Origin of the sequence: Paraburkholderia sp. MM6662-R1, from assembly GCF_050436245.1 — a bacterium.
Classification (GTDB): domain Bacteria; phylum Pseudomonadota; class Gammaproteobacteria; order Burkholderiales; family Burkholderiaceae; genus Paraburkholderia; species Paraburkholderia tuberum.
Map to the genome: position 1 here is coordinate 400,389 of NZ_JBNDLV010000001.1, position 56,403 is coordinate 456,791.

Annotated in this window: 53 protein-coding genes and 5 pseudogenes (2 of these 58 running past the window's edge); 32 read left to right on the forward strand and 26 right to left on the reverse strand. The window is 62.6% G+C overall.

Features of this window, described 5'->3' with window-relative positions:
• On the reverse strand, positions 1-175 hold the beginning of the coding sequence (locus tag OKW39_RS01850) for a hypothetical protein (protein ID WP_429561923.1). Its footprint begins 338 nt before the window's first position; 175 of the gene's 513 nt are visible here — the first part of the coding sequence; it begins with the start codon at positions 173-175; its stop codon lies off the left edge, out of view.
• A 495-nt stretch (positions 176-670) separates the two neighbouring features.
• On the opposite strand from OKW39_RS01850, the pseudogene OKW39_RS01855 reads away from it, so the two are divergent.
• The 3 genes and pseudogenes from OKW39_RS01855 to OKW39_RS01865 form a co-directional block, all read left to right on the forward strand.
• Positions 671-828, forward strand: a pseudogene (locus OKW39_RS01855) (DUF1269 domain-containing protein); the annotation flags it as partial.
• Between the two features lie 100 nt (positions 829-928).
• Entirely contained in the window at positions 929-2,161 is a 1,233-nt protein-coding gene (locus OKW39_RS01860; RefSeq protein WP_429361194.1) for a molybdopterin-dependent oxidoreductase, read from the forward strand.
• 10 nt (positions 2,162-2,171) lie between these two features.
• Positions 2,172-2,513, forward strand: coding sequence for a c-type cytochrome (locus OKW39_RS01865; protein WP_429336489.1), 342 nt, complete (start codon positions 2,172-2,174; stop codon positions 2,511-2,513).
• Here OKW39_RS01865 and OKW39_RS01870 read toward each other — a convergent pair.
• Both OKW39_RS01870 and OKW39_RS01875 read right to left on the reverse strand, forming a co-directional pair.
• Positions 2,497-2,745: a hypothetical protein gene (locus OKW39_RS01870; RefSeq protein WP_429561924.1), complete on the reverse strand. Its 249-nt coding sequence runs from the start codon at positions 2,743-2,745 to the stop codon at positions 2,497-2,499. The genes OKW39_RS01865 and OKW39_RS01870 overlap by 17 nt on opposite strands.
• 359 nt (positions 2,746-3,104) lie before the next feature.
• On the reverse strand, positions 3,105-3,716 hold the full coding sequence (locus tag OKW39_RS01875) for a LemA family protein (protein ID WP_429561925.1): 612 nt from the start codon (positions 3,714-3,716) through the stop codon (positions 3,105-3,107).
• A 275-nt stretch (positions 3,717-3,991) separates the two neighbouring features.
• Here OKW39_RS01875 and OKW39_RS01880 point away from each other — a divergent pair, with 275 nt between their 5' ends.
• From OKW39_RS01880 to OKW39_RS01910, 7 genes and pseudogenes are all read left to right on the forward strand, one after another.
• Positions 3,992-4,252, forward strand: coding sequence for a hypothetical protein (locus OKW39_RS01880; protein ID WP_429336653.1), 261 nt, complete (start codon positions 3,992-3,994; stop codon positions 4,250-4,252).
• The gene (locus OKW39_RS01885) at positions 4,249-4,701 is read left to right on the forward strand and encodes a hypothetical protein (RefSeq protein ID WP_090804898.1); all 453 of its coding nucleotides are present in this window, start codon (positions 4,249-4,251) and stop codon (positions 4,699-4,701) included. Before OKW39_RS01880 ends, OKW39_RS01885 begins: the two co-directional genes overlap by 4 nt.
• A gap of 217 nt (positions 4,702-4,918) precedes the next feature.
• A complete protein-coding gene (locus OKW39_RS01890; protein ID WP_429561926.1) occupies positions 4,919-5,128 on the forward strand; it encodes a hypothetical protein in 210 nt (69 codons plus the stop codon).
• Between the two features lie 209 nt (positions 5,129-5,337).
• Positions 5,338-5,652 (forward strand): hypothetical protein, encoded by a 315-nt coding sequence (locus OKW39_RS01895; RefSeq protein ID WP_090804894.1) that lies wholly within the window; start codon positions 5,338-5,340, stop codon positions 5,650-5,652.
• 262 nt (positions 5,653-5,914) lie between these two features.
• A complete protein-coding gene (locus OKW39_RS01900) occupies positions 5,915-6,985 on the forward strand; it encodes a DNA-binding protein (RefSeq protein WP_429336484.1) in 1,071 nt (356 codons plus the stop codon).
• Positions 6,986-7,126: 141 nt separating this feature from the next.
• Positions 7,127-7,480, forward strand: a pseudogene (locus OKW39_RS01905) (FMN-dependent NADH-azoreductase); the annotation flags it as partial.
• 432 nt (positions 7,481-7,912) lie between these two features.
• On the forward strand, positions 7,913-8,563 hold the full coding sequence (locus OKW39_RS01910; protein ID WP_429563440.1) for a BON domain-containing protein: 651 nt from the start codon (positions 7,913-7,915) through the stop codon (positions 8,561-8,563).
• 576 nt (positions 8,564-9,139) lie between these two features.
• Here the strand turns inward: OKW39_RS01910 and OKW39_RS01915 are convergent.
• A complete protein-coding gene (locus OKW39_RS01915) occupies positions 9,140-9,355 on the reverse strand; it encodes a hypothetical protein (RefSeq protein WP_429561927.1) in 216 nt (71 codons plus the stop codon).
• Between the two features lie 136 nt (positions 9,356-9,491).
• Between OKW39_RS01915 and OKW39_RS01920 the strand changes: the two genes are divergently transcribed.
• Positions 9,492-11,024 carry a phytoene desaturase family protein gene (locus tag OKW39_RS01920; RefSeq protein ID WP_429561928.1) on the forward strand — a complete coding sequence of 511 codons (1,533 nt, stop codon included), beginning with the start codon at positions 9,492-9,494 and terminating at the stop codon, positions 11,022-11,024.
• A gap of 192 nt (positions 11,025-11,216) precedes the next feature.
• On the opposite strand, the gene OKW39_RS01925 is transcribed toward OKW39_RS01920, so the two are convergent.
• Complete coding sequence (locus OKW39_RS01925; protein WP_429561929.1) at positions 11,217-11,381, reverse strand: hypothetical protein; 165 nt, start codon at positions 11,379-11,381, stop codon at positions 11,217-11,219.
• A gap of 116 nt (positions 11,382-11,497) precedes the next feature.
• Positions 11,498-12,046: a hypothetical protein gene (locus OKW39_RS01930; protein WP_429561930.1), complete on the reverse strand. Its 549-nt coding sequence runs from the start codon at positions 12,044-12,046 to the stop codon at positions 11,498-11,500.
• A 136-nt stretch (positions 12,047-12,182) separates the two neighbouring features.
• On the opposite strand from OKW39_RS01930, the gene OKW39_RS01935 reads away from it, so the two are divergent.
• From OKW39_RS01935 to OKW39_RS01950, 4 genes are all read left to right on the forward strand, one after another.
• Positions 12,183-13,499 carry an IS701 family transposase gene (locus OKW39_RS01935; protein ID WP_429561931.1) on the forward strand — a complete coding sequence of 439 codons (1,317 nt, stop codon included), beginning with the start codon at positions 12,183-12,185 and terminating at the stop codon, positions 13,497-13,499.
• 973 nt (positions 13,500-14,472) lie between these two features.
• Positions 14,473-15,678: a helix-turn-helix transcriptional regulator gene (locus OKW39_RS01940; protein ID WP_429561932.1), complete on the forward strand. Its 1,206-nt coding sequence runs from the start codon at positions 14,473-14,475 to the stop codon at positions 15,676-15,678.
• A 235-nt stretch (positions 15,679-15,913) separates the two neighbouring features.
• Complete coding sequence (locus tag OKW39_RS01945) at positions 15,914-16,579, forward strand: hypothetical protein (protein WP_429561933.1); 666 nt, start codon at positions 15,914-15,916, stop codon at positions 16,577-16,579.
• A 147-nt stretch (positions 16,580-16,726) separates the two neighbouring features.
• On the forward strand, positions 16,727-17,119 hold the full coding sequence (locus tag OKW39_RS01950) for a cupin domain-containing protein (protein ID WP_429561934.1): 393 nt from the start codon (positions 16,727-16,729) through the stop codon (positions 17,117-17,119).
• A gap of 44 nt (positions 17,120-17,163) precedes the next feature.
• On the opposite strand, the gene OKW39_RS01955 is transcribed toward OKW39_RS01950, so the two are convergent.
• The gene (locus OKW39_RS01955) at positions 17,164-17,571 is read right to left on the reverse strand and encodes a hypothetical protein (protein ID WP_429561935.1); all 408 of its coding nucleotides are present in this window, start codon (positions 17,569-17,571) and stop codon (positions 17,164-17,166) included.
• A 296-nt stretch (positions 17,572-17,867) separates the two neighbouring features.
• Between OKW39_RS01955 and OKW39_RS01960 the strand changes: the two genes are divergently transcribed.
• On the forward strand, positions 17,868-19,220 hold the full coding sequence (locus OKW39_RS01960; RefSeq protein ID WP_429561936.1) for an MFS transporter: 1,353 nt from the start codon (positions 17,868-17,870) through the stop codon (positions 19,218-19,220).
• Between the two features lie 54 nt (positions 19,221-19,274).
• Here the strand turns inward: OKW39_RS01960 and OKW39_RS01965 are convergent, their stop codons facing one another.
• Complete coding sequence (locus tag OKW39_RS01965; protein ID WP_429561937.1) at positions 19,275-21,797, reverse strand: penicillin-binding protein 1A; 2,523 nt, start codon at positions 21,795-21,797, stop codon at positions 19,275-19,277.
• A 134-nt stretch (positions 21,798-21,931) separates the two neighbouring features.
• On the opposite strand from OKW39_RS01965, the gene fabV reads away from it, so the two are divergent.
• Complete coding sequence (fabV, locus tag OKW39_RS01970; protein WP_090804884.1) at positions 21,932-23,128, forward strand: enoyl-ACP reductase FabV; 1,197 nt, start codon at positions 21,932-21,934, stop codon at positions 23,126-23,128.
• A gap of 81 nt (positions 23,129-23,209) precedes the next feature.
• On the opposite strand, the gene OKW39_RS01975 is transcribed toward fabV, so the two are convergent.
• The 3 genes from OKW39_RS01975 to OKW39_RS01985 form a co-directional block, all read right to left on the reverse strand.
• The gene (locus OKW39_RS01975; protein ID WP_090804882.1) at positions 23,210-23,554 is read right to left on the reverse strand and encodes a hypothetical protein; all 345 of its coding nucleotides are present in this window, start codon (positions 23,552-23,554) and stop codon (positions 23,210-23,212) included.
• A 156-nt stretch (positions 23,555-23,710) separates the two neighbouring features.
• On the reverse strand, positions 23,711-24,334 hold the full coding sequence (locus tag OKW39_RS01980) for a glutathione S-transferase family protein (protein WP_429561938.1): 624 nt from the start codon (positions 24,332-24,334) through the stop codon (positions 23,711-23,713).
• 84 nt (positions 24,335-24,418) lie between these two features.
• The gene (locus OKW39_RS01985; protein WP_429561939.1) at positions 24,419-25,318 is read right to left on the reverse strand and encodes a LysR substrate-binding domain-containing protein; all 900 of its coding nucleotides are present in this window, start codon (positions 25,316-25,318) and stop codon (positions 24,419-24,421) included.
• A 94-nt stretch (positions 25,319-25,412) separates the two neighbouring features.
• On the opposite strand from OKW39_RS01985, the gene tam reads away from it, so the two are divergent.
• Both tam and OKW39_RS01995 read left to right on the forward strand, forming a co-directional pair.
• Positions 25,413-26,210 carry a trans-aconitate 2-methyltransferase gene (gene tam, locus OKW39_RS01990; protein ID WP_429561940.1) on the forward strand — a complete coding sequence of 266 codons (798 nt, stop codon included), beginning with the start codon at positions 25,413-25,415 and terminating at the stop codon, positions 26,208-26,210.
• A gap of 261 nt (positions 26,211-26,471) precedes the next feature.
• The gene (locus tag OKW39_RS01995) at positions 26,472-26,837 is read left to right on the forward strand and encodes a hypothetical protein (RefSeq protein ID WP_026225375.1); all 366 of its coding nucleotides are present in this window, start codon (positions 26,472-26,474) and stop codon (positions 26,835-26,837) included.
• A gap of 203 nt (positions 26,838-27,040) precedes the next feature.
• Here OKW39_RS01995 and OKW39_RS02000 read toward each other — a convergent pair whose 3' ends face one another.
• From OKW39_RS02000 to nirB, 6 genes and pseudogenes are all read right to left on the reverse strand, one after another.
• A complete protein-coding gene (locus OKW39_RS02000) occupies positions 27,041-27,406 on the reverse strand; it encodes an ArsR/SmtB family transcription factor (RefSeq protein ID WP_429336472.1) in 366 nt (121 codons plus the stop codon).
• Entirely contained in the window at positions 27,390-27,821 is a 432-nt protein-coding gene (locus OKW39_RS02005) for an SRPBCC family protein (RefSeq protein WP_429561941.1), read from the reverse strand. Before OKW39_RS02005 ends, OKW39_RS02000 begins: the two co-directional genes overlap by 17 nt.
• The gene (locus OKW39_RS02010) at positions 27,808-29,175 is read right to left on the reverse strand and encodes an MFS transporter (protein ID WP_187610065.1); all 1,368 of its coding nucleotides are present in this window, start codon (positions 29,173-29,175) and stop codon (positions 27,808-27,810) included. The genes OKW39_RS02005 and OKW39_RS02010 overlap by 14 nt, the downstream gene beginning before the upstream one ends.
• A 170-nt stretch (positions 29,176-29,345) precedes the next feature.
• Positions 29,346-33,530 (reverse strand): molybdopterin-dependent oxidoreductase, encoded by a 4,185-nt coding sequence (locus OKW39_RS02015; protein WP_429561942.1) that lies wholly within the window; start codon positions 33,528-33,530, stop codon positions 29,346-29,348.
• A 50-nt stretch (positions 33,531-33,580) separates the two neighbouring features.
• Positions 33,581-33,946 carry a nitrite reductase small subunit NirD gene (gene nirD, locus OKW39_RS02020; protein WP_429336469.1) on the reverse strand — a complete coding sequence of 122 codons (366 nt, stop codon included), beginning with the start codon at positions 33,944-33,946 and terminating at the stop codon, positions 33,581-33,583.
• A 39-nt stretch (positions 33,947-33,985) separates the two neighbouring features.
• Positions 33,986-36,527: pseudogene (gene nirB, locus OKW39_RS02025) on the reverse strand (nitrite reductase large subunit NirB).
• A gap of 594 nt (positions 36,528-37,121) precedes the next feature.
• Here nirB and OKW39_RS02030 point away from each other — a divergent pair.
• A pseudogene (locus OKW39_RS02030) lies at positions 37,122-37,298 on the forward strand (SAM-dependent methyltransferase); the annotation flags it as partial.
• A 74-nt stretch (positions 37,299-37,372) separates the two neighbouring features.
• On the opposite strand, the gene OKW39_RS02035 reads toward OKW39_RS02030, so the two are convergent.
• Positions 37,373-38,254: an MOSC domain-containing protein gene (locus OKW39_RS02035; RefSeq protein WP_429336467.1), complete on the reverse strand. Its 882-nt coding sequence runs from the start codon at positions 38,252-38,254 to the stop codon at positions 37,373-37,375.
• A 235-nt stretch (positions 38,255-38,489) separates the two neighbouring features.
• Here OKW39_RS02035 and OKW39_RS02040 point away from each other — a divergent pair, with 235 nt between their 5' ends.
• The 3 genes from OKW39_RS02040 (at position 38,490) to petA (ending at position 41,218) form a co-directional block, all read left to right on the forward strand.
• Positions 38,490-39,947: a trypsin-like peptidase domain-containing protein gene (locus tag OKW39_RS02040; RefSeq protein WP_429561943.1), complete on the forward strand. Its 1,458-nt coding sequence runs from the start codon at positions 38,490-38,492 to the stop codon at positions 39,945-39,947.
• A gap of 81 nt (positions 39,948-40,028) precedes the next feature.
• Positions 40,029-40,460 carry a carboxypeptidase regulatory-like domain-containing protein gene (locus OKW39_RS02045; RefSeq protein WP_090804862.1) on the forward strand — a complete coding sequence of 144 codons (432 nt, stop codon included), beginning with the start codon at positions 40,029-40,031 and terminating at the stop codon, positions 40,458-40,460.
• A gap of 134 nt (positions 40,461-40,594) precedes the next feature.
• The gene (gene petA / locus OKW39_RS02050; protein WP_090805769.1) at positions 40,595-41,218 is read left to right on the forward strand and encodes a ubiquinol-cytochrome c reductase iron-sulfur subunit; all 624 of its coding nucleotides are present in this window, start codon (positions 40,595-40,597) and stop codon (positions 41,216-41,218) included.
• A 123-nt stretch (positions 41,219-41,341) separates the two neighbouring features.
• Here petA and OKW39_RS02055 read toward each other — a convergent pair whose 3' ends face one another.
• Complete coding sequence (locus OKW39_RS02055; protein ID WP_429561944.1) at positions 41,342-41,743, reverse strand: hypothetical protein; 402 nt, start codon at positions 41,741-41,743, stop codon at positions 41,342-41,344.
• Here OKW39_RS02055 and OKW39_RS02060 point away from each other — a divergent pair.
• The 4 genes from OKW39_RS02060 (at position 41,742) to OKW39_RS02075 (ending at position 45,757) form a co-directional block, all read left to right on the forward strand.
• A complete protein-coding gene (locus OKW39_RS02060; protein ID WP_429561945.1) occupies positions 41,742-42,119 on the forward strand; it encodes a MarR family winged helix-turn-helix transcriptional regulator in 378 nt (125 codons plus the stop codon). The two genes, OKW39_RS02055 and OKW39_RS02060, sit on opposite strands and share 2 nt — an antisense overlap.
• Before the next feature lie 183 nt (positions 42,120-42,302).
• Positions 42,303-42,560: a hypothetical protein gene (locus OKW39_RS02065; RefSeq protein WP_143037170.1), complete on the forward strand. Its 258-nt coding sequence runs from the start codon at positions 42,303-42,305 to the stop codon at positions 42,558-42,560.
• A gap of 537 nt (positions 42,561-43,097) precedes the next feature.
• Positions 43,098-43,502: a heme-binding protein gene (locus tag OKW39_RS02070; protein WP_184003617.1), complete on the forward strand. Its 405-nt coding sequence runs from the start codon at positions 43,098-43,100 to the stop codon at positions 43,500-43,502.
• An 80-nt stretch (positions 43,503-43,582) separates the two neighbouring features.
• Positions 43,583-45,757 (forward strand): malate synthase G, encoded by a 2,175-nt coding sequence (locus tag OKW39_RS02075; protein ID WP_429561946.1) that lies wholly within the window; start codon positions 43,583-43,585, stop codon positions 45,755-45,757.
• Positions 45,758-45,828: 71 nt separating this feature from the next.
• On the opposite strand, the gene galU is transcribed toward OKW39_RS02075, so the two are convergent.
• Both galU and OKW39_RS02085 read right to left on the reverse strand, forming a co-directional pair.
• Positions 45,829-46,746 carry a UTP--glucose-1-phosphate uridylyltransferase GalU gene (gene galU / locus OKW39_RS02080; RefSeq protein ID WP_184066584.1) on the reverse strand — a complete coding sequence of 306 codons (918 nt, stop codon included), beginning with the start codon at positions 46,744-46,746 and terminating at the stop codon, positions 45,829-45,831.
• Positions 46,747-47,030: 284 nt separating this feature from the next.
• Positions 47,031-47,174: a hypothetical protein gene (locus tag OKW39_RS02085; protein ID WP_008921966.1), complete on the reverse strand. Its 144-nt coding sequence runs from the start codon at positions 47,172-47,174 to the stop codon at positions 47,031-47,033.
• Positions 47,175-47,433: 259 nt separating this feature from the next.
• Between OKW39_RS02085 and OKW39_RS02090 the strand changes: the two genes are divergently transcribed.
• Together OKW39_RS02090 and OKW39_RS02095 are read left to right on the forward strand one after the other, a co-directional pair.
• Positions 47,434-48,681 (forward strand): acyltransferase family protein, encoded by a 1,248-nt coding sequence (locus OKW39_RS02090; protein WP_429561947.1) that lies wholly within the window; start codon positions 47,434-47,436, stop codon positions 48,679-48,681.
• Between the two features lie 429 nt (positions 48,682-49,110).
• Complete coding sequence (locus tag OKW39_RS02095) at positions 49,111-50,208, forward strand: IS5 family transposase (protein WP_429561948.1); 1,098 nt, start codon at positions 49,111-49,113, stop codon at positions 50,206-50,208.
• A 143-nt stretch (positions 50,209-50,351) separates the two neighbouring features.
• On the opposite strand, the gene OKW39_RS02100 is transcribed toward OKW39_RS02095, so the two are convergent.
• The 3 genes from OKW39_RS02100 to OKW39_RS02110 form a co-directional block, all read right to left on the reverse strand.
• The gene (locus OKW39_RS02100) at positions 50,352-50,804 is read right to left on the reverse strand and encodes a hypothetical protein (protein WP_429561949.1); all 453 of its coding nucleotides are present in this window, start codon (positions 50,802-50,804) and stop codon (positions 50,352-50,354) included.
• Between the two features lie 766 nt (positions 50,805-51,570).
• Complete coding sequence (locus OKW39_RS02105; RefSeq protein ID WP_429563441.1) at positions 51,571-51,942, reverse strand: glycoside hydrolase family protein; 372 nt, start codon at positions 51,940-51,942, stop codon at positions 51,571-51,573.
• Positions 51,943-52,294: 352 nt separating this feature from the next.
• Entirely contained in the window at positions 52,295-52,582 is a 288-nt protein-coding gene (locus OKW39_RS02110) for a hypothetical protein (RefSeq protein ID WP_429361239.1), read from the reverse strand.
• Positions 52,583-52,652: 70 nt separating this feature from the next.
• Here OKW39_RS02110 and OKW39_RS02115 point away from each other — a divergent pair.
• A pseudogene (locus OKW39_RS02115) lies at positions 52,653-53,189 on the forward strand (RNase A-like domain-containing protein); the annotation flags it as partial.
• Between the two features lie 20 nt (positions 53,190-53,209).
• On the opposite strand, the gene OKW39_RS02120 reads toward OKW39_RS02115, so the two are convergent.
• Positions 53,210-54,553, reverse strand: a complete 1,344-nt coding sequence (locus OKW39_RS02120) for an IS4 family transposase (protein WP_429491420.1) — start codon at positions 54,551-54,553, stop codon at positions 53,210-53,212.
• Positions 54,554-54,663: 110 nt separating this feature from the next.
• Between OKW39_RS02120 and OKW39_RS02125 the strand changes: the two genes are divergently transcribed.
• Both OKW39_RS02125 and OKW39_RS02130 read left to right on the forward strand, forming a co-directional pair.
• Positions 54,664-54,990, forward strand: coding sequence for an RNase A-like domain-containing protein (locus OKW39_RS02125; protein WP_429561950.1), 327 nt, complete (start codon positions 54,664-54,666; stop codon positions 54,988-54,990).
• Positions 54,991-54,999: 9 nt separating this feature from the next.
• Positions 55,000-55,290 carry a contact-dependent growth inhibition system immunity protein gene (locus OKW39_RS02130; RefSeq protein ID WP_429361243.1) on the forward strand — a complete coding sequence of 97 codons (291 nt, stop codon included), beginning with the start codon at positions 55,000-55,002 and terminating at the stop codon, positions 55,288-55,290.
• Positions 55,291-55,411: 121 nt separating this feature from the next.
• Here OKW39_RS02130 and OKW39_RS02135 read toward each other — a convergent pair whose 3' ends face one another.
• Positions 55,412-56,403: the final stretch of a glycosyltransferase family 4 protein gene (locus OKW39_RS02135; protein WP_429561951.1), read on the reverse strand. It continues 1,462 nt past the right edge of the window; 992 of the gene's 2,454 nt are visible here — the last part of the coding sequence; its start codon lies beyond the right edge, outside the window — the gene reads right to left on this strand; it ends in the stop codon at positions 55,412-55,414.

Sequence of the window (56,403 nt, forward strand, 5' to 3'; positions counted from 1 at the left end):
GGAGGGCGACGGTAAAGCCGGGCTTGTTGCCTAACGCCTTGTACACGATACCTTTGAGTGTGAAGCGGGGCTCATGGCAGGGCGCCTGCAGCGCAACCGACAATGCCCGCGCGGCGGCGTCAAGCGAGGCCGCGCGGTCTAGCAGGTAGGCGACTTCGTCGGCATTGTGGGACATGGCGAACTCCATCTGAAATATGCGAACACCCTAACGAGCCGCCCGGACGATGTTGTCCAGGATCAGTATGGCCGCCAATCTGACGGGCATCACCACCAAGCTTAGTGACGTGTCCGCCGCCGCATTTGATGCAAATCAATCTGGCCGAAATGTTCGCTGCCCGTGTGCTGCGCTGGCTGGTCCATTACCGCTTCAGATTTATCGGCGCGGCTTGTAGACGAGCGACATGGCGGCAGAGCGTGCGATGTTGAATGCTCCCGTGGCTTCCCGATGTGAACCGCGTCGACGCTCTGTAGTGCGCGCTGGTCATCCGCGATGACACTCTCCGAGGATGCCAGCCGGATCGGGTCAGTCTGATCGGTGCGACGAAGGAAGTCAGTCGGAATTGAGACTATATTGAATGACAGATTTTCCTTGCACATCGCGCGGGTTGGGGTGGCGCACAGTCATGGGTGACCGGCCGGGGTTCCGGGTATTCCCTACAGGAGGCACGAGATGAGGCGCATCTATTTCCTGTTGCCCAACGTCGAGAGCGCAAAAGGGATCATCGACGAACTCCTTCTCAAGCGCGTCGAATGGCGGATATCCACGTGCTGGCCCGCCCCGATGTACCGCTCGAAGACTTGCCCGCAGCGACGCTTGCGCAGCGCAGCGGAGGTCGAGGGCACGGATCCGACCATACCTGCGTTTCCTTAATTTCCGCAGACCCGATAGGGACGTAAAGAAGCCGATAGGCGTGCACAGGAGACCACAATGAGAGACGAATACGGGACGAAACGCCGACAGTTCGTTCATGCCTTGGCGGCAGGCGGCCTGATAGGCATGGGTGGCGGTTGGGTACGCCGCTCGTGGGCTGCCAATGCAGTGACGCTGCCGTTCGCGAACGGTCTGCGAGAGTTGACGAGTGGGTTTCCGCATAAGGGTGAGATGCTCCTCTTGCGAAGCCGCCCGCCTTTGCTCGAAACACCGTTTTCCGTATTCGACGCAGGCGTGTTCACCCCAAATGACCGGTTTTTCGTGCGTTGGCATCTGGCCGGCATTCCGACCCGGGTCGACGGCGGCGCCTTCCGACTGGTGGTGCGGGGACTGGTCGGCCGCGAACTTAGCCTGAGCGTCAGCGAAATCATGAATGGCTTTCCTCACGTCGAAGTGGCTGCCGTGAATCAGTGCGCAGGCAACTCTCGCGGTTTCTTCAAACCGCGTGTCGCCGGCGGAGAGTGGGGCAACGGCGCGATGGGCAACGCCGTGTGGACCGGCGTGCGGCTCAAGGATATTCTCGATCGGGCAGGGGTTAAGGCGGGCGCCGTTCAGGTTCGTTTCAATGGGCTCGACACAGGGGTGATCGCGGCCACGCCCGACTTCATCAAGACGCTCACTGTCGACCATGCCCGCGACGGCGAAGTGATCGTGGCGTTCGGGATGAACGGCCAGGCGTTGCCGCTTCTGAACGGGTTCCCGTTGCGGCTCGTGGTGCCCGGTTGGTATTCGACATACTGGATGAAGATGCTGAACGACATCGAGGTCATCGACCGGCCGGACGAGAATTTCTGGATGGCCAAGGCGTACCAGATTCCTGACACACCTCACGCGAATGTCGAACCCGGACAGACTGGCGTCAAGACGGTGCCCATCAACCGGATGGTGCCAAGATCGTTCTTCACGAACCTCGGCGACGGTTCCGTGCTCCCGGTGATGCGGACGCAGACGGTCAGGGGAATCGCATTCGGTGGCGACGCGGGTGTGCAGCGGGTCATGTTTTCCTCCGACGGGGGCGGTTCATGGATGCCGGCGCGCCTTGAAAAAAGCTATGGAAAATACAGCTTCCGCCGCTGGGATGCGCAGTTCACACCCCATTACGCCGGCGAGTTTGTGTTGAAGGTGAAGGCGGTCAACGAGAACGGCGTTGAGCAGCCGGACACACCGAACTGGAACAGCGGCGGCTATATGCGCAATGTCGTCGAATCGGCAACTGTGGTCGTCGCGTGAGGAGGCGAACATGAAAGCGTCTGCTGCAGTGCTGCTGGTATGGGCGAGTTGTGTGAGCGCGTCTGCCATGGCCGGGCCGGACAAGCCTGGAGGCGCTGCCGTAATCCGGACCGTCGACGTCACGCTGCCCAATGGCAGCCTGACTTTCCCGCCGGGCGTTGGTTCGAACCTCGCGAACGCGCAATGCGTGATTTGCCATTCAGCCGGAATGGTCACCCGGCAACCGCCATTGTCGTTTCAGGAGTGGAAAGCGGAAGTGGCCAAGATGCGTGCGGTCTACGGTGCGCCGCTGGCTGCCGATGAGGTTGATCAGATCGCACGATATCTGACGGCGATCAACGGGAAGCCTTGAATCCTTGCGCGTCGGATACGCGGTAGTAAGAGTATTGATCACCACAACCCGCTGTCGGCATCGTGTCTCCCATCGCGGCCTTCCAAACTTTCCCCGGAGCAGCAAATGGCAAAGAAAGATCCATCAGGACAAACCAGCAGGTGAAGACCGGGTGGAAATACCAGTCCCACTGCCGAAGGTCCACGCGGTAGATGCTGAGACGTGCAACTGGAATATGGAATCGATAGGTCACGCTGGGTACGACGCCTACGTCCCGCGTGTTATCGAGAGGCGAGAAGAGAGTACTTTCTATCTGACGCCGCTGAGCACGACGAACAGTTAGGCGATTCGATCGCGCGCCGTTGAGTACCGAGCACATTTCTGACCGAGTACCAGACTGTGCTTGCCGACGAAACGCTGAGTCAGGGCAACCGATGCCAGTCCGCTGCCGATCAGAACTGCGCCACGCGCGCTCGTATCGAGATGAACGAGAATGCTTTTGTAGCTCGTCGCCGGTGCTCCGTGGCTGAACATGGAGAGACGGGCGGCAGCCCGTGCTGAGATCGAGTCCAGGGGCCGGGTAAGCGCGGCTGATGACGCAGATCAAGCGCGCTAAACCCGCAGCGAGCCGCGCAACGCGCCGAAGTCGGTGCGTGGTTGACGGTGGACAGGCGTTGGGTCCGGCACCGTGAAAGTCGGCTTGTCGCGCTGCGGATGCATGACATCCGCAAGGTGCAAAGGCAAGCCGTGACGCGCCGCGTCGTAGCGCCGTGCCGCTTCGTCGTAGCGCTCGCGCGCGAAGGCGATCTGGCCGGCCGACGAGGCGAGCCGCGACTGCAGCGCGTGAAACGGCGGGCTCGCGCTCAGACGGTGGACACCCTCGCAGGCGATCAGCAGTTGCGAAATCGCGTCGGTCAGATCGCGTTGCGCGACATCGAAGTGTTCAAAAGAAGCCGGCGAATCGAGCAGCGCGGGCGACGCCTGCAGATCCGCGACGGCCGCGCGTGACCTTGCCACTTTCGCGAGCACCGGCGCATCGGGCGGCAGATACCCGCGCGCGAGCGTGAGCGCCTGCGCTGTCAGGTCGAGGCGTGCGTCGTACAGGTCCAGCACGTCGGCGAACGCCGCGGCGAGTTCGTGATCGGCAGCCGGCGCCGGATCGGTCCCGCATCCGGACATGCAAAGCAGCGCAAACAGAATCGAAACGATCAGAGCCGCTCTCATGTCGTCCTCGCTGCGGGGTGATTACGTGGCCGTGGCCGTGTGCATCGCCAGCGTAAGCGCGTCGCGCAGGTTCGGCTTGATCGTCGTCAATAAAGCGCGGTTCGGCATCGCGACGCGGGTCTCGGCGCGTGTCCCCGGCCGGTGTCGCTTGCGAGGTTTGATCAGGATCAGATTTCATCCGCGGCGTACCGCTATCGTGGGGATTCCAGAACCGATCGTGGAGTGCGCGACGCGGGCGCCGTGGGCGGACGCGACGCAAGCAGATTGGAGCCGCGATGAGCAGCAAACTCAGTGAGATCGAGAGCCGCATTGCCTCGGCGAGACAGCTCGACACGGTGATCGGCGCGATGCGCGGCATCGCCGCCGCGCGCGTCGGGGCGATGCTGGCGGCGAGCCGTCATGTGAAGGACCGGCTGCAGGAACTCACGCGCGACTACCGGATCGTCCGGCAGGACGAGATCACCGCCGAAATCGCCGAACTGGCCGCGACGGGCGCCTGCGTGCCGCCGGCTACGTCGGCACGGGGGCAGTCGTGAAGCGCGCCGCGTGCTGGCTCTGTGTGTCGATGCTCGGTCCGGTGCTGATCGCCGGCTGCGCGAGCGCGGCGCGCGAAGCGGCCTTCCGTCGCGAGGAGGTCGCGCTGTTCGAGGCGCGCCAGCAGGCCGCCGTGCATTGCGAAGCCCAGGACGATTGCGAGGCGGCGTGGGCGCGCGCACGCGCGTTCGTCGCCACCCATTCGGCGAGCCGGATCGTTCGCGCTGACGACACACAGATCGAAACCGCGCGACCGCATTCGTTCGGCTTCGTGTATCTCGCGGCGCTGAAGGAGCACACCGACGAAGGTAACACGCAGATCCAGCTGAAAGCGATGTGCCGCGGTATGTACGACACCGACGGCAAAGCGAGCCTGCTGTATTCGACCTGCGCGGATGCGATCGTCGCGGTCGAAGGCGAGTTTCGCGCATGGATGCGCTCGGCGAGATGACGCAGGCCGCCGGTGCACGCGAGCATATCTGTCCGCGCCAAGGTGACGCTGTCGCCCGATCGTTCATCGAGGGTCAGCCGATTCCTACGATCGGTCTCGACGGACTACCCGCGTTTCCGCCGTCGCTGATTTAGATAACGCGGTCCGTTGCCAATAATAGATTCGAAGGCACGCCGCATTGCACGGCGTCAAGCTCGGCGAGACTGAGGAGTAGGCAATGAACGACACTGTCATTCCGTTGCGGGCACTGGTCGAGAAATGGCTTGCGCCAACCCGCGCGACACCCGCGCATGTCGTGCGCACCGGCCGCATGGCGATCACGCGGGCGCGTTATGTCCGGCTCGAAGGCGCGATTTCTTCAAGACCCCTGACGATCGTTTTTTTCCGGAACGGCACCGGTTCGTGGGATGTGTTCCGCGCCCGATGAACAGGTACCTGCGATGAGCGCGCGGTTTTAAGCGCCGATAGGTATTCGGTAACGCGCGCGGACCAATGACCGCTTGCACCGCTCTTCATCGTGCTTGACTCAGGTCAATGACCACGTTTTGCGTCGTAACACTATAAGCCAGTGGTATCTGGCGCTGACCGCGGACGGTTCGCAGTGCGTCCGGACCATATACGAGAGGGGAGCGGAGGATGGGCATCGGCATGCAGATTGTCTATCTTGGCTTCCCAGGCGCGGCGCAGCTTGAAGCGGAGGCAGGTGCGCAACTGGTGCGTCTCGCGCGGTTCGAAGCGCTCTTGTCGAACTGCCATCTGGCGATCGAGGCATTACGCCCGGACCGCAGCAGCCTGCTTTACGACGTGCGGCTCGATCTGATCACGCCCGCGCACGAATTCAAGCCGATCGCTCATTGCGCAGGCGACAACGCCGAGGCGGCGATTCGTGGCGCGTTCGATCTCGCGGAACAAGAACTCGAAACGATCGCAGCGCGAGCGCGCACGCACTGACCGACGGCGGCCCGACACACGCTGGCGCGCGTTAACCTGCGTTGCAGCATTGTGCGGCTTACCGTTCCATGCAAGCGCGAAATGCAGTTTCCCGCGCTCTGATCGATATTCGCTGCCGACCCGTCGATTGAATAATCCGGACGCCAATCCACAACACGACATTATAGTACTAATGTCGTGTTGTGGATTGAATTGTGTAGTATATGGTGCGTTTTACGTTGTATTATCAACACATCCATATTTCCCCAAAGCCGCTTCCACCATGACCCTCGAAGCCGACATCGAAGTCGCCCGTCAAAACGCGTCCGACACGCAGACGCTTTATCGCGAGGTCTGCGCGTTGCTGTTTTTCCGTTACGGCGAAACGCCGACCGCGAACCGCCTGTACCAGCTGGTGCGCAAAGGCAGCATGAGCGCGCCGGCCAAAGCGTTGCGCGATTTCTGGACCGACGTGCGCGACAAGACGCGTGTGGACGTCGGCCGTCCGGACTTGCCGCCCGAGGTCGCAGCGGCTGCCGGCGAATTGGCGGCCCAGCTGTGGCGTCTGTCGAGCGACGCCGCGAACGCCGCGCTCGACGTGTTCAGGCACGACGCGGACGCGCAAATCGCCGCCGCGCAAGAACAGGCCAAACAACAGGACAAGCAGCGTCAAGACGCCGTCGACAAAGCCGAACAGGCGGCCAACGATGTCGCGACCCTGCGCGCGCGGATTGCCGGACTCGACGCGCGCATCGTCGAGTTGCAGACGGCCAACGACATGCTGACGGCGCAACTGGCGACATCGAAGGAAGAAATCGCGGCAGGAGCCGCCGCGCTCGCCGATGCCCGCCGCGATTTCGCCGACGAACTCGCGAAGCTGCGCCGCTCGCACGAGCAGAACGAGCAGCGGCTCGCCGCGGCGGAAAAGCGCGCCTTGCTCGAAATCGACGGTGAACGAGCGGTGGCGCAACGTCTGCGCAAGGAGCTCCAGGCGAGTCACGAGCGGGCGGCGACGCTCGAAGCCGAATCGCGGGCCGAGCGCGACGCGATTCGGGACGAGTTGGCCGCATCAAAGGCAGAACTGGCTGCCTCCGCTGCGCGGCATGCCGCGACCCGCGGGCAGCTTGCGGAAAAGGATGCGTTGCTGGCTGAACGGGTGGCGGCGACCGACCTGTTGCGCGAGCGTATCGGCACGCTCTCGCGTCAGATCGAGACGGCGCGAACAGAAAAAACGTCCGCGCGCCCTGCCCGCCGCGCCCGCGAGACATCACCCGTGCAGGGCCGCGCGACGGTGGGCTTCTCGGGCGCACCGTTCGTCAAACGTTCGACCAACGCCAAACCACGCGAAGACTGAGGACTGCCGGCGCCCCGGCGGCATGTCACCACGCGAGTCGCGATAAGTGGTTACCTTGAATTCGACAAAACCGGTTATTCCACCAAGCCAGTCGACCCTCTAACCTGATCTCACGTCAAACCCACCGCAAGGATGGACCACATGAAGATCATGCACGTCGAGGCCAGCGCGAAACGCGAGCGATCCAATTCCCGCGCGCTCGCCCGCTATTTTCTCGAGCGTCTGCGCGAAGCACGCGTCGACTTCGACGTCGATTATCTGGACTTGACAGTCGACACGCCACCGCACGTCACCGAAGCGTTCGCGATCGCCACGTACACGCCCGCGCACGAGCGCACGGCGGCGATGCGGGCGACGCTGGCGTCATCGGATGCCCTGTGCGCGCGCCTTCTCGCCGCCGACGCGCTGGTGTTCGCCATGCCGATGTACAACTGGTCGATGCCGTCTGCGTTCAAGGCGTTCATCGATAGCATCACGCGGACCGGCGTGACCTATCTGTAGCGGCCCGATAACATCCGACGCAGGAACCGATTACATCGGGTTTGCGGGACCACATTCGCTGAGAATATCGGCACGCGTGGGACCACATTACATGGAGAATGGGCTTACTTTATGTGATAACAGCCCGATAACATCGGCCAGGAACCACATTAGGTGAGAATGCCCAAGCGGCTCAGCCAAGGTGGGTGTCAACGTCAGCTAACGTTAAGGGTTATTCGATGCCTGCCGTTGGCCACAGGAACGCGACGTTCCTCGGCGCGCGCCGGGGCCGGGCCACGCCCGCGCACACTGAAGCTCTGGGTTGATCGATATCAACATAGTCAGAACGCTTCGGACGATGCTAGAAGTTGCGCGTCACGCCACGTGCGGGATGCGTCGCCGTGCCGGCGTCCTTCGGCGCCGTCGACGATTGTGCAGGAGACCGGGATGAAGTCAGACCAAGCGCTAAAACAAGACGTCGAGCAGGAATTGCTCTGGGACCCGGCAATCGACGCCAGGCAGATCAGGGTAACGGTTCATGATCGCATCATCACACTCGTGGGGGCAGTGTCGAGTTACGCGCAGAAACTCGCGGCACAGAAGGCGGCGCAACGTGTGACCGGCTGCCGCGCGCTCGTGATGGAATTGAATGTCCCGGAATCGTCGCCTGCGTCGCACAGCGACGAGGATCTCGCCACCGCGATCTTATCGGCGCTCAAGTGGCAGGAGGACTTCCCCAAGGACGCCATTCAGGTCGAAGTCGAACGCGGTTGCGTGACCCTTGCCGGCGAAGTCGACTGGGGCTATCAGCGTCATGCCGCTGAAATGCTGGTGAGCCGCATGCGTGGAGTAATGGGTGTGTCGAACCAGATCACCGTCCGGGCCGATGAAGTCGCCGCCGACGTTGGTGCCCAGATTTCTGCAGCACTTGCGCGACGTGCAAAGCGAGAGTTCGCCGGCATCGCAATCGACGTGCACGACGGGGTCGTCACGCTGACCGGTACTGTCAGTTCGCTGGCAGAAAAGCGCGCTGCGTGCGGGGCTGCGTGGTCAGCGAAAGGAGTACAGCGCGTCGTGGATAAGTTGAGCGTGGTGTGAAGCGCGGACCTAGGGCGCAATCGTGCACCTCGCTTCGACTCAAGTGTTCGACAGGCACTTGACGTTCCAAGGACGGCCTCCTACGCTGCGGAAGGTCTTCACTTCGGTGCCACAGCAGCCATTCGACTTCCGCTGGAACTTGTCGACAGCGAACGGGGCTTTCGAGAAATTCGAATGCTCCTTGCCGACCCGTTGCTGACCGTCGGCCCCACCGAGACATATATGGCGGCTCTCAAGCGATACTGTTGAAAAAGTGGCTGACCGTCTCTCTCGGGAGGTTTTCATGGGTCTTCTTACCCTTGACCGACGCTCGCGAGCGGTTCGTGGGCCGATCTGAGAGGTCGATTTTTTAGCTTGCCAATTGCAAAAGCCATGTAGCGACTTTTTCAACAGTATCGAAGCAGAACTGCCGCCTGAATGTCATGGCGACGCAACGAACGGAGGTCGCCTTCTGACCGCCCGCTGCCTGTCGGCGATCCGCAGCACGCGACCCGCAACCGACGGTCGGGTCGGCGCGCCATCAACGGCCGCTTGCGGGGGCGGATTCAACCGGGGTCGCGCCGATGAGCGCCACCATCAGGACAGCAGGTGATGAGCCGCCGCCATGCCGATGGCGACCAGATGCATGAGCCGGAGGAGCGGCTCATGCACCCACTGCCAGCCCAGCGCCACGCGCACCCAGATCGCGACGAGCCCACCGACGATGAAGAGCGCAATCAGCGTGCGCAACACAAGCACTGCATCGGCCGGCCAGATCGTGGTGTCGTTCGCTCCGCGCTTGATACAGATCAACAGTAGTACCGCACCGCGCAGCACATTAGTTGATGTGTGTGGCGCGCGTCCATCCAACGTCCCACACGCTCCCATACGGGCCGTACGCGTCGTAATACGCGCCATACGATCCCCTCATCCCGCTGGAGTCGCAGCCATGAACCCCATTCCCCGAAAGGTCGTCATCATCGGCGCCGGCATTGCTGGCCTGTGCGCCGCGGTTCATGCGCGCAAGTGCGGATACGCCGTCACCGTGCTCGAGCAGCACGAACGTCCCGGCGGACTCGCCACCAGCTGGCAGCGTGGCACCTATACGTTCGAAGCTTGTCTGCACTGGCTGCTCGGGTCGAATTTGCACGACCCCACGCACGCGTTATGGCGCGAAGTGTTCGATATCGACCGCCTGCATTTCGTCTACCCGGAAGAATGGATGCGTGTAGAAAGCGAAGACGGAAATAGTCTGTCCATCTACTCGAATCTCGAGCGCCTCGAAGCGGAGCTGCTGCAGCACGCACCGCAGGACGAAGCACAGATCCGCCAGTTCATGCATGCCGTCCGCAGCCTGAGCCACTGCCCGCTGCCGTCGTTGAGCAGCGCCTGGCAGGACCGCCTCACGACGGGGCTGCAATTGCTTCGCCACATGCCTCTTCTTCAAAACCTCTCGCACATTACTTCCGAAGACTATGGCAAGCAGTTCAACGACTCGTTGCTGCGAGGCTTCTTCGGCGAAGGAGAAAACGCGCAGCTCGCGGTCGTTGCGCTAGTTTTCGCGCTCGCATGGGTCAGCAACCGCAACGCCGGCTATCCAATAGGCGGCTCGCACGCGGTGATCGGTCCGATCGCGCAGAACCTGCAGCAGCTCGGTGGTGTGTTGCGCACGGGCTCGAGCGTCGAGCAGATTCTCGTGGAAGACGACACTGCAGTGGGTGTGCAACTGGACGACGGCGAGCGCATCGACGCCGACTGGGTCGTCTCCGCCGCCGACGGGCACACGACCGTGTACAACATGCTCGACGGGCGGTATGTCGGCCAGCGCATGGCGCACGTCTATCGCACGTACAAGCCCTTTTCTTCGTTCCTGCAGGTGAGCCTCGGCGTGGCGCGCGATCTTTCGCAGCAATGCGGATATGTGATGCGACTGCTCGACAAGCCGTTCACATTAGACCCGCAAACAGTGCTACATCAGATCGCCTTCCGGCTGTTCCACTACGATCCAACGTTCGCGCCTGCAGGCAAGACCGCCGTGACGTGCACACTGCCCACGCGCAACGTGGGGTACTGGTCGCGGTTGAGCGAGCACGACCCGCAAGGATATGAAGCGGAAAAGCAGCGCGTGGCGAACACCGTGATCGCGATATTCGACAGGTCCACGCCCGGTGTGCGCGAAGCGATAGAAGTGGTCGACGTGTCGACGCCCGCCACCGTGGTCCGCTGCACGCGCAATTGGCAAGGCAGCATGGAAGGTTGGCTGCTCACGCCGCAGACGGGCGTAAGACCCTTGCCGCCAACGCTGCCCGGCCTGCGGCGGTTCCTCATGATCGGCCAGTGGGTCATGCCCGGCGGCGGCCTGCCGTCTGGCCTGATTACCGCGCGGCGCGCAGTGCGCCGCATGTGCCGGAAGGACGGCATAGCCTTCGTGCTTGATGAGCACGAGAAGTCGCCGAACGCAGCCGGCGGTTTTCCTGCCTGATGCAACCCATGCGCTGGCAACGCCGCATGGCCGCGAGGACGTCAAGCCATAAGAACGCAAGGACGTGACGCGACCGGCCGCACCCTCAATGGGCGGGCATACGCAGCTTGCCCCCGCAGGGCTGCGATCGGCAGCACGCGACCCACTGCCGCCGTTCAGGCTCACACAGTCCCTGCGGCCGCTTTCGAGTCATCAACGGCCATCCAACACGGACAGGGCCTGCCTGGTGCTCGGCCATACTGGCCCCCTGGCCGCTTCGATCGTCTCGGCCATCAGTTCATAAACGCCGGCTTCGCCAGCCGCTTGCGCCAGCACGCTTAGGCGCACCGGCGGCTGCTTCAGGCCTGATCTGCTCATAGTGCAACTGTTGCCGGAAGAAATCTCCCGCGTCATCTGCTCATCTGCCCATAGGCTCGCCAATGGCCAGCCATATCGAGCTTCTGGTGTTGCCTTGGGGAGCGACGCGCTGCCGCCTATTGCCCGCGCGGCCCGCGCCCCCCTTCGCCGTCGACGCGCACAGCCATGGTGCCCGTCTGGATACCGAAGTCACAACCTTTGCTGCAGCTGGTTCCATCGAGGGCGGTGATGGGGCTCGGAGAAGAGTGGAAAGCGCTCACGACGCCGTACATCTGTTTGCCTCGGTCAAGGACGACGATCTCGGTTGTAATCGTTTTCCCACCCGGATAAATAATCTGCATCTGACCGCTACAATCTCCCGACAGAGTGTACGTGAGCGTTTCGTCGGTCTCGAATTCAAGTGGCGGCTCACCAGGGGTTCTTGTTCCATTTAGCATCCCAAAGTCTTTCTGGTGGCCCCCTCCGAAACCGTCGAATGTCGCAAGAGCAACGGCATCGATAACGCCGGCATTGGCCAGGCGATGGAGAGTCTGACTGGGAGCCGTCCCCGTCAGGATTCCAAGCAAATCCGCATGGATCTTGAAGCCATACGTCCCTCTCAACGTCGCCGTGGTGCATGCGAAGTCATCTGTCTGCGCTACGCAATTTGGCGACAGTAATGCCATCCCGCTGCCACCGTTTCCTTGAAGAATCTGCTAAACATCTTCTTCTCCTTTCTGCTAATCTTACTGTGTCACAAAATTCATTTGCAGCAAGGTGATGCCTGGTAGTATTGAATAATACAGACTTCGGGCGATCGCGATGAGAGAAGATGTCGACGAATTTGACGCGTATCTGAGTCATCTGGGGCAGGCGCTAGGGCACGCCGATCGTCTTGCGGGTCTGAAGGGTTACTGTTCGGGGCTGGTGCTGCCTTTGTCACGCAAGAGCGTCGAACCGATGGCCGCGCACATTGATCCACTTCACGCGAGCGCGACGCACCAGTCGCTCCACCACTTTGTGGCCAAGGCAGACTGGTCTGACTGTGCGGTATTGCAGCGGGTACGCGAATGGGTGATGCCCGCGTTAGACGCGCACGCTGCGGAAGAGACCGGCTACTACTGGATTATCGACGACACCGGTTTTCCAAAGAAGGGACGTCATTCGGTTGGTGTGGCACGTCAGTACTGCGGGCAGCTCGGCAAACAGGATAACTGTCAGGTCGCCGTGAGCCTGTCGATCGCGACACAACGCGGCAGTTTGCCGATTGCCTGGCAACTGTATGTCCCCAAAGAATGGATTGACGACCGGGAACGTGCCCGTCGCGCTGGCATTCCCGACGATCTGGCTTTCGAGACCAAGCCGCAGATTGCGCTGGCCCAGCTTCGCGAGGCTATGGCATCCGGCATTGCACCGGGCATCGTGCTGGCCGATGCCGGATACGGCGACGAAACAGCTTTCCGGGACGGGATAACTGAACTGGGTTTGCTGTATTCAGTAGGGATCCGGCCGGGCACCTCGGTGTGGGCACCCGGTACGGCGCCGCTGCCTCCTAAACCCTGGAGCGGGCGCGGCAGGCCACCGGCGCTGTTGCGCCGTGCGCCTGGCCATGAACCGATCGCCGTGAAGGAACTGGCCATGCAATTACCCGTGAACGCCTGGCAAGCCGTAACCTGGCGCGAAGGCAGCAACGCAGCACTTTCGTCTCGCTTTGCCGCTGTACGGGTTCGTCCCGCACATCGCGACTATTGGCGAAGCACCGTTCGCGACGAAGAATGGCTGCTTGTTGAATGGCCTGATGGCGATACGGAGCCGCTCAAATACTTTCTCACTACCGCCCCCGGGGAGGCGACACTTGAGCAGCTTGTGTTCGTGACCAAGATGCGCTGGCGCATCGAGCGCGACTATCAGGACCTGAAACAGGAGTTCGGGCTCGGTCATTACGAAGGGCGAGGCTGGCGTGGCTTTCACCACCACGCCACACTGAGTATCGCTGCGTATGGGTTTCTGATGGCTCAGCGACTCAGAATGCAATCAGATGGACGCGATAAAAAAAACTTCCTTGAACGCGCGCTCCCTGCCCTTCCCCCGGATTACATCCCCCGGGGTAGTCCAGCGCGCTCAACGCCACGTTCCTGATTCCATTACTACGTTGCGTATCCTGCTTGGAATGCGGCTCATGCAACGATGGCTCTCTTCCTGAGCGGCAGATAGATTCCCGACTTATTTTGTGACACAGTAAGACTAAATCAGTCTGGGAAAATCAGCGATACCCCGACGTTGGAACGTGGCTTTGCGAACAGCAAAAGGCCTGTGTCCATCAACCGAAGTAACTGGATATATGCGTCGGTCATGCAACGGGCGGTTGCCCGGTCATCGAGCCGGTACGCCTGATCCGACGTCTCGCGGCTGCCAGCTAGCGCAAGGTGGTTTCGCGGATCGCAACGGCAATCCGCGAATCCTTCTGACTAGCGACCTACATATTTAGTGACCACTGTCGGGGTTGCATTGGGGTAGATGACCGCAGGTAGCCCACCCCGAGCGACCCATACCGCCGCTTATACTGCTGCTTCCGGAAACACCGCCATACGCGGAGTTACTGCTAGCATTGGCCGATGCCGATTGCCCATCTTGTTGCCCGGGTGCCTGCTGCGCTTGCCCATCTTGTTGCCCGGATGCCTCCTGCGCTTGCCCTACGCTCGCAAGCGAGAGAATGCCCACGAGCGCTGCAGACGCGAGAATTGTCGTCTTCATGGCTTAACTCCTTCAGTACGAAATCAGGTTCACTTCGGGCGGCCGCTTTGACATAGGCAACGGGCGTAGCAGCCGACACGCGCGTCAGGATATTCGCTGCCAGGCGAATTCGTCCGCTGCCGTGACCCGGTTGCGGGGGCCGTTTTTCCTGGCTTTCGACCAGGTGGGAAAGAAACGGCGCGGCAATGCCGCGCGCAGCGTCCGAGGTGTCAGTAGCACCTGAAAGACCGCCGGTGGGCCGGTAAGCCCGGTGCGCAGAAGAGGGCGCACATTTAAAACCGCAAATCACCTGCCTATAATCCAAATAATCCTGTGCGCCCGACACTCCCATTTGGGAGGGATGTGACAGGAGGCGATCATGACGCATGAAGAAATTCACTTTGCGATTCGACGCATCTATGAAGCGGCGCTCTCTCCAGAGAACTGGCCCAGCGCACTTGTCTCTGTGACGGAAGCAATCGGCGGGCATAAGGCAATGGTGAACGAGAAGACACCTGGCGCCGCCGGTAGATCGTTTTCAAACGGTCTTGACGTCGAGAATGCCTCAAGGCTGCAGCGGGAGTTCGAAACCCGTCTTCCGGATTGGATTCGGGCCATACCGGTTGGCGTGCCGATGCGACAATCGTCGATGATTTCAGACGCGGCCTTCAGGCGATCGGAACTCTATAACGAAACAATTCGCCCAGTCGGCGGATTCTATGTGATGGTTGCGCCTCTTGTGCAGCACCCTGGGCGGCGGGCTTACTTTTCGGTCTGCCGGCATTTGGGCGCGCCGGATTTCAGCGACGACGACCTCGAAGCAGCAAAGCTGATCGTCCCGCACCTAAAGACGGCGCTGGATGTGCAGGGTCGTCTTGAGGCAGCAGACTTGCGAACGCAGGGCGTGCTTGACGTCATCACGCAGCTGAATGTCGGTGTAATCCTGTTCGACGCGGCACTGCGCCCCGTCTTCGTGAATCCCTGTGCCGAAGCAATCGCGGCGCGTCGTGACGGCTTGCTGTTGAGCAGCGAGGCGGTCGCGGCGACTCTCCATTTGGATACCGAGGTGCTGCGCCGGGTCATGAAGGCCGCGCTCGCCTGGCACGACGTCAGCCGGGACGGCAGTGTGTTTGCGCTGCGCACAGAAGCGCCTGTGCGCTGCTACCTGTCGCGCAGGCCGCCAAGGCCACCGCTCGTCGTCTTGGTCGTGCCGCTTTGTACGACAGGCCTTACGAATGAATGGAATTCGGGCGCACGCGCCGTCCTGTTCGTAATGGAACCGGACAGCGCGTCCGGTCTGGAGCAGATGGTCCTCATCGAGACCTTCCAGTTCACCCGGCGAGAGGCTGCGCTCGCCAGTTTGCTCGCTCGGGGTATCGACCTCCCGGACACGGCAGCGCGGCTGGGAATCGGCATTGGAACAGCGCGCGGATATCTGAAACAGGTGCTTGCCAAGACAGGCACACACAGACAGGCGGAACTCGTAGCACTACTTCTGCGCAGTGCCTGTATGGCCGGTGGTGTGACGACCGCCCCGAACTCGACGGTTCCTTGTTCGCATCGGAGCGACAGTCGAGGCCAATGATTCGACGGGCATTATCGGCTCAGCGAATGTCCATTGTCGGTTGGCGAGCCGACGTTGGAATATCCGCGCTGATGCCTAGGCCGATGACCGCAGGTGGCCGAAACTTGCCTGATGCCGTTACCAGTTTTCCCATATAGCGGCGGTACCGCTGACAACAACTTCAGCCAAGGGCAGATCCGATCAGCCACTGCCGTGCAAGCTCTGTGCATAGAGACGGCCGCTCCAATGTTGGGAAATGGCCGCATCCTTCGAGCGGGGCGAAGCATGCATGCGGCATCAGCGCAGCGATGCGACGGCCAACATCGACCGGGACGAAACGGTCAGCACCTCCCCACAGGAGCAACGTTGGAATGTTGCTCGATGCAAGCACGGACCAGCGATCCGAACGCGTCAACGACGCGTCAGACTGACGTGCAAACAGGTCGGCCCCAGCGTCGTGCGCCATCTGCACGAACGCCGCCCGCGATGCGACATCCCCGGCGGGAATTGCGTTCTCGGCGAACTCCGCGATAACACGCTGATGCTCACGGGATCGAATTCTCCGGCTAGTGATGCGGACGGAATCCGGACTCGGGTGAATTCCCGGATGGCAGTTCATCAACCAGAGTGCGAACGCCTGACCACACCGCTGCAATTCGAGTTGTATTTGACAAGGGCGTTCGAGGAGGCGTTTCGAGTCGGGCAGAAACCGGTCGATGCAGATACGGTTGGCGACATTCTGGCACCGGATCTGGACGGACTCGAAGCTCGTCTGACGCGCAACGGTTACAACGCGAAGGTGCTGATCGAGGTGTTGGGGGCCAAGCCCAAAGAGGTGCGTGCCTTTCTCGGCGGGCATCTGCCGCCCGAGAGGACCCAGGAGTTCCATGACCGCCTACTGGCCGCGGGCGTGCCGCTGTGACGTTCTCGCTTAATGTGGTTCCTGCCCGATGTAATCGGGCTGTTCCCAACTAATGTGGGCCCGTTCTCACGTAATGTGGTCCCCGGTGCACCGATATTCTCAGCTAATGTGGCCCCAAAACACCGATGTAGCCGGTCCCGGCGATTTATGTTATCGGGCCGCTACACCTATGCCGCCGACACCGGCGAGGCGAGCGCAGCCCCTCACGAAACCATCATCCCCGCCTTCGCCGTACCGATCGCGAACGTGCCGGGCAAGATGATGACCGCGCTCGTCCTCGACTACGCGCCGGGCGGCAAATCGGCGCCGCATCGGCATGGTCAGGCGTTCGTGGTGGGCTATGTGCTGGCGGGCGCGATCCGCAGCCGTATCGATAACGGCGCCGAGCGCGTCTACCATGCGGGCGAATCGTGGACAGAGAAGCCCGGCGCGCATCACACGGTCAGCGAGAACGCGAGCACGACCGAACCGGCAAAACTGCTCGCGATTTTCGTCGCGGATACGAACGACCCACACCTGGTGACGTTCGATAAAAAGTGATCGTCATGGGGCGGCGGCACCCGCCGCCCGCGCGCAACGCTGCGTCAGAACCGCGGATGACACTCGAAACTGACCGACGACCCGTGCTCGGTCATCGCGCTGACGCCGCTGACCGTCTCCGTCTTCACGCTGCTTTGCATACCGAGACGATCGCAGTAGTCGCGCGCCTCGTTCATCGCGAGTTCGTGCGCGCGCGCCCAGGCCATGCGTCCTCCGGTCGCGCTGGCGGCGACCGTGTAGCTGCCGGGCTTGCCGCTCGCGACCACATCCGTGCTCGACGCGCACCCGACGAGACTCGCGCACGCGAGCGCCACCGCCGCCACCCCGCGCATGCGCGTGGGCAGCGGCGCCCTCTTCCTTTGCGTGCTTTCCGCTCGTGCGACGGACGCGACTTCGCGTACCCGCACCGTTTTGCGCGCCTCAGCGAGCATGTCCGAACCCTGATTCGACATCGTGGATCACCTGCATTTTTAACTGATTAGTCAGTCAGCAATTATCCGGAATCGTTCGCCCAAGATCAGCCGATACAACCGAAAACACTGTTGCGCGAGTCCCAACAATGGACGCGAGCGCCACGCCGCGACGGCGTCGGCAATGAGCGGACCACATGGTTCACAAAAGACCTTCCGGAATCCCATTTGAGCGTCTAGTCTGTAACGATGCCTGTTCGACGGACCGGCATTTCGAACCGCAGACGGACCCCACCACATAGCGGCATACACCGGTCGCCGAACCGGAGGAGACATATATGGATCTCGAGGCACGTACCCTTCATCGCGTCACGGTTCGGCTCGTGCCGTTCCTGATCCTGTGCTATTTCATCGCCTATCTCGATCGCGTCAACGTCGGCTTCGCGGCCTTGCAGATGAACAAGGCGCTCGATCTGTCCGCGAGCGCGTTCGGCTTCGGCGCGGGCGTGTTCTTTATCGCGTACTTCTTTTTCGAAGTGCCGTCGAACCTGCTGCTCGAACGATTCGGCGCGCGCCGCTGGATCGCGCGGATCATGTTTACGTGGGGTATTCTCGCGGGCGCGATGGCGTTCATCCCGGACATCGCGCGCTTCACCGGGCTCTCGCCCGCGCACGTGTTTTTCGGCCTGCGCATTTTGCTTGGCGTCGCCGAGGCCGGCTTTTTCCCGGGCATCATTTTTCTGCTGACCTTGTGGTTTCCGGCCGCGTATCGCGGGCGCGTGGTCGGCTATTTCATGGCGGCGATTCCGCTGTCGACGGTGATCGGCGGACCGATCTCCGGCGCGCTGCTGTCGCTCGACGGCCACGGCGGACTCGGCGGCTGGCAGTGGCTGTATCTGATCGAGGCGGCGCCGGCGGTATTGCTGTCGGTCGCGGTGCTGTTGTATCTGACCGACAAGCCCGCCGACGCCACCTGGCTCAGCACCGAGGAGCGCGACTGGCTGATCGCGCGGCAGAAGCAGGAGCGCGAGCATCGCGAGGCGGTGCGCCACTTCAGCGTGAAGGAGGCGCTGATCAATCCGCGCGTGCTCGCCATCGCGCTGATCTATTTCGGGGCGAACGCGACCAACTACGGCCTGAGCTTCTTCCTGCCGCAGATCGTGAAGTCGTTCGGCCTAACTAATCTGCAGACGGGTTTCGTGACGTCGCTGCCGTACGTGGTCGGCCTCGTCAGCATGATTTTGTGGGGACGGCATTCGGATCGCCACCTCGAACGCCGCTGGCACGTCGCGATTGCGCTGTTCGTCGCGGCGGCCGGCATCGCAGCCGCGGCCGGCCTCGACAATCCGGTGCAGAAGATGATCGCGCTATCGATTGCCGGCTTCGGCATCTTCGGTTGCCTGCCGGTAATCTGGACCTTGCCGGCCGCGTTCCTGTCGGGCGCGGCGGCCGCGGGCGGCATCGCCGCGATCAACTCGCTCGGCAATCTGGCGGGTTTCTTCGGGCCGTTCGCGATGGGCTGGATCAAGGACAGCACCGGCGGCTTCGGCGCCGGGCTGCTATGCCTGTCGGGCGCGGGACTCATCGGCATGGCGGCGGTGTTGCTGCTGCATCACGACACGTCGCTCGAGACGACGCATGGCAATCCGCATGCGCGATCGCCGGGTGAAGCGGGGGTCGCGAGGTCTTAGCGCTAGTCCCACGCGCCGTTCAATACGCACCCGGGCAGCCTGCCCGGGTCGCCTTCAATTCGCCCCGCTGCCGTTATTCGACCCTTCTGTGCCCTGACCGCCCGTATCGGGCGGCACGATGTCGTCCGGCGTCGGGGTTGGCGCGAGCGCTGCCGCACCGCCGCCGTGCACTTCACCGTCGACGGTATTACCCGGCGCCGGCGCGGGAGCCGACCCCGGCGCCGGCAGCAACGGCGGCAACGCGCGCGCTTCGCCCTGCACCGCGGACGCGCCCGCTGCCTCTGACACCGCCGCCGGTGCCGCCACGGCAGACGTCGGTGGCTGCACCGACGCCACCGGCGCGCGCCGCGCCGGAGCACGCGCCACGACCTGCTTGTCCGGCTGCGCCGGCGTGCGCGTGAACAGGTGCCCGATCCAGTCGCGCAAGCGTTCGGCGCGCTCGGCGAACCAGCCCGGCTGCTGCGCGGTATCGAACTTCATGTGGCTGTCGACGAGCCGCGAGCGCTGCGCGCGCTGGAAGAAATCGCCGACGATCGGCAGCGCGCTATGCGCACCCTGCCCCCAGTAATCGCTGCGCAGCGTCACGCGGCTGTCGTTGAAGCCGACCCATGCCCCCGCCACCAGTTGCGGCTGCATCATGATGAACCAGCCATCCGCGTTGCCCTGGGTCGTGCCGGTCTTGCCCGCGACATCGCCGCGCACGCCGAAGCGCGTGCGGATGCTCGCGCCGGTGCCGCGGCTGATCACGTCGCGCATCACGTCGACGAGCGTGCGCGCCGTGTCGGCGGGCAGCTCGCGACTCGGCGTGGCCGGCTTGAATTCGGCGAGCAGGTTGCCGTTGCGGTCCTCGATGCGCGTGACCATCAGCGGCTCGACGTAGCCGCCGAGGTTCGCGATCGTGCCGTACGCCGACACCATTTCTTTAAGCGTGACCGGGCTCGTGCCGAGCGCGAGCGACGGCACCGGGTCGAGCTGGCTGTCGCGCACGCCCATCGCGCGCGCGAGCTTGGCGACCCTGTTCGGACCCACCGACTCCATCACCTGCGCGGTGATGCGGTTGCGCGAATAGGCGAGCGCGTCGCGCAGGCTGATCATGCGGCCGCTCGGCTCGTCCTCGTCGTTCGGCTTCCAGATTTCGCCGCCGGCGAGTTCGATCTGAACCGGATTGTCCGGCAGTTTGTCGTCCGGCTTCGCGCCGGCCTCGAAGGCCGCCGCGTAGACGAACGGCTTGAAGGTCGAGCCCGGCTGACGGCGCGCCTGCTGCACGTGATCGAACGGATCAACGCCAAAGTCGCGGCTGCCGACCCACGCCTTGATCTCGCCGGTACGTGGGTCCATTGCGAGGAAGTCGGCCTGCACGCGCGTCTTCGTGTCGCACACGCTCTGCACGAGCTTGCGATCGGCGAGCAGGCGTTTCAGCGCCTCGTCGTCGGCGAGGCCCGTGTCTTTGGCCGCGCGGAAGTCAGGCGTTTCGCGCAGGAACGTGCGCAGCAGGTCCTTGTCCGCCGAGCAGCCCGCGCGCGTGCCCCACGCGGAGTTCGCGATGTTCTGCAACTGGTTGCCCTGCAGCGTGACCGCCTGGGTCGCCATCGTCTGCAGACGCGAGTCGATCGTCGTGCGCACGACGAGTCCATCGGAATAGATGTTGTAGTCGTTGCGATCGGCCCACGCGACGAGCCATTTGCGCAGTTGCTGCGTGAAGTGCGGCGCGGGTCCGGGCGGCTCGATCTGGCGCTCGAAGTCGAGACGCAGCGGCTTGCGGGCGAGCGTGTCGTACTGGGCGGGTGTCAGCTTGCCGTACTTGACCAGCTGCGCGAGCACCGTATTGCGCCGCTGCAAGGCGCGCTCGGGGTTCAGCACCGGGTTGTAGTACGCGTTGCCCTTCAGCATGCCGGTCAGCGTCGCCGCTTCGAGCACGTTCAGGTCGGATGCGGACTTGTCGAAATAGGTGCGCGCAGCCATCTCGATGCCGTACGCGTTGTACAGGAACGGGACCGTATTCAGGTAGGTTTCGAGGATCTCGTCCTTCGTGTAGAACGCCTCGATCTTCAGTGCGGTGATCGCTTCCTTCAGCTTGCGCGTCAACGTCGGCGCGCGGCCGATTTCGTCGGGATACAGATTGCGCGCGAGCTGCTGCGTGATCGTCGAGCCGCCCTGGCGGTCGCCGGAGAACGTGTGCAGCGCGGCCGAAGCGGTGCGCCGCCAGTCGATCCCGAAATGCTGATAGAAGCGGTGATCCTCGGTGGCGATCAGCGCGTTCACGACGTTCGGCGAGATGTCCTTCAGCTTGACCCACTCGCGGTTCGACGGCTTGAACTCGGCGAGCAGCTTGCCGTCCGCCGACAGGATCTGCGCGGGCTGCTCGATCTTGGCCTTGCGGATGTCGCCGATGCTCGGCGTGAACGGAATCAGCAACAGCACGTACAGTACGAATAGCACCGGCAGCGCGGCGAGCCCCCACGCGAACGTGCGGCGGGTCGGATGGCGCAGATGCCATACGGCCTTCGCGAACAGCGGGTTCGCGAGCGTCAGCCCTTTGTCGAGGGCCGCCAGAAAGGAGGAAAAGAGGCGCTTCACTTGCTGTCGTCGGCTGGGAAAGGCGCAATCGTACCAAGATGTGGGGGGTACGCCGGTTTTTGCTTCGTTCGCGGCATGGAGTGCGGCTCCGGCGGGGCCACTATAATGTCGCCAATTCCGACAAGAGGTGCTTCATGATCATCAAACCGCGTGTGCGTGGCTTCATCTGTGTATCGACCCATCCGACCGGCTGCGAAGCCAACGTCAAGGAACAGATCGAGTATGTGAAGGCACGCGGCCCCATCGCCAACGGCCCGAAGAAGGTGCTCGTGATCGGCGCGTCGACCGGCTATGGCCTCGCCGCCCGCATTAGCGCAGCGTTCGGCTCGGGCGCGTCGACCCTCGGCGTGTTCTTCGAGCGCGCCGGCAGCGAAACCAAGGCTGGCACGGCCGGCTGGTACAACACCGCGGCGTTCGAGAAGTTCGCCACCGCCGAAGGCCTGTACGCGACCAGCATCAACGGCGACGCGTTCTCCGACGAAGTGAAGGCGCGCACGATCGAAGTGATCAAGCGCGATCTCGGCCAGGTCGATCTGGTCGTCTACAGCCTCGCGGCGCCGAAGCGCCAGCACCCGAAGACCGGTGAAGTGTTCAGCTCGGTGCTCAAGCCGATCGGCAAGGCTGTCAATCTGCGCGGCATCGACACCGACAAGGAAGTGATCAAGGAAACCGTGCTCGAACCGGCGACGCCGGAAGAAATCGCGCACACGGTCGCGGTGATGGGCGGCGAGGACTGGCAGATGTGGATGGACGCGTTGGGCGTTGCCGGCGTGCTCGCCGACGGCGCCAGGACCACCGCGTTCACCTACCTCGGCGAGAAGATCACCCACGACATCTACTGGAACGGCTCGATCGGCGCGGCCAAGAAAGATCTCGACCAGAAAGTGCTCGGGATCCGCTCAAAGCTCGCGGCCAAGGGCGGCGATGCGCGCGTCGCGGTGCTGAAGGCAGTCGTCACGCAGGCAAGCTCGGCGATTCCGATGATGCCGCTCTATCTGTCGCTGCTCTTCAAGGTGATGAAGGAAAAAGGCACGCACGAAGGCTGTATCGAGCAGGTCTACGGCCTGTACAAGGACAGCCTCTATGGCAGCCAGCCGCATCTGGACGACGAAGGCCGTCTGCGCGCCGACTACAAGGAACTCGATCCGCAGGTGCAAGGCCGCGTGCAGGAGCTGTGGAACCAGGTGAGCAACGACAACATCTACGAACTCACCGATTTCGCGGGCTACAAGACCGATTTCCTGCGCCTGTTCGGCTTTGAAATGAAGGGCGTCGATTACGACGCGGACGTCAATCCGGACGTGCAGATTCCGAATCTCGTGCAGGTTTGATCCAGCGGGGGCGGGCCCGCTTCGCGAGTTCGCCCCTGAGGTTGCCCCTCCTCGCCTCCCTCCCCTCACTCCTTCAACACGTCAGCACGGATACGCGCCCTGCAACGCGCGCAGAATCGCGAGCCCGATTGGAAAATCCTCGGAAATGCCCGGATGGTTCGCGAAGAACGCATCGAGCAACGGATAGACCGTCTGGTTGCCGATCGCGAGCGTTGGTGGCGGACAGAACAGCTGCGGCTGTTTCCTCGCGACCAGATCGCCGTTCGCCCAGCCGAACGCGTTGATCGTGCCGGTGATGTACGCCGCATAGATCGAGTTGTTGTCGGCGTGTGCCCAGCGCTTGTATTGCGCGGCCGTCATTTCGGCGCTCGCGTTCAGAGTGAAGCACGCCGCCAGCAAAGCCAGCGCGAATTTCGTTAACCGCATCGTTGAACCTTCAATGTCGCTAGATGGCCGCCATTGTAGGCGACGCGGGGTGCACCGCGCAGAAGCCGTCGAGCGCGGGAATTCACAAGCAGAGCGTAAGCATTGAAGGCGGATTCTGTAAGCACCGACAGATTGCAGACGCGCGCGAATCAACGATTACGGCGTGCCGTTTCGGCAGTGCTTGCGATACCCGTCGCGCCCGGCCAGGCGCGCCATATAAGCGGCCAGCGCCGGCAAATCGTCGTGCCGCTGCGGCGTTTCGAGCCAGCGGTTCGCGGACAGCGCGATCGGAATATCGGCGAGCGAAAACGCGTCGCCCGCGATATACGCACCGGTGCGCGCGAGTTGCTGCTCGACGATCGCCATATGCTTCGACCAGTTCGCGCACGACGCGGCGATCTGGCGCGGGTCCTGATGCTCGGGCGAGTGCCGCACGAGCGCGAGAAACGCGTAGCTCCACGAGCGGTTCAATTCGCTCGCCTGCCAGTCGATCCATTGATCACAGCGCGCGCGCTCGACCGGATCGGCCGGATACAGCCCGTCACCGCGATAACGGTTCGCGAGGTAACGGATGATCGAGTTCGATTCCCACAACACGAAGTCGCCGTCGCGGATCACGGGGACCATCGCGTTCGGGTTCAGCGCGCGGAATTCGGCGACCTCGGTCGAGCGAAAGCCCGAGCCCCAGTCTTCCTGTTCGAACGCAAGCCCAAGTTCCGCGCAGGTCCACAACACCTTGCGCACGTTGATCGAGGTGGTCTTGCCGAGTATCTGCAGCATGAGTCGTTGGGTGTCGCGTGGATTGAACGGGTTGAAGGAATGAAACTCGCAAGCCAGCCAGTTTGCCTTGCGCGCGGCGCGCCGTCATCCGCTTTTCAGCGTCGCCTGTTCGCGGATCATGTCGTACAGCGCCTGCGCGGCCGGTGACAACTGCGCGGTCTTGCGCGCGACGAGCACCAGCGTGCGCGACACGGTGGGCTGCGTGAGCTCGACGGTGCGCACGCTCGGATACGCGCCGTTCTGCAGCGCGAGCGCGGGCACCACGGCCGCGCCGACGCGTTGCGCGACGAGTCCGACGGCGGTCGAACTGCGCTGCACCTCGTAGAACGACCGCAGCGCGAGCTCGCTCGATTCCAGCGCGACATCGAGCAGCGCGCGATTGCCGCTGACCTCGCCGGCGAAAATCAGCGGGAACGGCTGCAACTGCCGCCATGCGATGCGCCGCCGCTTCGCGAGTGGATGGTCCTCGTGGCAGATCAGCACGTAGCGGTCTTCGGTGAGCGGCACGGTGGCGAGATCGGGATGATGCTCGCGCGCGATATTGATGCCGAACTCGACCTCTCTGCGCAACACGGCCTCCTCCACCGCCGACGACGCGTGATCGAGAATCTTGATGCGATTGTGCGGATAGCGCGCCGAATACGCCTGCAGGATGCGCGGCAGATACTGCACGCCGACGGTCGGCACGCACGCGATCGACACGTCGCCGCGTCGCGCGATGCCCGTTTCGCGGATCTCGACGAGCGCGTCCGCCAGCTCGCCGAGCAGCCGACGCGCCTGCGGCAGAAAATTGCGACCGATTTCGGTGAGCGCCATCGAACGCGTGGTGCGCTCGATCAGCGTGACGCCGAGATAGCTTTCGAGCTTGCGCAGCCGCTGCGTGATCGCGGTTTGCGTGACGTGCAGCGAATCCGCCGCGCTCTGGAAGCTGCCGCGATCGGCAATCGCGACGAAAGCCTGCACGCCGAGCGTGTCGATTTTCATTAGAAAAATGAAGTAATCGGGATCATAAATTCATTTTACTCTGGGCTGTCAGCGGCCGAGAATGACCGCAACGAACCCCGCGAAGGAGCAAAAGATGACCGACAAAACCACCAACGAGCACAGCGATTGGCACGCGAAGCAGTACATGCTGTTCGAGAACGAGCGCACGCGGCCGGTTCGCGATCTGCTCGCGGCGGTGCCCTTGAACGGCGCGCGGCTCGCGGTCGACATCGGCTGCGGCCCGGGCAACTCGACCGAGGTGCTGGCCGAGCGGGTGCCGGGCGCGTCGGTCAGCGGCATCGACCGCTCCGCCGACATGATCGCGGCGGCCCGTCGGCGGCTGCCGCAATGTCGCTTCGACATCAGCGACGTTTCGACGTGGGACGCGCACGGCCCCTACGACGTGATCCTCGCGAACGCGGTGCTGCAATGGGTGCCGGACCACGATCGGCTGTTCCCCGCGCTGGTGGCAAAACTCGCCAGGGGCGGCAGCCTCGCCGTGCAGATGCCCGACAATCTCGACGAACCCGCGCACCGGCTGCTGCGCGAAATCGCCATCGACGGGCCTTGGGCGACGAAGCTGAACGGTATCGAGCGCACCATGCGCTACGACGCAGACTGGTACTACGCGCTGCTCAAGCCGCTGTGCGCGCGCGTCGACGTGTGGCGCACGGTCTATCACCACCCGCTCGCGGGCGCCGACGCGGTGGTCGAATGGTTCAAGGGCAGCGCGCTGCGGCCGTTTCTCGCCGCGCTCGACGACGCCGAACGCGCGGCGTTTGTGCAACGCTATCGCGACGAAATCGTCAGAGCCTACCCGGCGCTCGCCGATGGCACGGTGCTGCTGCCGTTTCCGCGGTTTTTCATCGTCGCGACGCGCGGCGAACGTTGAAGCCGCGCCGGGAACCGCTGCGAGCCGGTAAATGCCGGCGCTTCGGCTGCGGTGGATCGTCCCGGGGCGATCAGATCGCCGGCGCACCACGCTGACGCACCGCCCGAAAACCGCACCTGTGGCGACGCCGCACGCTAAGGGTGGTCAGGAATTGCCGCCCGGGAATTCCGCATGCTAATGTTTGTAAAAAGCGTGTGTAAAAAGCGGAGGACGGCGCCCGCCGGCCTCACCGGGAAGCCATTTACTGCAGCGAGCGTCGCCATGAGTGATGTACGCCAACATCTGAGTCCCCGTGACCGCCTGGAGCTGTTGTGCTGGCTCACATGCGGAAGCCTCGGCGCTTATTATCTGAACGAAGACTGGCCCGACGCGGCGTTTCACGTGCAGTCCGCGCACAAGTGGCTCGACCGCCGCGCGCGCGAAGCCGACTGGCTGTGCGTCGCGAAGCTGTCGGCCACCGCGGTCGAAATCGCGCGGCGCCACGCGCGCTTCGTCGATGCCGACTGGGCGCGCGACGCCGTTGAAGAAATTCTCGATACCGACGAACTCGACCCGCAAGCCCGGCTCGTCCGGCAGGTTCTGGCCGACTGCCAGAACGCGCTGGCCGACAAGCGGATCGCCGATTAGTCGCGGGCTCGTTTTTCTTCCTTTTTTACAGCGGATTGGGGGCCAATTTTTTGGCCCCTTTTTGCGTTGTTCCGCGCTTCCGCGCACGATGTGCCGCTCGCAGTCGGTAAAAAATGCGGCACCCGCCGTCGCGTACAGCCTACCGGCAGGCGGCCAATCCGCATGCCGGCTCGGTTCGGGCAATCACCACGGACGCCCGCCCTTCATTCTTCGACCATCGTCTTCAGCTTCAGCAGCGCCTGATCCCACTGCCGCGAAATCGCGTCGAGCGCGCGGCGTGCCGCGTCGAGATGCGTGGGCTCGAACGCCCACAGGCGCTCGCGTCCGACCTTCACGTCGTGCACGAGGCCCGCGTCGGCCAGCACCTGCAGATGCTGCGTGACCGACTGCCGCGTGATGTCGGTGCCGGCCGTCAGCTGCGCGATCGACATCGCACTGCCCGCGCACAACGCCGCGACAAGCCGCAGACGCGTCTCGTCACCGAGCGCCGCGAACACCGCCGCCGAACTGCGCAGTGTCGCCGCCTTGAGGCCCGCCCTCGCGGGGGCCGCCCTAGCTCGCGCCGACATATCGCTCGACGTTGACCATCTGCTGCTCCCAGCCGCCGTCGTTCAGCCGGAACGCTTGCGCGCGCCGCCCGACCGGCAACTGGTCGAAGCCCGATTCGACGACGCGCAGCAGCGTGCCCGACTCGACGTCGCTCAGATCGAATTCCACGAGCGTGGTCGGCTCAGGCGTGTAGTCGATCGTGATCTCGATCGCGGCCGGATGCCAGCGCCACGACAGATGATGCTCGGGCTCGACACGCTCGACCAGCACGTTCATCAGCAGATGCTCATAGCCTGGATAGGTGATGTGCCCCTGCGTGGATTGCCCCGCGACGAACTGCTTGCCGGTGAGATTCACGCCGAACCATTTGCCGAATTCCTTGGCGTTGGACAGCGCACGCCAGACGCGCGAGCGCGGCGCCTTACTCCGTCGCATGCGCGTGCATGACGCCGGTTTGCATCGACCACGCCATCCACGGCCGGCGCAGCGCGACGATCGCAAGGAACGCGCAAGCCGACAGCGTGCCGAACGTCGCGAAGCCCATTTGATAGCTGCCGGTGCTCTCCTTCGCGATGCCCATCACGACCGGCAGATAGAAGCCGCCGATGCCGCCCGCCGCGCCGACGATGCCGGACATCAGCCCGGTGCGGCCGGCCCAGCGATGCGGCACGAGCTGGAACGTCGCGCCATTGCCGAGTCCGAACGCGACATAGAGGCACAGCAGCAACGCAATGCCGCCCGCGAGCGACGGCATCGCCGCCGCGAACAGGAAATCGCAAACAGCGATGATCGCCAGCAGCACGGTCAGCGCGCGCACGCCCGACACGCGGTCGGCAATCAGGCCGCCGAGCGGGCGCACCATCGCGCCGGTCGCGGCGAGCAGCGCCATGAACAGGCCCGCGTCGATTTTCGACAGTTGATACAGGTTGGTCAGCAGCAGCGACACATACGAGGACATACCGACGAAACCGCCGAACGTGATGCTATAGACGAGCATGATGACCCACGTATCGCGCTCGGCGAGCACCGAGCGGTAGCGTTGCGGCAGCACCGCGATCGCCAGCAGCGCACCGATCACCGGCAGCAGCAGCACGCCGGTCTTGCCCGCGCCGAATAGCCCCGCTTCGACGAGCAGCACGAGCGCGATCAGGCCGACCAGCGTCGTCGCGAAACTGCCGAAGGCGCGCAGCACGCTGCCGGTTTTGACGCCCGCGTCGTTGGCCCAGAAGTACAGCGTGATCGCGGCGATCGCGAGCAGCGGCAAGGCGCCGCCCGCGGCGAGTTGCCAACCGTAGCGCGTCGCCAGTTGCGGGAACAGAAAGCCGTCGAGCACCGCGCCGATGTTGCCGGCCGCGGCCAGTCCCAAGACGAGGCCCTGCACTTTCGGCGGATAGTTACTGCCGGCCATCGGCAGCGCGACCGCGAAGCTGGCGCCGCCGACGCCAAGGAACACGCCGAGCACCAGCAGCATTTCGTACGACGGCACCGATTGCAGCAACGGCAGCACGATCGTCGGCACCGCCGACAGCAGCACGCCCATCAACGCAATGCGTTTGCCGTGCGCGGACTGATACAGATTGCCGAGCGTCACGCGCAGAATCGCCGCGGACAACACCGGCACCGCGACGAGCAGACCCTGCTGCGCGGGCGTCATCGCGATGCTCTTGCTGATGAACGGCGCGAGCGGCCCATACAGCACCCAGACGGTGAAGCCCGTGTCGAAATACAGAAAGCAGGCGACCAGTGCGCGCCAATCACCGCTTCGCAGGGAGTGCATCACGTTTTTCATCAGAGATCCTCAGTAAATAAAATGACGGGTAGTCCAGTTGCTGCGTTACTTGTGTTTTGCGCCGGCATGTCGCCCGGAGTTTTCACTGGGACTCGACACGCAAGCGTCATACCATCGGGCTGTCTGTTAAGAGGCCTTTTTAAAGACATCTTCTGAAACGCATCGGCGGCTCAATACACGTCGCGTGCATAACGCTTTTCGCGCGTCAGACGGCTCACGTATTCGAGTGCTTTCTCTTCGCTCATGCCACCGTGAGTCGTGATGACGTCCTTCAGCGCCGCATCGACATCGCGCGCCATCCGGTTCGCGTCGCCGCATACATAGAAGTGCGCACCGTCTTCGAGCCATGCCCACAGTTGCGCACCGTGTTCGCGCATGTGGTCCTGCACATAGATCTTGTCGGCCTGGTCACGCGAGAACGCGACGTCGAGCCGGGTCAGCAGACCGCTCGCGCGCATCGCTTCGAGTTCGTCGCGATAGTAGAAGTCGGTCGCGGCATGCTGTTCGCCGAAGAACAGCCAGTTGCGTCCGCGCTCGCCTCGTGCCTGCCGTTCGTGCAGAAAGCCGCGAAACGGCGCGATGCCGGTGCCCGGCCCGACCATGATCATCGGCGTGTCCGATTGATGAGGAGGACGAAAGTGCGCGGACTTCTGCACGAACACGGGCACGTCGGTGTCGCTTGCGCGATCCGCGAGAAACGTCGACGACACGCCCTTGCGGTGCCGCCGCCCGTTGCTGTAACGCACCGCCGATACCGTCAGATGCACTTCGCCCGGATGCGCCTTCGGGCTCGATGCGATCGAATACAGACGCGGCTGCAGACGCTTCAGCATGCCGGTCAGCTCGGCGGCCGAGAGGCTCACCGGAAACTCGTGCAATACGTCGGCGAGCTGCTGTCCCCATAGCCATTGCTTCAGATCCGCCTTGCGTTCGGGCGCGAGCAGATCGCCCAGCGCGCCGTTGCCGCTGCGCGCCGCGACGAACGCGAGCGCCTCGGCGCTCGGCCGCGCGATCTCGTAGTGCTTGCCGAGCGCATCGGCGAGCCGCATGTCGCCGATACCCGCGACGTGCACCGATGCCTCCGCGTACAAACCGCTCAGCGTGATCAGTTCGTCGACGAGTTCGGGGCAGTTGCTCGGCCACACGCCGAGCGCATCGCCCGCTTCGTATTCGAGGTTCGTCTCGCCCGTTTGCAGCGACACGTAGCGGGTATCCTTTGCGGCGCCCTGCCGGTTCAGGCGCAGATTGCCGACGACGCGCGACGCGGCCGGCCGCGCCCTGGTCGGCACCGCGCCCACCACCGCGTTGATCATGCCGCCCGGCGGCACCGCGTACAGCGCGGCATCCGCCTGCTTGATGCAGACGATCACGCGTTCGAGCCATGCATCGGCGCCCTGCTGATATTCAATATCGCAATCGACGCGCTCGCTCAGACGCAGCGCACCCTGCGCGGCGAGCCGCTCGTCCAGACGGCGGCCGTGACCGCAGAACTGATCGTAGTTGCGATCGCCAAGCGCGAGCACCGCGAAACGCACGCCGTCGAGGCGCGGCGCCGTGGCGGCGTTCAGTTGCGTCCAGAAGTCCTGCGCGTTGTCGGGCGCATCGCCGTCGCCGAACGTGCTCGTCATCAGCAGCACGTATTGCGCCTTCGCGAGCGTCGCGAACGAATAGTCGGCCATGCACGCGGTGCGGATTTCGAAGCCCGATTCCATCAGACGCGTCGCGTAACGCTCGGTCAGCGACTCGGTGTTGCCGGTTTGCGAGGCCCACAAGAGCGTGACCTTCGGCCGCACGCGCACGATGCGCACGCCGGATTCGCGTGGCTCTTCCTGTGCGAGATTCGGCCGCAAGGCAGCGGTTGACGTCTGGGCCGTCGTCGCGCTGCGGCTGTACAGTCCCGCAAGCAGACCATCGACATAGAGCCGCTTCACCGCATCGAACGGTGCGCTGTGCGGCAGCACCGGCACGTTGACGAGACCTTGCGCTTCGGCCGAACGCAGGCCACTGACGAAACCCGCCAGATACGCGCGCTCCGCATCGCTGAGCGACGGCATGGGCGCGGGCTCGGGCGGCAGTTGCAGCAAAGTCGTGAGGGCTTCGATACGAGGCATGGGTTGATCCTTGGCGCTGGGCGCTAAAACCGCTGCGTCGGCGGCGGTAGAGAGCGCATCGTCGTCATTGCGAGTGCTCGCGTCGCGATCCGCCGTCACCGGACTCAGCGCGACCGCGCAGACTTTCAGTTCGGGCTGCAGAGAAACCGGATCGACCGCGTCGTTGGTCACCGCATTGATGCACAGTTCGTCGCCGAACACGTCGTTCCAGTGCATCGGCGCGAAGCACTGACCCGCGCTCACACGATCGGTGACGACGGCGGGCAGGACCGCGCGGCCGCGCCGCGAACGGATCTCGACCGCGTCCTTCGTGCGAATCCCGAGTTCGGCCGCGTCGTCCGGATGAATTTCGACGAAGGGTCCCGGGTTCAGCTTGTTCAGCATCGCGACCTTGCCGGTCTTGGTCATCGTGTGCCACTGATGCTGCAGACGGCCCGTGTTCAACACGATCGGAAACTCGCGATCGGGCAACTCGGCCGCAGGCTGATACGCACGCGCGAAAAACTTCGCCCTGCCGCTCGCGGTCGGAAAAGCAATGCGCGGGTGGCCGCCATCTTCCGACTCCCTGAGTGTCTGGCTCACGCCGTCATTCAGATAGCGAAGCGGATTGCGCTCGGACGAATCGGCCGACGCGATCGGCCACTGCAGTGGCGAGTCCTTCAAGCGGCGATGGCTCGCGCCACGCAGGTCGTAGCCGGTCGCGGGGTTCGCCGCGCGCGTGAGTTCGGCGAACACTTCGTCGGCGCTCGCATAGCTGAACGCATCGGCAAAGCCCATTTCACACGCGATGCGCGCGATGATCTGCCAGTCGGGCAGCGCCGCGCCGGGCGGTTCGATGGCTTGCTGCATCAGCGTCAGATTGCGCTCCGAGTTGACCATCACGCCTTCGGCTTCGGCCCACAACGCGCCGGGCAGCAGCACGTCGGCGTAGCGGTTCGTTTCGGTATCGAGGAACGCGTCCTGCGCGATCACGAGTTCGGCCGCGCGCAAACCGGCGATCGCGGTCTGCCGGTTCGCGACGGTCGCGACCGGATTCGTGCAGATGATCCAGCACGCCTTGATGTCGCCCGCGGCCATGCGCGCGAACATGTCGATCGTGCCGGTGCCTGCGTCCGCTTTGAGCGTGCCCGGTGCGATGCCCCACAGTGCTTCGACGAACGCGCGATCTGCGGCGACCAGCGCCGAACGCTGCCCCGGCAGAGCAGGGCCCATATAGCCCATTTCGCGGCCGCCCATCGCGTTCGGTTGGCCCGTCAGCGAGAACGGCCCACTGCCGCGCCGGCAGATGCGGCCCGTCGCCAGATGCAGATTGCACAGCGCGTTGGTGTGCCACGTGCCGTGCGTGCTCTGGTTCAGGCCCATCGTCCAGCAACTCATCCAGTCTTTGGCCGACCCGATCATCTGCGCGGCGCGACGGATGTCGTCGGCGGCGAGGCCCGTGATGCGGGCGACGTTCTCCGGCGTGTACCCGGCCAGAAACGCGGGCATCGCGTCCCAGCCTTCGGTGTGTTCGGCGATAAAAGCCGCATCCGTTGCGCCGTTTTCGTGCAGCAGATGCAGCAGACCGTTCAGCAGCGCGAGGTCGGTGCCGGGTTTGATCTGCAGGAACAGATCGGCTTTCCCGGCGGTCGTGTTGCGGCGCGGATCGACGACGATCAGCTTCGCGCCCGCCTTCACGCGATCCATCATGCGCAGGAACAGGATCGGGTGGCAGTCGGCCATATTCGCGCCGCTGACGAAAAACAGATCCGCGTGATCGAAGTCTTCGTACGAGCCGGGCGGACCGTCCGCGCCGAGCGACAGTTTGTAGCCGCTCGCCGCGCTCGCCATGCACAGGCGCGAATTCGCCTCGATATTGTTCGTGCCGATAAAGCCCTTTGCGAGCTTGTTGACCAGATACTGCGCTTCGAGCGACATCTGCCCCGACACGTAAAACGACAGCGCATCGGGACCATGCTCGTCGAGCACGCGCCGCAGACGCGCGGCGGTATCGCTCAGCGCCTGCGCCATCGGCAGCGGCACCGGGTCTTCGTCGCGCGCACGACGCACGAACGCGCCTTCGAGACGACCCGACTTGCGCAGCGCGACGTGGGCCGACTGCCCTTTGGTGCAGAGCCGGCCAAAGTTGGCCGGATGCTCCTTGTCGCCAGCGATCTTCACGACCTGGCCGTCCTCGACGTGCAGCACCATGCCGCAGCCGACGCCGCAATACGGACACACGCTCTTTACGCTGGTAGCAGACATGCGCGAATGATCGGGTTGAAACATCGGAACGATGGACAAAGGCCGCTACCTCAAACCGCGACCCACACCTGGCCGTTTTCGACGCGCGTGGCAAATGCGCTGACCGAATACGACGGCGTTTCGAGGCATTCGCCGGTGCGCAGATCGAAGTGATGCTTGTAGATCGGCGACGCGACGACGATGCGCTCGCCGAGGCTGCCGACGAGTCCGCGCGACAGCACCGCCGCGTGCGAACCCGGATCGAAGTTTTCGATCGCGTAGACCGTGGGCTCGGCCGGCGACTCGACTTGGCCGCGATCGACGTGAAACACGGCCACCTGTTCGCCATTGACGAGCGCGCAAACGCCGGTGTTCGGCACGATGTCGTCGAGTGCGCAGATCGCGGTCCAGGCGCGGGGCAAGCGTTCGTTCTTCATGACTGGGCTCCTTTTGAGTTAAGCGGGAATCGGATGAGGTCAAACCGTCTCGACGACAACGGGAATCTCGATGCGCTGCACCTGCCGCTCAGCGGGCGTTGCCGGCCGGATCTGTCCGCGCTCCTCGACGAACGCGACGTTGCTATCGGACTCGCCGCTGTTGACGAAATGGCGGAAGCGCTTGCGCGTTTCGGGATCGGTGACGGCCTTTTTCCATTCGCACTCGTACGTGTCGACCACATGCTGCATCTCCACTTCGAGCTCGTTGGCGACGCCAAGGCGATCGTTGACGATCACGTCGATCAGATAGTCGAGGCCGCCTTCGAGGTTGTCGCGCCACACGCTGGTGCGTTGCAGTCGGTCGGCGGTGCGCACGTAGAACATCAGGAAGCGGTCGATATAGCGCACGAGCGTCGCCTTATCGAGGTCCGCGGCGAGCAGTTCCGCGTGCCGCGGCTTCATGCCGCCGTTGCCGCACACGTACAGATTCCAGCCCTTCTCGGTCGCGATCACGCCGACGTCCTTGCCCTGCGCTTCCGCGCATTCGCGGGTGCATCCCGACACGCCGAACTTGATCTTGTGCGGCGTGCGCAGGCCCTTGTAGCGATTCTCGAGTTCGACCGCGAGACCGACCGAATCGCCGACGCCATAGCGGCACCACGTCGAGCCGACCGCACGACTTCACCGTACGCAGCGATTTGCCGTACGCGTGACCCGATTCGAAGCCGGCCGCGATCAGCTCTTCCCAGATCGACGGCAATTGCTCGACGCGCGCGCCGAACAGATCGACACGCTGGCCGCCGGTGATCTTCGTGTAGAGGCCATATTTCTTCGCGACCTGCGCGACCGCGATCAGGCCGTCGGGCGTCACTTCGCCGCCCGGCATGCGCGGCACGACCGAATAGGTGCCGTCGCGCTGGATGTTCGCGAGGTAGTAGTCGTTGGTGTCCTGCAGCGACGCGTGCTCCTTCTTCAGCACGAATTCGTTCCAGCACGACGCGAGAATGCTCGCGACCGCCGGCTTGCAGATGTCGCAACCGAGTCCGCGGCCATGCTTGGCGAGCAGCGCGCCGAAACTGCGCACTCCCTCGACGCGCACGAGGTGATACAGCTCCTGGCGCGAATACGGGAAGTGCTCGCAGACGTGGTTGTTCACCGCGAGGCCCTGCTTCTTCATCTCGGCCTTCATCACCTGCGTGACGAGCGGCACGCAGCCGCCGCACGAGGTGCCCGCGCCGGTCGCGCTCTTCAACGCGCCGATGTCGGTCGCGCCCGCGCACACGGCTGCGCACAGTTCGCCCTTCGACACGTTGTTGCACGAGCAGATCTGCGCGGCCGCGGGCAACGCCTCGACGCCGAGCGCCGGCTTCGCGCTGCCGTCCGCTTGCGGCAGGATCAGGAATTCGGGGGACGCTGGCAGCTCGATGCGGTTCAGCATCATCTGCAGCAGCGTGCCGTATTCGCTCGCGTCGCCAACCATCACGCCGCCGAGCAGATGCTTGCCGCAATCGGACACGACGAGCTTCTTGTAGATCTGCTTGCGTTCGTCGCTGAACTGGTAGGTGCGGCTGCCCGGCGTATTGCCGTGCGCGTCGCCGATGCTGGCGACGTCGACGCCCATCAGCTTGAGCTTCGTGCTCGTGTCGGCGCCCGCGAATTCGGCCGGGTCGCCGAGCAAGTGCTTCGCGACCACGCGCGCCATCTCGTAGCCGGGCGCGACGAGCCCGAACAGCTGGCCGTGCCACAGCGCGCATTCGCCGATCGCATAGATGTGCGGATCGCTGGTCCGGCACGCATCGTCGATGGCGATGCCGCCGCGCGCGCCGAGTTGGAGGCCGCATGCGCGCGCGAGATCGTCGCGCGGACGGATGCCGGCGGAGAACACGATCATGTCGGTGTCGAGATGGCTGCCATCGGCGAACTGCATGCGGTGCGTGCCCGCTTCGCCGTCGACGATCGCCGTCGTGTTCTTCTGCGTGTGCACCGTGACGCCAAGCTCTTCGATCCGGCCGCGCAATACCCTGCCGCCGCCGTCGTCGACCTGCACCGCCATCAGGCGCGGCGCGAATTCGACCACGTGCGTTTGCAGACCCATGTCGCGCAGCGCCTTCGCGCATTCGAGACCGAGCAGGCCACCGCCCACGACCGTGCCCGTTTTCGAGCGGGCGCCGCATTCGCGCATCGCTTCGAGATCGTCGATCGTTCGATAGACGAAGCAGTCGCCGCGCTCGCGGCCCGGCACCGGCGGCACGAACGGATAGGAGCCGGTCGCGAACACGAGGCGGTCGTACGGCAGCGTTTCGCCGGTCGCGACCGTCACCGTGCGCGCGTCGCGATCGACCGCGACCGCACGCGCGTTCAGCTTCAGTTGCACGCCGTGGCGCTCGAAGAAGCCCGGCTCGACGAGCGACAGGTCATCGGCGGTCTTGCCCGAGAAGAACTCGGACAGATGCACGCGATCGTAGGCCGGTCGCGATTCTTCGCCCAGCACCGTGATGTCGAGATCGTGCGCGGCCCGTTGCGCCAGGCATTCGACCAGTTTGTGGCCGACCATCCCGTGACCGATAACGATGATTTTCATGAGCGCGCTGTCCTCTGGTGTCTGGCGAAAGCGATTGCGGAAATAAAAACGGCGTCCCGCGAATCCAGCCGAGGGGCCGAATTCGGGGGACGCCGTTGTCCTGTTGGGTGCTGCGGGGCGCGTGCAGTTGTGCTGCAAGCGCGACGAACCCACGTTGGTCCGATGACAACGCTTATTGCAAGGGCTGTGCCAATTTCGATAAATGCGCCCGAAAGCGCGGTGTGGCGGGGATTTGCAGCAAGTCGCGCGGCTTCGGACCGGAGCCCGCGCGCGACGCGTTTTGAGGCGGCGAGGCACAGGGATGGTGCGACGCAGCACTGTCGACGTGCGAAACGAAGGCGCACGGGCGTGCGATCGCCGTCATGTTTTCCGCGTGAATCGCAATGTGTGGCAACGGCTTGCGCGCCTTGATCGGATCGATGGCGTGGTCCTTGCATTGCTCTTGCGCAACGTCATCGCGGCAACGTCGTCGCGACGCGCAGACTCAACCGTCGACAGGCAATGCAATGGACAACGGCGTCCCCTCGTGATCTTCACGGGCGGGCGCCGTTTTCGTTTCGGGCCTACGGAAACCAACGGCATAAGGACACCGACATGAACACCAACACCGGCAAGGTCACGCTGCTGAGCGCCGGCCCGGGCGACCTCGACTTGCTGACGCTGAAGGCCGTCAAGGCGCTCGCGGCCGCCGACGTCGTGCTGCTCGACCACCTCGCGAATCCCGACATCGTGACGCTCGCGCCGCAGGCGCGCGTGATTCGAGATGGACAAACACTACCCGCGTCGGCCATGGCGCGGGCAGCCTGATCGGCGCTCGAAGCGGGCCTCGCCCGCCTTTCATCCCATCAATCGCCGAACCCGAGCTCCGCGTCGACCTGCTGCCCGACGCGCAGCCAGGCCCCCGCCCCGCTCGCGACCAGCGCGTTGTTGCCGAACGTGACCGCGCCGTCGAAGCGCTCGCTGACTCGGTAACCGAGCATCGTGTCGGTCGGCTCGTTCGGCCAGTCGGGATCGGGCGCGCCGCGCGCCTGATCGATGGTCGGCATCGGACAGCGCGTGCACAGCTTGACGAGCCGTAACTCGACGCGCGCGCTCGAGTCCGCATTCGCGCCGACGGCGAGTGTCTCGACATAGTCCTCTTCATAGGCATCGAGGCCGCTGAGCACGATATTGGGCCTGAAGCGATCGATTCCGATCGACGGTGCGCCTTTGCCGTTCAGGCGCGCGTTCAGATCGTCGAGCGAGGCCTGGCCGACCACCAGCAGCGGAAAGCCATCGGCAAAAAAGGTCGTGGCGCCCCCCGTGCTGTCCGTATAGTCCGGATCGACGACGCGTTCCCGCTCGGGATCGAAGCGCAGCAAGCGCGCGGGCAGACCGAGGAACTCCGTGAACCAGACCGCCGTTTCTGCGCCGGTGTCGAGCCCGTAGGCCGCGTCGCGCCACACCGCGGTAGCGACCCTGGGTGCCGCGGCGAGCCGCGCGGCATCGAGCGGCGTGCGCAGCTCACGCATGCCCGGCGCGCTGACGATCAGATCCTCTGCGCCGAGTTCGACCTTGATCAGCGCCATGCGCGGATACGCGCGCTGCGTGAACATCGCGCCTTCGGGATCGACGATCATCCAGTTGCGGTCGTATTCGAGGCCCGTCGCCAACAGCCGCGCCTCGGTGAGCGCGATGCCCGCGCAGGATTTGATCGGATAGACGAATAGTTCGTTGATGGTAGGCATGGTTGCACGCGCGTCGGGAGCGCAGTTCCGGCGAAAATCGGGGACTGAAGGTAGATCCGTATAGTACCGAAATTAGCGTTGACGGGGACGTGCGAGCCGGACCCTCTCATCGGGCTTTTTTAAGCTTGTTTTAAAAGTGGCGACCTAGAGTCGAATCACAGCAGCATGGAGAACGCATCGGACAGACGCGTTACTCCGACTCAACCGACTCAACCCTCGTGTCGGGGGGCATGTGATGCGACGCGACAACCTCAAGTACTTCCTGATCGTGGAATGTCTGACCGTGGCGGTGTCCGCGGGCTGCATGGCGCAATCCCCTCCGAACAACGTAAGCTCTGGCGCGAATGTGCCGGCTGCTAGGCTTCCAGGCCACGACACGGCGCCCGCTATAGTGACGGACTTCTCGCGCCTCGTCAGCGAAGAAGGCAAAGCAGTCGTCAATATCAGCGTGACAGCGGCTCAACCCGTCGCCACCGTCACTCCCCTCTGGCCGCCGGCCGGCAGCGAAGACGATCCTTTTACCCAGCAGTTCCAGCAGTTCGCCTACGCCCCTCCTGGCGCGGCAGGCCTGGCTTCGCAACGCAGCGGCTCAGGATTCATCATCTCCGCCGATGGATACATTCTCACCGACTCCAGCCTGATAACGAAAGCAACCCGAATCAGCGTGACGCTAAAGGACGGTCGCAAGTTCAAGGCCAAGGTGGTCGGCGACGACCCAGCGAGCGGTATCGCGCTGCTCAAGATTCCCGCCACCAAACTGCCGACAGTCAAAATTGGCTCACCGTCCGCGAACAAGGCCGGTCAGTGGGTCGTCTCGATCGGCTCCCCTTATGGACTGAACGACACGGTGACGGCAGGCATCATCAGCAACATGTCGCGGGCTTTGCCAGGCGAGTCGTACGTACCGCTTATCCAGACTGACGTGACCGAAAATGCGGGCGATGCAGGCAGCCCGGTGTTCGGTCTGAACGGCAACGTCATTGGGATCGAAATGCCTATCACGAAAGAGATCGGCGACGTTGAAGGAGCCGCGTTCGTGCTGCCGATCGATGAAGCGATGAAAGTTGCCCGACAGTTGCAACTGCACCACGAGGCGGAACACGGACGCCTCGGCATCACGATTCAGGATGTCAGCTGGCCGCTTGCGCAATCTTTCGGTCTGAACAGGCCGCAAGGGGCGCTCGTCAGCTCGGTCGACCCGCGAGGACCGGCTGCCAGGTCCGGTCTCAGACCAGGCGACGTCATCATGAAGATCAATGGCGTTGATATTCCAGATTCGACCCGGTTGCCCGTCACAGTAGCCGATCTCAAACCGGGCACATCCGTCCATCTCGTGTACTGGCGCGACAACGCCACGCACGATACGACAGTCGCGCTTGGCAGTCTGAATGCCACTCCTGCCGAGACCCCGGCCATTGCGCAGGTCGCAGCGCCCGATGGGTTGACCGTGCGTGGTTTGACCGCACAGGAGCGACACGACGCAGGTGTCGAAGGTGGTGTCCTGGTCGAAAAAAGCACGGGGGCCGGCGCGCTCGCCGGCATCGAACCGGGAGACATCATCCTGATGGTCGACAGCACTCATGTATCAAGTCCCGCCCAGTTCCGGCGGAAAGCGGCGAACAGCGGTAACGCGGTCGCGCTATTGGTCCAACGCGACGGACAGCGCATGTTCGTCACCATCGACATGGGCTAGGGTCTGTTTATATATGCAAATAGACCCTGGCAGCGCAGTGGCGGCGCGTACCTCATCGCCACACTTTACGAGGAGCTCGAAATGAACCAGCACGCAATCGTCAAAGTTGGCTTGACGGCACTCGCACTGAGTGCAAGCGTCCAATACGCGTTCGCGGCAACTCAGCCTTTACCCGCGGTACAGCACGAGGGTGAGGTTACGTTCCTGAGCGGCGGGATCGGCCTTGGCCAATCCACCGCTATCAAGGAGGTCATGCCAAGGTATCCGCTCACGCTCGAGTTTGCGGGCAAGGCGGCTAGCGGCAACGAGTACCTTGCGAATATCCCGGTGACGCTATCCGACATGCACGGCAATACGATATTGCAGACCACCGCAAAGGGTCCTTTCCTGTTGGCGTCGCTGCCTCACGGCCGGTATAGCGTAAGCGCCACATATAACGGCAAGACGGAGCGCAGGGACGTGAATATCGCTCCGTCGTCGCATGTGCATGAAGTGTTCCTGTGGTCGATGTAGACCGGCGTTTCGCGTTTCTGGCCGCACGCGATCCGATTCGCCGGCTTTCCGGCGCGTGACGACCGCGGCGGTGCATTCGTAACCGGTACTCGTGAAAAGTCGCGATGGGCAACCGAACCGACTCGGAGCTTGCCATGAAAAACGGTTCCAGCGAGCCTCTCGACGAAACCCGCCGCAGATGGCTCATCGCCACATCGGCCGTCGGCGCCATAGGAGGCGTGGCGGTCGTCGTTCCTTTTGTCGACTCGTTTGCGCCGCCAGCGAGTGCGAGGGCAGCCGGGGCGCCGGTCAGCGCCGACATCAGCAGACTCGAGCCTGGCAGCATGATGACCGTGGCGTGGCGCGGCAAGCCGATTTTCATCGTCAACAGAACCAACGAGATGCTGGCGGCCGTGCTCAAGGCCGACCCGATGGTCGCCGACCCGCATACCGAGCATCCGTTCTCGATACCGCTGCCGGCCTATTGCAACAACGAATACCGGTCGCGCCCGGATCATCGCAACATACTCGTTGTGATCGGCGTGTGCACCCATCTCGGCTGCACCCCGCTGCCCCGCTTCCAGCCCGGGCCGCAACCCAGTCTGCCCGACGATTGGCCCGGGGGCTTTCTGTGCCCTTGTCACGGCTCGACTTACGACCTGGCCGGTCGAGTGTTCAAAGACAAACCCGCGCCCCAGAATCTGGATGTGCCGCGTTACATGTTTGCGTCGTCGACGAGCGTCGTTATCGGACAGGATGAAAAAGGCGAGGAGGCATAGCCGCGGCATACGGTCGAGGACGCGGGAAGTTCCTGCTACGGTCGCGCAATACCAGCCCGCCTCGCTACCGCTACATCGATCCGTGGCGGCCGGTCGAGCGCGCGGTGTCGCGCGGCTCGCCTATCACCTACCGAGGTCGAGATCACCAATTGATGCGCGAAGCGAGCCGCTCGACAACCTCATCCCGGCCCAGTGACCCGATGAATCCGGCGGCATCAAGTCCTCAGCAATCCGATCGCCCACCTTGAGACCCCTGCCGTGCACGGCATACGAAGCGTCGTTGACGCGCACGGATTGCGTCGACGTGGCGGTCCTGCCGCGAGCCCGGGGCTGGCAAATATCGATACTGCGGGCGACGGCGTGCGCAATATGCTCCTTCGCAATCACGCCGGACACGTCGAACGCGCCATCGACAGCGGCATCGACGACAACCACCGCCATCACCGCGCGGCGCTGCCGGAGTTCGCTGATCACTTCGAACGCCGCATCGGATTGCTTCACGACGATGAAGTTGCGATAAGCCATGTCGGCATTCCGTTACCAGTTACGCAGGTTCCTGCGGTATTCGGAAGAAATTACTCACGCGGAAGGAGTCACGCCTCTGCAATATCAGATGCTCCTTCACGTCAGGGGATTTTCCGAGCGCTCCTGGGCCAGTATCGGCGAACTGGCTGAACGGTTGCAGGCCGCGCCCAACGGCACCGCGGCGCTCGTGTCCCGCTGCGAAGCCGCCGGGCTCGTCGAGCGTCGCCCCGACGCTTCCGACCGGCGACTCGTGCAGGTCCACCTTCTTCGTTTGCCGGGCCTTCAGCGTATGGATAGCAGGCACCTGCCACAAGGCGTCCCGCACGGTGGAGAGAACGGGCGATCATCATCGTGCCGGCACGGGGAAAGCCTTTAAGCCTGCTTTAATCGCCACTGCATAGATTGAAAGCGTACCAGGCCTGTCGTGCCTTCAACGAGCCAACGATCGATCCGCCACTGCCGACGCGGAGCAAGTTGATCGCTGCAGAGCCCCACTGATCGAAGCTGACAGACAGTTGACTGGCACTCTACTGGTTCTCTCGCACAAGGAGGACACACCATGCGTACGCTGCCTGCACTATGCGCTGGAATATGTTTGGGCTTCGCCCAGCTTGCCATCGCGCACCCGACCTCGGACGTCGCCCCGAAAACCGGGTGCAAGGATTTCTCCGCGATCGCCATTCATCAACGCGCCCCGATCGCTGACTGGGTCGCACCGCCGAGCCGTCATCGTGTGGTCCGGACTGACAGCGCGATCATAGTCAATGCTGCTGCCCCGGTTGGCCTCATTGTCGGCGAGTGCGGGAAACCGACCTGATAGAGGTCGAACGCAGATCGAACGTTTCTTCGGGCGTATCAGCCAGTTTCGGCTGCCTTCCACTGGTTTCGACTGGTTCGCGGGCGGCTAAGCGGTGTTCGCGTCGCCCATGCGCGGGTCTGGCTCACTCGTGAAAGCGTGAACCGGGCCTAGTTCGCTTGCCGCTGTCATCCGACGATGAACCGAAGCCGTCGCCCCCGCTACGGCTCGCGGCGCGACCATTGTCTGGCCGCAATGAATGCTTCGAAAACCTGCTCATCGGCTGGTCTACCTCGTTATTTCTGAACCAGGCCGCGCTTGTGGACCGCCCGGCGCGTGGCGTTGCGGCGGCACTGTCGAGCGCACGGGCAGAGCCGCCTGGCGAGGCCGCCGTTTCGCGCTGCCTCGCGCGGAAGTAAAATCGTCGAATCAGGCGCGCGCCGGAGAGCCGCAAGAAGCTTGCAACGGAGCCCCGAGGATCTCGTGAAGCGCCGCATCGCCGGTTACCGAAAGAAGCTGTAGAAGCCACCTTCCCATCACCGAGACAGGAAATTCATTATGCTGAGCAAACCCGTGTTGACCGTCGCCGAGACGACCCGCATTGTCGATGCCGCCCGTGCGGAAGCCGAGAAGAACAAATGGCCTGTCGCGATCGTCGTCGCGGACGACGGCGGCCATCCGCTCGCGGTGCTGCGTCTCGACGGCGCGGCGCCCTCCACCTCGTATATCGCGACCGAAAAAGCGCGCACCGCGGCGCTCGGCCGGCGCGAAACCAAGGTCTATGAAGACATGATCAACAACGGCCGCACCGCGTTCCTCAGCGCACCGCTGCAGGGCACGCTCGAAGGCGGGGTGCCGGTGATCGTCGACGGCCACGTGGTCGGCGCGGTCGGCGTGTCGGGCGTCAAGTCGGAGCAGGATGCGCAGATCGCGAAAGCCGGCATTCAGGCGCTCGGCGTGTAACGCGCCGAGCGCCAAAGCACTCCCGAGACACAACGCGGACCGATGCCCCCTCGTCGGTCCCATAACAGATGGAGCAGTCGATGACTCAGATGAACCCGCGCGGCGGACTGCAGGTCGCCGCCAACCTCGACCAGTTCGTTGAATCCGAAGCCCTGCCCGGCACCGGAATCGACAGCGCCGCCTTCTGGTCGGGATTCGACGCCCTCGTGCACGAGCTGGCGCCCAAAAATCGGGCGTTGCTCGCCGAGCGCGACCGCCTGCAAAGCGAACTCGACAACTGGCATCGGGCCAATCCCGGCCCGGTGCGGGATCTGCGCGCGTATCGTGCGTTTCTCGAAGGCATCGGCTACATCGTGCCCGTGCCCGCCCGCGTCCAGGCCACGACCGACCACGTGGACAGCGAAATCTCCGGACAGGCCGGCCCGCAGCTCGTCGTGCCGCTGTCGAACCAGCGCTACGCGCTGAACGCCGCAAACGCGCGCTGGGGTAGCCTGTACGACGCGCTGTACGGCACCGACGCGATCCCCGAAACGGACGGCGCGGAAAAGCAGAAGGGCTTCAACCCGGTGCGCGGCGCAGCCGTGATCGCGTACGCGCGCAAGTTCCTCGATCAGGCTGCGCCGCTCGCGAACGGCTCGCACGCGGACGCAACGCGCTATAGCGTCGAGAACGGCCGGCTGGTCGTCGCGCTGAAGAGCGGCACCACGGCGCTGAAGACACCTGCGCAGTTGCTCGGCTATCAGGGCGACGCGAGCACGCCATCGGCGGTGCTGCTCAAGCACAACGGCCTGCACGTCGAGATCCAGATCGATGCGAACGATTCGATCGGCAAGACCGATGCCGCCCATGTCAAGGACATCGTCGTCGAAGCGGCGGTCACCACGATCATCGATTGCGAAGACTCGGTCGCGGCCGTCGATACCGACGACAAGGTGCAGCTCTATCGCAACTGGCTCGGCCTCATGAACGGCGACCTGACCGAACAGGTCACGAAGAACGGCAAGACCTTCACGCGCCGGCTCAATGCCGATCGCGAATACATCGGCGCCGACGGCAAGTCGCAGGTCAAGCTGCATGGCCGCTCGCTGCTGTTCATCCGCAACGTCGGCCATCTGATGACGAACCCGGCCGTATTGACGAAAGACGGCCACGAGATTCCGGAAGGCATTCTCGACGCGGTGATCACGACGCTGTGCGCGCTGCGCGACCGCCAGAACAAGCTGAACTCGCGCACCGGCTCGATCTATATCGTGAAGCCGAAGATGCACGGACCGGCCGAAGTCGCGTTCGCGAGCGAACTGTTCGCGCGCGTCGAAGACCTGCTGAAGCTGCCGCGCAACACGATCAAGATGGGCATCATGGACGAGGAGCGCCGCACCAGCGTGAACCTGCTCGCCTGTATCGCCGAAGCGTCGGCGCGCGTCGCGTTCATCAACACGGGCTTCCTCGATCGCACCGGCGACGAGATGCACTCGGCGATGGAAGCGGGCCCGATGATGCGCAAGGGCGACATGAAGTCGAGCAAGTGGATCACGTCGTACGAGCGCAGCAACGTGCTGGTCGGTTTGAGCGCGGGCCTGCGCGGCCGCTCGCAGATCGGCAAGGGCATGTGGGCGATGCCCGACCTGATGCACGCGATGCTAGAGCAGAAGATCGGCCATCCGAAGGCCGGCGCGAACACCGCGTGGGTGCCCTCGCCGACCGCGGCGACGCTGCACGCGCTGCACTATCACCAGGTCGACGTGCAGGCGGTCCAGCAGGAACTCGAACGCACCGACTATGCGACGGTGCGCGACGAACTGCTCGACGGCCTGCTGACGATTCCGGTCGTCGAAAAGGCGCAATGGAGCGACGACGAAATCCGCGCCGAAGTCGACAACAACGCGCAGGGCATTCTCGGCTATGTGGTGCGCTGGATCGACCAGGGCGTCGGCTGCTCGAAAGTGCCGGACATTCACAACGTCGGCCTGATGGAAGACCGCGCGACGCTGCGTATTTCGAGCCAGCACATCGCCAACTGGCTGTATCACGGTGTGATCAAGCGCGAGCTCGTCGAGGAGACGTTCAAGCGCATGGCCAAGGTGGTGGACGCGCAAAACGCCGGTGATCCGCTCTACCAGCCGATGGCGCCCGGCTTCGACACGATCGCGTTCGAGGCCGCGCAGGCGCTCGTCTTCGAGGGGCGCCAGCAGCCGAGCGGATATACCGAGCCGTTGCTGCACAAGTTCCGGCTCGAGGTGAAGAAGCAGGGTTGAAGCCGTCCGGCCGAAACGACGACGGGCGCCGTGCAATGCGGCGCCCGTTTTTCCTTCCAGGTCGTGTCACTTCACGCGGCTTCTGCCGTCAATTGCGCCGCCTCGCCACCCGACGCTTCGTTCTTCATAAAGGCTTGCAGATACGCCTCGAATTCAGCCTTCACCTCGGGATGGCGCAGTGCGAATTCGACGGTCGCCTTCAGATAGCCGAGCTTGCTGCCGCAATCGAAGCGCGTGCCGAAGTAGCGATACGCTAGCACCTGCTCCTCGGTCAGCAACGACTGCACCGCGTCGGTCAGTTGCAGCTCGCCGCCCGCGCCCGGCTTCAGCGCGCGGATATGCTTGAAGATCGTCGGCATCAGCACGTAGCGGCCCACCACGCCGAGATTCGACGGCGCCTCGTCCGGCGCTGGCTTCTCGACGATGCCCGACAGCTTGATCACGTTGTCTTCCCACTCGCGGCCGTCGACGACGCCGTACGAGCGGCTGTCCTCGCGCGCGATCGTTTCGACGCCGATCACCGAGCTGTGATAGTGGTTGAAGGTATCGACGAGCTGACTCATCACGGGCTTCGCGCTATGCAGCAGGTCGTCGGCGAGAATCACCGCGAACGGGCTGTCGCCCACCAGTTTTTCGGCGCACAGCACCGCATGGCCGAGACCGAGTGCTTCGGCCTGGCGCACGTAAAAGCAGTCGACGTTGGCCGGCTTGATGCTGCGCACGAGGTCGAGCAGCTTCTGCTTGTTGCGCGCTTCGAGTTCGGACTCGATCTCATAGGATTTATCGAAGTGATCTTCGATCGCGCGCTTGCTGCGGCCCGTCACGAAGATCATCTCGGTGATGCCGGCGTCGATCGCTTCTTCGACCGCGTACTGGATCAGCGGCTTGTCGACGATCGGCAGCATTTCCTTCGGACTTGCTTTGGTAGCCGGCAGGAATCGTGTCCCGAGGCCCGCTACGGGAAACACGGCTTTGGTGACTTTCAGCATGGTAGGCATTCCCACATCGGTTAGAAATTGGTGTGTTCGCGGACCTGGCGGCCAATCAATGCCGGCGCAAGACTAGCAGAAAAACTGCGAGGTTCACGCAAGCGTTTTTCTCCGATTTAATTCGGATAATTCAGGCATTAATCTCAATTCGATATTGTGAAAAATTGAGGAAATTATTACGTATCTATTGCCAGTTGGTGATCGAGCAAATCCGAAAGTCTTACCTTTCGGACGACCCCTGGCACGGGTCGCCTGGCGACCCGATGACCGGCTTCGGCAGCACGTCATTCCTGTTCGTCGACCGGTGGCAGCTTGCCTGGGTTCATCCGGTAACGACGGATCGGCTCGTTGCGCAAGGCATCGCGGTAGGCGGAGGCGGCCACCAGGATCAGCAGGACGGCCACGCCGGCCAGTAAATGCAGGTTCATGACTTCACCTCGGGGTGAGAAAATCCTTGCTTTAAATTAGCACGACAAAAGCGATAAATAATTCGATACCCCATACGTCGGCGCGCAATTACAATTCGTCACAAAATCGATGTCGGATTCAATGCGAAATGGAATTTTTTAATCATTTTTCAGGATTGCGGTGCTCTAGCATGGATGCGTCGCGGGTGCGCAAGATGCCCGCTCGAAGCCCTGTTCCGCGTCAATTTTTTCTTTTTTCCGCTTCAGATAAGGACCGCGTATGAGCGACCCAGCACTGGATGCCGCCGGCTCATCCCTGCCCCTCTCCCCGCTGCCGCGCCCGGAGAAAAACCCGGCCGCGGCGCATGCGCGCAGCGACGCGCGTGTCGATAGCGCCAGCAAGGAGCACGCGATCGACGCGATGCGAGGTTTCGCCGCGCTGCTGGTCGCCTACTTTCATTGCCGCCAGATCGTGTGGGTCGGCATGCAGGCGTTTCATCAGAGCGTCGGACATTCATTGAGTCCCAGTAGTCTCGCCGCGTATCTGACGTTTCCGATCGCATGGGGCTCGGCCGGTGTGCCGATGTTCTTCGTCATCAGTGGCTACTGCATCCATCGCGGCGGCGCGCTGCGGCTCGCGGGCAATCCCGCTTACCGGCTCGATGCAGGCAACTTCTGGCTGCGGCGCTTCGCGCGCATCTACCCGGTGCTGCTTGCGGCGCTCGTACTGACCTTCGCGCTCGATTCGTTGAGCCTGCAATTGCCGCCCGTCAGTCACAAGATTCGCGACATCGGCTGGCATCCGTTTCTGGTCAACCTGTTTTCGCTGCAGGGTGTGGCGGGTAAAACGTATGGCTCGAACGGCGCGCTGTGGACGTTGTCGCTCGAAGTGCAGTTCTATGCGATCTATCCGCTGCTGTTCGCGCTGCGGCGGCGCATCGGCATGAACGCCGTGCTCGCGCTCGTCGGCGCGATCAACGTTGCGTCCGCGTACGGGTTGGAGCGCCACGATGTGCAGTTCTTCACGTCGTACTGGTTCTCCTGGACGCTCGGTGCGTGGATCGCCGACGCCAAAGCGCGCAGCGTGCGAGCGGCGCGTGCGCCGGCATCGCTGTACGTGCTCGCGGCGGTATTGATCGCGGCAGGCTGCGTCGCGTTTCACTTCGGCCAGTACGGCGCGTTCCAGATATGGGCTCTCGGCTTCGCGTGCTATCTGTACAAGGCGCTCGATGGACGTCATGCCCCCCGGCGTGAAACGGGCGGCGTGCGCGCGCTGCTTCGTGCCGGGTCGGATGCAGTAGCGCGCCTGCTGTCGCGCGTCGGCGACTTCAGCTTCTCGCTGTATCTGATCCATCTGCCGATCTTCGTACTGCTGTCGGCGTGGCTGTTTCGTTCGTCGCTGCAGATGTCGATCTGGCCGTCGTTCGGCTATATGCTGGTCGCGGTGCCGTTTGCCTATGTGTTTTATCGGCTCGTTGAGTTGCCTGCGATGAAGTGGTCGGCGAGTTTTAAGCCTAAAGGGCGCTGATAGAACGTTGACATTGGATCAATCCCGCGCGTTCGGGTGCTTCACCATCATTTGATCTCGTTGAATAGCAACGTCGATACCTGGTGCTCGTCCTGAAGGGAAAATTGAAACGGTATCTCTGGATGCGTAAATTTGAGCCGGAGTTGCTTTAGAGCCGGGACCGGGACAAATCGCTGATTCTTAAACGTGTAGTACGACACTAACAGGCCAACGCGGGATGCCTGTGCATCGTCGAATACGTAAGTGTTATTCGGAAAGGCAAGCTTCCCTTCCTTCGTCGCCACGACGGCCCGACATGACGAAAGTAAACTCGGCAGATGAAGAAACGTCGGCTTGCGCGCTAGCAGGCTGCTGAAGTACCGGTGGTAATGTCATCGCGGAAGGCCTCTGAAGCGTTGATGGAAGGCCCCTACTTGCCCCCTGGAGATCATGCGCGGCGCCGATACGTTCACCGAGAGTTTGTTTTCCATGCGCAAGCTGGACGAGTTCGTTCCGAAGTCGCATCCGTTGCGTTCGATCCGCGTGATGGCGAACGAAGCCCTGGCGAAGATGGATCGGTTGTTTGCCGGGATGTACGAGGCCGACATCAAGGGTGGGCGGCCGAGCATCGCGCCGGAGAAGTTGCTGCGAGCCATGCTGATCCAGGTGCTCTACAGCATCCGCTCGGAGCGCCAACTGATGGAGCAGGTGCAATACAACCTGCTGTTTCGCTGGTTCATCGGCTTGGCCATGGATGACGAGGTCTGGGTGCCCACGGTCTTCACGAAGAACCGCGAACGTCTGGTCAAGCATGATGCGGTGATCGAATTCTTCAACGAAGTGGTGGCGATCGCCGAGAAGAAGTGCCTGCTCTCGGGCGAGCACTTCAGCGTGGACGGCACGCTGATCCAGGCGTGGGCGGGGCACAAGAGCTTCGTGCCCAAGGACAGTGACGATCAGGACAGCGACGGCGGCAGCGCGGGCGACTTCAAAGGGGAGAAGCGCAGCAACGAGACACATGAGTCCAAGACCGATCCCGATGCACGGCTGTATCGCAAAGGCAATACGGCCAGCGAATTGCGTTACATGGGCCACACGCTGACCGACAATCGACATGGCTTGGTGGTCAACGCGTGCGTGACGCGCGCTGACGGGCATGCCGAGCGCGAAGCGGCCAAGGTCATGATCAACGACGCGCGGCAAGCAGCAGAAGATGCGAACGCAGAGATCACGTTGGGCGCAGACAAGGGTTACGACGCTCAGGAATTCATCGAGGCATGCCAGCAGATGAAGGTCACGCCACACGTTGCGCAAAACACCTCGGGGCGGCGTTCGGCAGTGCCCGATACGATTGCCTCGAGCGTGGGCTACGCCATCTCGCAGCAAAAGCGCAAGTTGATCGAACAAGGCTTCGGGTGGGCCAAGATCGTGGGGCGCATGCGCCAGGTGATGGTGCGCGGCTTGAAGAAAGTGGACCAGATGTTCGTGTTGAACATGGCCGCCTACAACCTCGTGCGCATGCGATCGCTGGCACAAATCCGCCCGTAGTGGCCCAAGAGGCGGTAATGAAGCCGGAAATCGGCCTCAAACCGCCAAAAAAACGTTGAATTCGCGTTGAAATTGCACAATACGCTAAAACTTGCGGCAGGAGCTGCATAGGCGCAGAAAGGCTGCTTCCGCCGGAGTATATTTCAGCAACCTGCTAGAGGGTTGACCAGCAGCGAGATCTGCCGGTACCGACTTCCGGCTTCGCCCGAACCGTTGCCGTGCCCTTCCACGCAGAGTAAGGGCGGATGCGTATCGGTTCGCGCTGCAATGAATACGTTGGCTGATTGCGGAAAGATTTCCGGCACATGCTCTCCGGGGAATGTCGTAGCGTGCGCAAAGCGATAGGATTTGCCGTCGACTGCCAGGCGATCCTTCCAGAGCTCAATGTTTAGCGTTTTCCGTTCCAGTTTGGCTTGCAGTTTCATAAAAGTGCCTGGCTCGCCTGGGTAGGAATAGACCACGCCGGCGTTTTGATCGGTCGGGTCACCGTTTTGTTTGATCGGGTCGCCAAACACTGCCCCCGCTTGGGCAACGTACAAGGCTTCGTAGCTGTCGTAAGACTGAGCCGCATGTGCGCTGCCAGATAGGGCGGCCATAGCGGCCACCAGTATCGTAGTGATTCTCATCGGTATGCTTTGGCGCCTGTCGCTTTCAGATAGTTGGGGTTAAGCGTCCAGAAAATCGTGCTTCCGTGGGCAGCACTGGAAAAGCAATCGCAGATCCTTATTGATCGGATCACTCATCGCCCATCCCTTGCACGCCAAGCCACGACGATCAAATTCGGATGATCCTTCACCGGAAATGAACGCGTTTTCCCTTCTGCAAGCGGCACGTCCTCAACGAGCGTGCGTACGCAGTTCAACAGCTTGTCGCACATCCACGCGCAGTTCCCTCTCGTTACAGATCGGACTCAACTCAATTTCGATTTATTTCTTGCGTCCAAGAATCGTTTTAACCGTTAAGCATTCCGGATGCTCCGACGATTCCATATCGTCCGGACAAGACAACCATTCATAAAATTCGAGCCTCTGTTTTGCAGCATCCTGCCTGCAGGCCGCCACCTGGAAGTCTGTATCAGGCATATAACCGCCTTTCCAGTCGTTGAATGCCATCCCAAATAACTTGCAATCGGATTGCAATTTTTTTTCCCACAGCTTGTGATTTTTCGCGAGTTCCGCGAGCGCTTCGCCCTTAGCGTTGGCGTGGAGATTTCGATAGAGTTTTTCAGCGTCACTTAGCATGCCCTTCGTGTCGGCATTTGTACACGCCAGATAGTCATCGCGCGTTTTCGCGGATGCCTCGCAAATCGCGTCTGCAAAGGCGGCCGACGTGCCGCATGATAGGATCACTGCAACCGTTATCTTAGTGAGTCGCATCATAATTCCCCGTAGCAAACAGTCGACCCTCAGCACGACGGCGCCTGACCAACCCCAGTGGGTGTTTGCCATACGCCGCTGTGTATTGCTGAAATTTCGACGGCGCTTGATCGTAATGACCGGTATTAACGAGCGCGAAAAACTCGTTATTTCCACTTCTATGATTGAAGATGAAATCAACAACCGCATCGTACTCGTACTGAAACAACGGAACAAAAATTCTGCTATTTACAATTCTCTCGGCTTCGCGTAGATCATGAGAAGCAGTTTCAGCGCCTGCGGTTCGGTAATTCCATTTCTGTAAAGCGCTTCGGAAGGTGCACCGGATATTGGTCCGATATGGACCAGATGTCCGTATCCGATCGTGGCATTTCCGCCGCCGCCACCTCCATCCTTATCGTACAAATGCGACCGAAAGGCCTCCCACTGCGCAGTGAACTGAACTCCAGCTTGGGAAACATTCCACGGCTTGCCGATCCTGTCTGACTGGAGAATTACAAGTGAACTCGGGTTTGTATCTGTTAGTGCTGCTCCCAGGGCACTCTTTCTCGTCCATGGCACTTTTCTGATTCTGTTGTTCCATTTGACCTCTGCTGATTTTCCAGAACACACCCGACGAATTAATCATCCAAAGCAGTTACGGTCAACACCTTTAATTTGAGATTGAGATTTTTTGACAAATATTTACGATGATTCCGCGTATCTTATTTTCAATGCATATTTCCGCAATCGCGGTTCAACAAAAAGGGCGGCGTTGAGCCAACTTTACCGTCAGGGATCGATGCCGGTCGCGGTTCGGCCGGTGTACCGGTGTTCTGCGTGATCAGCGCTATTGCATCCATTGCAGCGGCGCGCTGCGGCTCGCGGATAATCCTGCGTGCCAGCTTGATGCGGGCAACTTGTGGCTGAGGCGCTTCGCGCGCATGCCGAAGTCTCGATTTCGACCGCCACTCGCCGCGCGCCGTTTGATTGACACAGGCAAAGCCTCCTAAAATCATCCGTCGCCCATTCCATCTCCCTGTAGTCGCCTGTTAGCGTGGTAGCCCAACAACTCCAGGGGACATCGTAGTGTCGTATCAACACGATCCGGATGCCGTGCAAGTGGTACTCAGTGCGCCTCAACTGGCGGCGGTGCTCTCCCGCCAGTCGATCAGCCCCACCGAAATGCTTTCCAACCGGCTATGGGGCGGTTTGCAGGTTGTCGGCGGGGTATTGGAAATGGTCGGGGCGGCGGCTCTGTGTGTGCTGCCCGAACCGACGATGGCAAGCAAGGCGGGGTGCGTTGTGTTCGGCGTGCATGGCTCAGATACGGCGTCGGCAGGTTTGCGACAAATCTGGACGGGCCGGGATACGGCCACGCTGACCCAGCAAGGAACGACGAAACTGGCCGAGGCGATGACGGCCAGTCCTGACCTGGCAAACAAGATCGGCCTGTCAGTTGATATGATCGTGCCGTTTGGCTTCGCTGGCTCGATCAAGGCTGCACGCGTGGCCAGCGTCACGATGGGCAGGATCAATCTGCAAATGCATGAGGCGAAGGCCATTAATCCAAGGCTTGGCGGGCATACGATTCTGAAGCATATTGAGAAGGATGAGGCATGGCTCATAGCGTTATACAGAAGTCATTAGCCGAGCCCTTCGCGGAGCGCGCGTAGCGTGTCAGCGGCAGCGAGTACCTGATCGAGCCCTCGCCAGATGGTCTTGGCGCCCGGCTCACCGTCACTCTTTCGGCCGAGGAAACCACCGATTTGCGCAATCAGCCGCACGACCTCATTCACAGTGGGCGGCGTCGCCGGCATCTTCTTTTTTGCCAGCAGATGGGCGCCACGAATTTCGTCCGGATCGAAGAACAAGGCGGCATCCAGATCCGGGCAGGTTCGGCCTTTGCGCATCAAATACGTCACGCGCCAAGCCACCACCAGGAACAAGGCCAGCGCGCGCTCAATCCGGTCGACAGCGGCCAATTGCAGGGTCTCGACTTCGCAGCCATTCTTGAGGACATGGAAATAGATTTCGATTTCCCATCTCGCCCGGTACCAATTGATCAGTTCGACCGCTTCTTCCTGGGTTGCGACGGCTCGGTTGGTCAGCAAACGCCACTCAATCGGCTTGATGCCAGCGGGCGCCCCGACTTCGCGTGCGATTACGCAGTGAACCTTGATCTTGCCGCGCTCGCCGTCCGCGATCTCGACTTCGCGAGCCCACAGTTGCTGGCGCACGGTGCGACTCTTCTGAGTCTCGCGGGCGCCGGTCACGAAGGTGATTTCACCCAAGGGCTCAGCGCTGGTTGTACTCGCCCACAGCCTGGCGCCGTCGCCGCCGGGCAAACAGCGGTCATGTTTGGCGCGCACCAGCCAGTCCGCCGGCGTGCCCAGCTCGCTGGCCCGGCGCATCATTTGCACCATGTCGGCCTCGCGGTCGGCCACGTACACCAGTCGCGTGTGCGGCATGTCCGGCGCCATTTCCGCCACGCGCTCGTAGCCTTCGACCCAGCGTGTGCTTTCTTTCGGACCAGGACGAACGCCATCGGCATCAAGCTCCTCACGCGCCCACATCCACGCGTCGAGCACGCCCAGCGGTTCGCGTTCGGTCGTCACCGCATAGGTGGGGTGCAAGTACAGCCCGCGCCTTGCTTCGTAGTTCAACGGCCCCAGCCCGTCGATGTCCTGGCCGTTGAAATCAAGCTCGGTCGTGTCCTGGATGCACAGCACCACCGACTGGCTGCGCATGCGTTCCTGCGTGCTCGCCCAATGCGGCTCCAGTATGGCTTCCCAGGCCACATCCGTATTGCGCAAAAAACGGTACGCTGCGCACGTCTCGCTCCAGCTATCGCACGCCTGCGGGATACTGGCCGTCGGATTGGCCGCAAGTCGTTCCATCAATTTCTTTGCCCTCCTGTCCAGGCGGGCGTCGCCAAGGTCCAGCCCCGCAAATTCCTGCTCGATCCACTGCTGTGCAGCCTTCGTCACGCGCCCGCCCAAATTGCAAGAGTAGACGCGATTCGGCCAAAGTTTACAAGCCCAGCCTCCAAGTCATTGAATGTAAACGGCTTGCTGGCGCGGGCGGCGCGGACAACGAAATGTGTATAACGCTATGGGCATGGCTACGGGAACGCCTTAAACGGGAACCCCAAAAAAGGGTTGTTTCATCGTTTTATAATCTTCAGGTGGCAGAGTTGGCGATATCTGATGTAATGAACTCAAATGCCTTGAAAATACAGAGCTGGATACAATCTCCGAAAAACCGCATTCCCCTTACATTGGTCAAGAAGGTTTGTGGCGATATAGGATACGGGGTAACGAGAAAAACCAACGAACTGACCAAGATGAACGAAGTCACCGTAATTTTGAAGTTTCAGGAATATAATAATATGCCGTATTACATATTAACCGCCCACGTGGGCTAAGGATAGCCAATGCTATCAGATCGCTACCCTAGAATGTACGAGCTTTTCGGTGCGTATTTCAATGAGGATTTTGATTTGTGGGGAAACACAATCCCTGAAATTGTCTCATGCTATAGAAATGATAGCCCACTGGAATATCAAAAGGAAATGGTTGATGAAATAAATTCATTCATGAATGAGCATCCGTCCGACCTCGATTCTGCGTTTGAAAGAGATTACGGCGCAGGGATTGATCCCAATCTGTGGGGCCACACTACTGCTTCATTCCTTGACGAACTCAAGCGCCTTCTGAGCGAGTAATCAACCTGTCGCCGCGCGAGGAATAAAAAAAACGGAGCGAAAGTCGTTCGAGACTTTCGCTCCGCTACGCCAAGCAAGGACTGGCCAAGCCCTCGTCTACCCTCGCGTAAAAATCACCTCGTCACCGCGCTGCCACGCCGGTCAGAATCTGCGCAACCCCATCCACATAGCTGCGCGTGCCGAAGCGCTCCTGCGCGGTCCGATAGCCGTTCCTGACCAGTTTGTCGCGCAAGTCGCCGTTCGAGCGCAATTCGGCGAGCGTATCGGCGAGCGCATGCGCGTCGCCCGGCGTACACAGCACGCCGTTCTCGTAGTCGTCGATGATTTCGAGCACGCCGCCTGCGCGCGACGCCACGACCGGCCGCTGCGCGAGCATCCCCTCGACGATCACGCGACCGAACGGCTCCGGGGTGATCGACGTATGCACAACCGCATCGACCGCGCACATGCAGGCCGGAATATCGTGCTGGAAGCCGAGAAAATGCACGCGCTCGCCAAGCTTGTGCGCGGCGACGAAGGCGCGCAGTTCGCTCTCGTACTGGTCCTCGCCGAACAGCGCCGCGCCGACCAGCACCGCATGCATCTGCGGATTGAGCACTATCGCTTCGAGCAGCACATGCTGTCCCTTCCAACGCGCAAGCCGGCTGAACGAGCCGACGAGAAACGCGTCGCGCGGCAGATTCAGGCGCTCGCGCAGCAGCGCTTGCGGCACCGTGCGCAATGCGTCGAACGGTTCCGCGGCGATCCCGTTGAACACGACGTCGATGCGCTTGCTGTCGAACCGCGTAAGCTTCGCAAACGCCTGCGCCGATGCAGCCGAATTGGCGATCACGTGCGTGAGACCGAGCCGCGCGCACCACTTGATGATCGCAAGCTGCTTGCCGCCGAAATGCTCGGCGCTGACGATGTCGCGCAAATGCCAGACCACCGGCCGTCTCGCGAGCTTGCCGGCCACGGCGCCGATCACCATCGCACGCTGCGTGTTCGCGTAGATCACATCCACCTTGCGCGCGCGTTTCGCGGTGGCACGCACGAGTGAGATGAGTCCCTTCAACGCCTGACCTTTTGGCATCGAACCGCCCTGCTTGCGCACATTTTTGAGCGCGCCGGCAT

Coding starts and splice junctions, on each gene's coding strand:
- OKW39_RS01860 (WP_429361194.1), top strand. CDS start 929: ATGAGAGACGAATACGGGACGAAACGCCGACAGTTCGTTCATGCCTTG.
- OKW39_RS01865 (WP_429336489.1), top strand. CDS start 2,172: ATGAAAGCGTCTGCTGCAGTGCTGCTGGTATGGGCGAGTTGTGTGAGC.
- OKW39_RS01875 (WP_429561925.1), bottom strand. CDS start 3,716: ATGAGAGCGGCTCTGATCGTTTCGATTCTGTTTGCGCTGCTTTGCATG.
- OKW39_RS01880 (WP_429336653.1), top strand. CDS start 3,992: ATGAGCAGCAAACTCAGTGAGATCGAGAGCCGCATTGCCTCGGCGAGA.
- OKW39_RS01890 (WP_429561926.1), top strand. CDS start 4,919: ATGAACGACACTGTCATTCCGTTGCGGGCACTGGTCGAGAAATGGCTT.
- OKW39_RS01895 (WP_090804894.1), top strand. CDS start 5,338: ATGGGCATCGGCATGCAGATTGTCTATCTTGGCTTCCCAGGCGCGGCG.
- OKW39_RS01900 (WP_429336484.1), top strand. CDS start 5,915: ATGACCCTCGAAGCCGACATCGAAGTCGCCCGTCAAAACGCGTCCGAC.
- OKW39_RS01910 (WP_429563440.1), top strand. CDS start 7,913: ATGAAGTCAGACCAAGCGCTAAAACAAGACGTCGAGCAGGAATTGCTC.
- OKW39_RS01920 (WP_429561928.1), top strand. CDS start 9,492: ATGAACCCCATTCCCCGAAAGGTCGTCATCATCGGCGCCGGCATTGCT.
- OKW39_RS01925 (WP_429561929.1), bottom strand. CDS start 11,381: ATGAGCAGATCAGGCCTGAAGCAGCCGCCGGTGCGCCTAAGCGTGCTG.
- OKW39_RS01930 (WP_429561930.1), bottom strand. CDS start 12,046: ATGGCATTACTGTCGCCAAATTGCGTAGCGCAGACAGATGACTTCGCA.
- OKW39_RS01935 (WP_429561931.1), top strand. CDS start 12,183: ATGAGAGAAGATGTCGACGAATTTGACGCGTATCTGAGTCATCTGGGG.
- OKW39_RS01940 (WP_429561932.1), top strand. CDS start 14,473: ATGACGCATGAAGAAATTCACTTTGCGATTCGACGCATCTATGAAGCG.
- OKW39_RS01945 (WP_429561933.1), top strand. CDS start 15,914: ATGGCCGCATCCTTCGAGCGGGGCGAAGCATGCATGCGGCATCAGCGC.
- OKW39_RS01950 (WP_429561934.1), top strand. CDS start 16,727: ATGTTATCGGGCCGCTACACCTATGCCGCCGACACCGGCGAGGCGAGC.
- OKW39_RS01955 (WP_429561935.1), bottom strand. CDS start 17,571: ATGTCGAATCAGGGTTCGGACATGCTCGCTGAGGCGCGCAAAACGGTG.
- OKW39_RS01960 (WP_429561936.1), top strand. CDS start 17,868: ATGGATCTCGAGGCACGTACCCTTCATCGCGTCACGGTTCGGCTCGTG.
- fabV (WP_090804884.1), top strand. CDS start 21,932: ATGATCATCAAACCGCGTGTGCGTGGCTTCATCTGTGTATCGACCCAT.
- OKW39_RS01975 (WP_090804882.1), bottom strand. CDS start 23,554: ATGCGGTTAACGAAATTCGCGCTGGCTTTGCTGGCGGCGTGCTTCACT.
- OKW39_RS01980 (WP_429561938.1), bottom strand. CDS start 24,334: ATGCTGCAGATACTCGGCAAGACCACCTCGATCAACGTGCGCAAGGTG.
- OKW39_RS01985 (WP_429561939.1), bottom strand. CDS start 25,318: ATGAAAATCGACACGCTCGGCGTGCAGGCTTTCGTCGCGATTGCCGAT.
- tam (WP_429561940.1), top strand. CDS start 25,413: ATGACCGACAAAACCACCAACGAGCACAGCGATTGGCACGCGAAGCAG.
- OKW39_RS01995 (WP_026225375.1), top strand. CDS start 26,472: ATGAGTGATGTACGCCAACATCTGAGTCCCCGTGACCGCCTGGAGCTG.
- OKW39_RS02000 (WP_429336472.1), bottom strand. CDS start 27,406: ATGTCGGCGCGAGCTAGGGCGGCCCCCGCGAGGGCGGGCCTCAAGGCG.
- OKW39_RS02005 (WP_429561941.1), bottom strand. CDS start 27,821: ATGCGACGGAGTAAGGCGCCGCGCTCGCGCGTCTGGCGTGCGCTGTCC.
- OKW39_RS02010 (WP_187610065.1), bottom strand. CDS start 29,175: ATGAAAAACGTGATGCACTCCCTGCGAAGCGGTGATTGGCGCGCACTG.
- OKW39_RS02015 (WP_429561942.1), bottom strand. CDS start 33,530: ATGTCTGCTACCAGCGTAAAGAGCGTGTGTCCGTATTGCGGCGTCGGC.
- nirD (WP_429336469.1), bottom strand. CDS start 33,946: ATGAAGAACGAACGCTTGCCCCGCGCCTGGACCGCGATCTGCGCACTC.
- OKW39_RS02035 (WP_429336467.1), bottom strand. CDS start 38,254: ATGCCTACCATCAACGAACTATTCGTCTATCCGATCAAATCCTGCGCG.
- OKW39_RS02040 (WP_429561943.1), top strand. CDS start 38,490: ATGCGACGCGACAACCTCAAGTACTTCCTGATCGTGGAATGTCTGACC.
- OKW39_RS02045 (WP_090804862.1), top strand. CDS start 40,029: ATGAACCAGCACGCAATCGTCAAAGTTGGCTTGACGGCACTCGCACTG.
- petA (WP_090805769.1), top strand. CDS start 40,595: ATGAAAAACGGTTCCAGCGAGCCTCTCGACGAAACCCGCCGCAGATGG.
- OKW39_RS02060 (WP_429561945.1), top strand. CDS start 41,742: ATGTCGGCATTCCGTTACCAGTTACGCAGGTTCCTGCGGTATTCGGAA.
- OKW39_RS02055 (WP_429561944.1), bottom strand. CDS start 41,743: ATGGCTTATCGCAACTTCATCGTCGTGAAGCAATCCGATGCGGCGTTC.
- OKW39_RS02065 (WP_143037170.1), top strand. CDS start 42,303: ATGCGTACGCTGCCTGCACTATGCGCTGGAATATGTTTGGGCTTCGCC.
- OKW39_RS02070 (WP_184003617.1), top strand. CDS start 43,098: ATGCTGAGCAAACCCGTGTTGACCGTCGCCGAGACGACCCGCATTGTC.
- OKW39_RS02075 (WP_429561946.1), top strand. CDS start 43,583: ATGACTCAGATGAACCCGCGCGGCGGACTGCAGGTCGCCGCCAACCTC.
- galU (WP_184066584.1), bottom strand. CDS start 46,746: ATGCTGAAAGTCACCAAAGCCGTGTTTCCCGTAGCGGGCCTCGGGACA.
- OKW39_RS02085 (WP_008921966.1), bottom strand. CDS start 47,174: ATGAACCTGCATTTACTGGCCGGCGTGGCCGTCCTGCTGATCCTGGTG.
- OKW39_RS02090 (WP_429561947.1), top strand. CDS start 47,434: ATGAGCGACCCAGCACTGGATGCCGCCGGCTCATCCCTGCCCCTCTCC.
- OKW39_RS02095 (WP_429561948.1), top strand. CDS start 49,111: ATGCGCGGCGCCGATACGTTCACCGAGAGTTTGTTTTCCATGCGCAAG.
- OKW39_RS02100 (WP_429561949.1), bottom strand. CDS start 50,804: ATGGCCGCCCTATCTGGCAGCGCACATGCGGCTCAGTCTTACGACAGC.
- OKW39_RS02110 (WP_429361239.1), bottom strand. CDS start 52,582: ATGATTTTAGGAGGCTTTGCCTGTGTCAATCAAACGGCGCGCGGCGAG.
- OKW39_RS02125 (WP_429561950.1), top strand. CDS start 54,664: ATGTGTATAACGCTATGGGCATGGCTACGGGAACGCCTTAAACGGGAA.
- OKW39_RS02130 (WP_429361243.1), top strand. CDS start 55,000: ATGCTATCAGATCGCTACCCTAGAATGTACGAGCTTTTCGGTGCGTAT.